At 62.8% G+C, this 57,671-nt stretch carries 43 protein-coding genes (2 of these 43 cut by a window edge); 22 read left to right on the forward strand and 21 right to left on the reverse strand.

Annotation, left to right across the window (positions count from 1 at the left end):
- From EI291_RS17440 to EI291_RS17450, 3 genes are all read right to left on the reverse strand, one after another.
- Positions 1-448, reverse strand: partial view of a DUF2059 domain-containing protein gene (locus EI291_RS17440; protein ID WP_125422970.1) — the 5' portion only. The gene continues 65 nt to the left of window position 1, outside the view; the window shows 448 of its 513 coding nt (coding positions 1-448); it begins with the start codon at positions 446-448; the stop codon falls past the left edge of the window.
- Positions 449-490: 42 nt separating this feature from the next.
- Positions 491-1,624: an acyltransferase family protein gene (locus EI291_RS17445; protein ID WP_125422973.1), complete on the reverse strand. Its 1,134-nt coding sequence runs from the start codon at positions 1,622-1,624 to the stop codon at positions 491-493.
- Positions 1,625-1,816: 192 nt separating this feature from the next.
- A complete protein-coding gene (locus tag EI291_RS17450) occupies positions 1,817-2,995 on the reverse strand; it encodes an acyltransferase family protein (RefSeq protein ID WP_125422976.1) in 1,179 nt (392 codons plus the stop codon).
- 397 nt (positions 2,996-3,392) lie between these two features.
- Between EI291_RS17450 and EI291_RS17455 the strand changes: the two genes are divergently transcribed.
- The 4 genes from EI291_RS17455 to EI291_RS17470 all read left to right on the forward strand — a co-directional run bounded on the left by EI291_RS17455 (position 3,393) and on the right by EI291_RS17470 (position 9,988).
- Positions 3,393-6,533: a SusC/RagA family TonB-linked outer membrane protein gene (locus EI291_RS17455; RefSeq protein WP_125422978.1), complete on the forward strand. Its 3,141-nt coding sequence runs from the start codon at positions 3,393-3,395 to the stop codon at positions 6,531-6,533.
- A 104-nt stretch (positions 6,534-6,637) separates the two neighbouring features.
- On the forward strand, positions 6,638-8,218 hold the full coding sequence (locus EI291_RS17460; protein WP_125422981.1) for a SusD/RagB family nutrient-binding outer membrane lipoprotein: 1,581 nt from the start codon (positions 6,638-6,640) through the stop codon (positions 8,216-8,218).
- Positions 8,219-8,259: 41 nt separating this feature from the next.
- On the forward strand, positions 8,260-9,537 hold the full coding sequence (locus EI291_RS17465) for a hypothetical protein (RefSeq protein WP_125422984.1): 1,278 nt from the start codon (positions 8,260-8,262) through the stop codon (positions 9,535-9,537).
- Positions 9,538-9,670: 133 nt separating this feature from the next.
- On the forward strand, positions 9,671-9,988 hold the full coding sequence (locus EI291_RS17470) for a hypothetical protein (protein ID WP_125422987.1): 318 nt from the start codon (positions 9,671-9,673) through the stop codon (positions 9,986-9,988).
- A gap of 101 nt (positions 9,989-10,089) precedes the next feature.
- On the opposite strand, the gene EI291_RS17475 is transcribed toward EI291_RS17470, so the two are convergent.
- The 5 genes from EI291_RS17475 to EI291_RS17495 form a co-directional block, all read right to left on the reverse strand.
- Entirely contained in the window at positions 10,090-11,868 is a 1,779-nt protein-coding gene (locus EI291_RS17475; RefSeq protein WP_125422990.1) for a glycoside hydrolase family 10 protein, read from the reverse strand.
- 70 nt (positions 11,869-11,938) lie between these two features.
- Positions 11,939-12,562 carry a M15 family metallopeptidase gene (locus EI291_RS17480; RefSeq protein ID WP_125422993.1) on the reverse strand — a complete coding sequence of 208 codons (624 nt, stop codon included), beginning with the start codon at positions 12,560-12,562 and terminating at the stop codon, positions 11,939-11,941.
- Positions 12,563-12,661: 99 nt separating this feature from the next.
- A complete protein-coding gene (locus EI291_RS17485) occupies positions 12,662-13,858 on the reverse strand; it encodes a serine hydrolase (RefSeq protein WP_170172705.1) in 1,197 nt (398 codons plus the stop codon).
- Between the two features lie 113 nt (positions 13,859-13,971).
- Complete coding sequence (locus EI291_RS17490; RefSeq protein ID WP_125422999.1) at positions 13,972-14,169, reverse strand: hypothetical protein; 198 nt, start codon at positions 14,167-14,169, stop codon at positions 13,972-13,974.
- A 24-nt stretch (positions 14,170-14,193) separates the two neighbouring features.
- A complete protein-coding gene (locus EI291_RS17495; protein WP_125423002.1) occupies positions 14,194-14,499 on the reverse strand; it encodes a hypothetical protein in 306 nt (101 codons plus the stop codon).
- 166 nt (positions 14,500-14,665) lie between these two features.
- Here EI291_RS17495 and EI291_RS17500 point away from each other — a divergent pair, with 166 nt between their 5' ends.
- The 4 genes from EI291_RS17500 (at position 14,666) to EI291_RS17515 (ending at position 18,957) form a co-directional block, all read left to right on the forward strand.
- The gene (locus tag EI291_RS17500) at positions 14,666-15,793 is read left to right on the forward strand and encodes a hypothetical protein (RefSeq protein ID WP_125423005.1); all 1,128 of its coding nucleotides are present in this window, start codon (positions 14,666-14,668) and stop codon (positions 15,791-15,793) included.
- Between the two features lie 92 nt (positions 15,794-15,885).
- Positions 15,886-16,728: a rhomboid family intramembrane serine protease gene (locus tag EI291_RS17505; protein WP_125423008.1), complete on the forward strand. Its 843-nt coding sequence runs from the start codon at positions 15,886-15,888 to the stop codon at positions 16,726-16,728.
- A 139-nt stretch (positions 16,729-16,867) separates the two neighbouring features.
- Positions 16,868-17,776, forward strand: a complete 909-nt coding sequence (locus EI291_RS17510) for a T9SS type A sorting domain-containing protein (protein ID WP_125423011.1) — start codon at positions 16,868-16,870, stop codon at positions 17,774-17,776.
- Positions 17,773-18,957 carry an esterase/lipase family protein gene (locus tag EI291_RS17515; protein WP_125423014.1) on the forward strand — a complete coding sequence of 395 codons (1,185 nt, stop codon included), beginning with the start codon at positions 17,773-17,775 and terminating at the stop codon, positions 18,955-18,957. Before EI291_RS17510 ends, EI291_RS17515 begins: the two co-directional genes overlap by 4 nt.
- Before the next feature lie 181 nt (positions 18,958-19,138).
- On the opposite strand, the gene EI291_RS17520 is transcribed toward EI291_RS17515, so the two are convergent.
- Positions 19,139-21,571, reverse strand: a complete 2,433-nt coding sequence (locus tag EI291_RS17520; RefSeq protein ID WP_125423017.1) for a glycoside hydrolase family 31 protein — start codon at positions 21,569-21,571, stop codon at positions 19,139-19,141.
- Between the two features lie 314 nt (positions 21,572-21,885).
- On the opposite strand from EI291_RS17520, the gene EI291_RS17525 reads away from it, so the two are divergent.
- Both EI291_RS17525 and EI291_RS17530 read left to right on the forward strand, forming a co-directional pair.
- Complete coding sequence (locus EI291_RS17525; RefSeq protein WP_125423020.1) at positions 21,886-22,920, forward strand: glycosyltransferase; 1,035 nt, start codon at positions 21,886-21,888, stop codon at positions 22,918-22,920.
- The gene (locus EI291_RS17530; RefSeq protein ID WP_125423023.1) at positions 22,917-23,399 is read left to right on the forward strand and encodes a YdeI/OmpD-associated family protein; all 483 of its coding nucleotides are present in this window, start codon (positions 22,917-22,919) and stop codon (positions 23,397-23,399) included. Before EI291_RS17525 ends, EI291_RS17530 begins: the two co-directional genes overlap by 4 nt.
- Before the next feature lie 77 nt (positions 23,400-23,476).
- Here EI291_RS17530 and EI291_RS17535 read toward each other — a convergent pair whose 3' ends face one another.
- Complete coding sequence (locus tag EI291_RS17535) at positions 23,477-25,531, reverse strand: alpha amylase C-terminal domain-containing protein (RefSeq protein ID WP_125423122.1); 2,055 nt, start codon at positions 25,529-25,531, stop codon at positions 23,477-23,479.
- Positions 25,532-25,744: 213 nt separating this feature from the next.
- On the opposite strand from EI291_RS17535, the gene ggt reads away from it, so the two are divergent.
- From ggt to EI291_RS17550, 3 genes are all read left to right on the forward strand, one after another.
- On the forward strand, positions 25,745-27,478 hold the full coding sequence (gene ggt, locus EI291_RS17540) for a gamma-glutamyltransferase (protein ID WP_125423026.1): 1,734 nt from the start codon (positions 25,745-25,747) through the stop codon (positions 27,476-27,478).
- An 846-nt stretch (positions 27,479-28,324) separates the two neighbouring features.
- Positions 28,325-28,882, forward strand: coding sequence for a phage tail protein (locus EI291_RS17545; RefSeq protein ID WP_125423029.1), 558 nt, complete (start codon positions 28,325-28,327; stop codon positions 28,880-28,882).
- Between the two features lie 203 nt (positions 28,883-29,085).
- Positions 29,086-35,139: an Ig-like domain-containing protein gene (locus tag EI291_RS17550; protein WP_125423031.1), complete on the forward strand. Its 6,054-nt coding sequence runs from the start codon at positions 29,086-29,088 to the stop codon at positions 35,137-35,139.
- Positions 35,140-35,224: 85 nt separating this feature from the next.
- Here the strand turns inward: EI291_RS17550 and EI291_RS17555 are convergent, their stop codons facing one another.
- Positions 35,225-35,566: a hypothetical protein gene (locus EI291_RS17555; RefSeq protein WP_125423034.1), complete on the reverse strand. Its 342-nt coding sequence runs from the start codon at positions 35,564-35,566 to the stop codon at positions 35,225-35,227.
- A gap of 200 nt (positions 35,567-35,766) precedes the next feature.
- Here EI291_RS17555 and EI291_RS17560 point away from each other — a divergent pair, with 200 nt between their 5' ends.
- Positions 35,767-38,838 carry a TIM-barrel domain-containing protein gene (locus tag EI291_RS17560; RefSeq protein ID WP_170172706.1) on the forward strand — a complete coding sequence of 1,024 codons (3,072 nt, stop codon included), beginning with the start codon at positions 35,767-35,769 and terminating at the stop codon, positions 38,836-38,838.
- Between the two features lie 60 nt (positions 38,839-38,898).
- On the opposite strand, the gene EI291_RS17565 is transcribed toward EI291_RS17560, so the two are convergent.
- From EI291_RS17565 to EI291_RS17575, 3 genes are all read right to left on the reverse strand, one after another.
- Positions 38,899-39,456 carry a YceI family protein gene (locus EI291_RS17565; protein WP_125423040.1) on the reverse strand — a complete coding sequence of 186 codons (558 nt, stop codon included), beginning with the start codon at positions 39,454-39,456 and terminating at the stop codon, positions 38,899-38,901.
- Positions 39,457-39,501: 45 nt separating this feature from the next.
- The gene (locus tag EI291_RS17570) at positions 39,502-40,023 is read right to left on the reverse strand and encodes a hypothetical protein (protein ID WP_125423042.1); all 522 of its coding nucleotides are present in this window, start codon (positions 40,021-40,023) and stop codon (positions 39,502-39,504) included.
- 328 nt (positions 40,024-40,351) lie between these two features.
- Entirely contained in the window at positions 40,352-41,533 is a 1,182-nt protein-coding gene (locus tag EI291_RS17575) for a helix-turn-helix domain-containing protein (RefSeq protein ID WP_125423045.1), read from the reverse strand.
- A gap of 64 nt (positions 41,534-41,597) precedes the next feature.
- Between EI291_RS17575 and EI291_RS17580 the strand changes: the two genes are divergently transcribed.
- The 5 genes from EI291_RS17580 to EI291_RS17600 all read left to right on the forward strand — a co-directional run bounded on the left by EI291_RS17580 (position 41,598) and on the right by EI291_RS17600 (position 47,002).
- Entirely contained in the window at positions 41,598-42,059 is a 462-nt protein-coding gene (locus EI291_RS17580) for a hypothetical protein (protein WP_125423047.1), read from the forward strand.
- Between the two features lie 172 nt (positions 42,060-42,231).
- Positions 42,232-43,098: an AraC family transcriptional regulator gene (locus EI291_RS17585; protein WP_125423050.1), complete on the forward strand. Its 867-nt coding sequence runs from the start codon at positions 42,232-42,234 to the stop codon at positions 43,096-43,098.
- Positions 43,099-43,513: 415 nt separating this feature from the next.
- On the forward strand, positions 43,514-43,912 hold the full coding sequence (locus tag EI291_RS17590; RefSeq protein ID WP_240635586.1) for a DUF983 domain-containing protein: 399 nt from the start codon (positions 43,514-43,516) through the stop codon (positions 43,910-43,912).
- A 169-nt stretch (positions 43,913-44,081) separates the two neighbouring features.
- Positions 44,082-45,422, forward strand: a complete 1,341-nt coding sequence (locus EI291_RS17595; RefSeq protein WP_125423053.1) for a carboxylesterase family protein — start codon at positions 44,082-44,084, stop codon at positions 45,420-45,422.
- Between the two features lie 230 nt (positions 45,423-45,652).
- On the forward strand, positions 45,653-47,002 hold the full coding sequence (locus tag EI291_RS17600) for an alpha-amylase family glycosyl hydrolase (RefSeq protein WP_125423056.1): 1,350 nt from the start codon (positions 45,653-45,655) through the stop codon (positions 47,000-47,002).
- Between the two features lie 101 nt (positions 47,003-47,103).
- Here the strand turns inward: EI291_RS17600 and EI291_RS17605 are convergent, their stop codons facing one another.
- From EI291_RS17605 to EI291_RS17615, 3 genes are all read right to left on the reverse strand, one after another.
- Positions 47,104-48,696 (reverse strand): N-acyl-D-amino-acid deacylase family protein, encoded by a 1,593-nt coding sequence (locus tag EI291_RS17605; protein ID WP_205701625.1) that lies wholly within the window; start codon positions 48,694-48,696, stop codon positions 47,104-47,106.
- 91 nt (positions 48,697-48,787) lie between these two features.
- Entirely contained in the window at positions 48,788-49,606 is an 819-nt protein-coding gene (gene blaOXA / locus EI291_RS17610) for a class D beta-lactamase (protein ID WP_170172707.1), read from the reverse strand.
- A gap of 63 nt (positions 49,607-49,669) precedes the next feature.
- Entirely contained in the window at positions 49,670-50,242 is a 573-nt protein-coding gene (locus tag EI291_RS17615) for a YdeI/OmpD-associated family protein (protein ID WP_125423061.1), read from the reverse strand.
- A gap of 622 nt (positions 50,243-50,864) precedes the next feature.
- On the opposite strand from EI291_RS17615, the gene EI291_RS17620 reads away from it, so the two are divergent.
- Positions 50,865-51,821, forward strand: a complete 957-nt coding sequence (locus EI291_RS17620; protein ID WP_125423064.1) for an aldo/keto reductase — start codon at positions 50,865-50,867, stop codon at positions 51,819-51,821.
- Between the two features lie 421 nt (positions 51,822-52,242).
- Here EI291_RS17620 and EI291_RS17625 read toward each other — a convergent pair whose 3' ends face one another.
- Together EI291_RS17625 and EI291_RS17630 are read right to left on the reverse strand one after the other, a co-directional pair.
- Entirely contained in the window at positions 52,243-52,761 is a 519-nt protein-coding gene (locus EI291_RS17625; protein WP_125423067.1) for an SgcJ/EcaC family oxidoreductase, read from the reverse strand.
- 84 nt (positions 52,762-52,845) lie between these two features.
- On the reverse strand, positions 52,846-53,697 hold the full coding sequence (locus EI291_RS17630; protein ID WP_148103423.1) for a helix-turn-helix domain-containing protein: 852 nt from the start codon (positions 53,695-53,697) through the stop codon (positions 52,846-52,848).
- A 122-nt stretch (positions 53,698-53,819) separates the two neighbouring features.
- On the opposite strand from EI291_RS17630, the gene EI291_RS17635 reads away from it, so the two are divergent.
- Positions 53,820-54,317: a GNAT family N-acetyltransferase gene (locus EI291_RS17635; protein WP_125423072.1), complete on the forward strand. Its 498-nt coding sequence runs from the start codon at positions 53,820-53,822 to the stop codon at positions 54,315-54,317.
- Positions 54,318-54,536: 219 nt separating this feature from the next.
- On the forward strand, positions 54,537-55,253 hold the full coding sequence (locus EI291_RS17640) for a DUF421 domain-containing protein (protein WP_125423075.1): 717 nt from the start codon (positions 54,537-54,539) through the stop codon (positions 55,251-55,253).
- Between the two features lie 99 nt (positions 55,254-55,352).
- On the opposite strand, the gene EI291_RS17645 is transcribed toward EI291_RS17640, so the two are convergent.
- Both EI291_RS17645 and EI291_RS17650 read right to left on the reverse strand, forming a co-directional pair.
- The gene (locus EI291_RS17645; protein WP_125423078.1) at positions 55,353-56,792 is read right to left on the reverse strand and encodes a TolC family protein; all 1,440 of its coding nucleotides are present in this window, start codon (positions 56,790-56,792) and stop codon (positions 55,353-55,355) included.
- Positions 56,785-57,671: the 3' end of an efflux RND transporter permease subunit gene (locus EI291_RS17650; protein ID WP_125423081.1), read on the reverse strand. It continues 2,311 nt past the right edge of the window; 887 of the gene's 3,198 nt are visible here — the last part of the coding sequence; its start codon lies beyond the right edge, outside the window — the gene reads right to left on this strand; its stop codon occupies positions 56,785-56,787. The genes EI291_RS17645 and EI291_RS17650 overlap by 8 nt, the downstream gene beginning before the upstream one ends.

Below are 57,671 nucleotides of genomic sequence, written 5' to 3' on the forward strand. Positions count from 1 at the left end.
GATGCTCCTGCATGCGGCGCTGGCCGATTTCCATGCTGGCAGCCATCAGTTGGGGCATCTTCTCGATGGTTTTACGGCCGATGGATGTCTGGTAGAACTTAGCTAGCTCTTTGAGCTCCTTTTCGGAGAACTCGCGGGCGTAGAGCTGCACCATATCCTCCTTCATGGCATTCCAGCTCATGTATTTGTTGAGGTAGGCGCGCATTTCGGGCTCTACGGCCTTCATGCCGGGGTTTTGCTCTATTTGCACGGCCAGCATCCGGTCGATGGATTCGGTCAGGTTTTTCTCAGAGTTGGTCGCCGCCAGCAGCTCCTCGGCCGCTTTGCGCTGGCTGGCCGACAACGGCGCTTTAGTGGCCGCGGGCGGGGTGGCGGCCGGGGTAGTCTGGGCCTGGGCCGCAGAAGCCGTCAGGGCCAGGGCGGTAAGTACAATCCAGTAGTATTTCATACCCGAAGTACGGAAAATAAGTGCGCTTGACGCCGGGCCGGGCTACACCGTGAAGAAAATCCGGCGGCGGTACAGCACCCACAGAATTCCCAGCCATACCAGCGTGTAGCACACCGCATACGCCAACGAGGCGTGGTAGGGATTGGCAATGTGCTGCGTGAACAGGTGCTGGTACAGCCAGTCACGGGCGTAGAACACGGTGCCGTGGGCATCGTGCAGCTTCAGGCGGGTGAGCAGGCGCTCCAGCACTTCGGGCAGGAAGAACACCAGCAGCGCATTGCTGCCGCAGGCCACCAGCGGCCACGTCCAGGCCCCGCGCCACTGCTGCACATCCACCAGAAAGTACAGCACCGCCAGCACCAGCAGGCTGATGCCCCCGGCGTACAGCACGTAGGAGCTCGTCCAAAGGGCTTTGTTGATGGGAAACCACCCGTTCCAGATCAGGCCGGCCAGTACCAGTCCGCTGCCGCTTACCAGCATCCAAACCGCTTTGGTAGTGGCATCCGGGTCGGGGCGGCGAAGCCACTGCCCTACCAGCACGCCCAGCAACCCGGTTACGACGGTTGGCAGCGTACCCAGCAAGGATTCTGGGTCCCAGCCCTGCTCCTTGAGGTAGATGTGGTTGACGGTGAACAGGCACTTATCCAGCCAAGCTCCCAGGTTGGTAGCCGGTTCCAGGTTGGCCGGCCCGATGCCCTGCACCGGCACCAGTTGCAGCAGCCCGTTGTAGAGCACCAGCAACGCCACGCCCAGCCCCGCCTGCTGCCGCCAGGTGGTTTTCAGGAAGAGCACGGCGCACACCCCATACACCAAGGCAATGCGCTGCAGCACCCCCGGAATCCGGAACGAGGTGAAGTAGAAATACGGCACCAGCCCAATGAGCAGGCCCAGCACCAGCAGCACCAGCGCCCGGCGAATAATACGCCCGATGGCCGCCCGGTGCCGCTCCGGTTGGGCCCGCACCGCCGCCAGCCCGTACACCAGCGCCACGCCCATGATGAACACAAACGACGGAAACACCAGATCGGCGGGGGTGCAGCCGTGCCAGGGCGCGTGGGCCAGCGGGCGGTAATACTGGGTGTAGTCGCCGGCGTTGTTCACCAGCAGCATCAGCACCACCGTCAGCCCCCGAAAAACGTCCAGGGAGAGCAAGCGGGCAGGTTTATCGGCAGGCATGTTGGGGGGTTAGGTAGTTGGGGAGTTATTGTTGAACCCGACTGTCGTCCTGAGCATGTCGCGCATCAAGCGAGGACGAAGGACCTTGGCACGTTAGCATGAGCCGTTGTACGGGTATCGTTCTATGGTTGAAAGGTCCTTCGCAAGCTCAGGATGACAAACCACATATGTTCTTATCACTCCAGTACCTCCTCACACTTTGATGATGATATTCCGCCGGTACATCAGCCAGAGGACTACAAACCAAATCAGCACGCAGGTAATGGCCCCGGCCAAAGAAGCATTGACAGGGCTGAAATAGGGCACGAACAGGGTATCGTAAAGCCAGTTGCGCAGGCCGGTTTCCTGGCCATTGGCCCCGGTTAGTTTCACCATGTTCAGTAGCCGCGGAATCAGGCCCGAGAGGAAGAATACAGTAATGGCATTGACACCGTACACCAGCGGCGGCAGCGTCCAGCGGCGGTACTGCTGCACATCTACCAGCCAGTAGAGGCCGGCCAGCAGCGCCAGGGCCAGCCCGCCGGTGTACAGCACGTAGGAGCTGGTCCAGAGGGCTTTGTTGATGAGAAACCACCCGTTCCAGACCATGCCCAGCACCACGCAGCCCGCTCCGGCCACAAACAGCCAGGCTACGCGGGTAGCCGGCTCCACCTCCCGGCGGCGCAGCCACTGGCCCGCCAGCAGACCCAGCAGCCCGGTACCAATGGCTGGCAAGGTGCTCAGCATGCCTTCGGGGTCCCAGGTGCGGCTTTGCTTCCAGAGGTGCGCTTCGCCCAGCACCGCCCGGTCGAGCCAGGCACCCAGGTTGGTGCCGGCCTCCAGGTTGGCGGGGCCGTAGCCGGGCACGGGCACCAGCTGCATGAGCACGTTGTAGAAAATCAGAATAAAGGCCAGCAGCCCGATTTGCTGCTTCCGGTTGGTTTTCAGAAACAGCACGCCGCACACCAGAAATACCACCGCAATGCGCGCCAGCACCCCCGGAATCCGCACCGTGCTGAACTCGAACTTCGGGAATAGCGCCGAAAACAGCCCCAGCCCGAACAAAATGGCCGCCCGCTTCAGCACCCGCAGCATGGTGCGGCCGTGGGTGGCGGGTTGCTGCCGGGCTCCGTCCAGCGCATACGTGATGCTGACGCCCACAATGAACAGGAAAAAGGGAAAAATCAGGTCGGTGGGGGTGCAGCCGTGCCAGTGGGCGTGCTCCAGCGGCGCGTAAATGTGGCCCCAGTCGCCGGGGTTATTCACCAAGATCATGCCCATGACGGTGAGGCCCCGAAACACATCGAGGCTCATGAGGCGGCCGGGCTGGGAGGCTTCGGCCAGGGGCGTAGTACCCGTGGTGGTTTGAGCAGCCTGCGTAGTAGTTTGCATAGAGGAAGAAAACGGGGGCGGAACTCCCGGCAAGATGCAGCATCCGGCGCAGTTTTGCTGCTTCTCTTTTGCAGCTCAACCGTACCAGACCCTGCCGGAACTCTACTCTGAACGGATGTTGGTACAGCCTTCAAAAAATACCATATATAGTTGTTTCACTGTACAACAACTGTTAGTTTTAGCTGCTTTCCTTTCGTTTCCGCTCTTTCTGCCCTTTCCTTTTCCCATTCATTGCTCGTTCTAGCCGCCGTAATTTTCGGCTGGCCAGGCTGATTTTCCTCTTTTCAGCCCCTTTCTCCCACCGATAGTATCCTGCCATAGTCCAACTGCCGCGCACCGCCTTCGGTACGCTGGCTTCCGCATTTCCCCCTCTTTCTCTCACTTCTCTCTATTGCGTATGAAAAGACAACTATGGTCCTCTCCACTGGCGCTGGGGTTGCTGCTGGCCGCCCCGGCCGCGTGGGCTCAGCAGGCCACCGTAACCATGCAGGGCGTGGTTACGGGCACCAACGACGGCCAGCCCCTGCCCGGCGTGAACGTGCTGGTAAAAGGCACCGCCATCGGTACCCAAACCGGGGCTGATGGCCGCTACTCCCTGGCCAACGTACCCACGGGCAGCACGCTGGTGTTCAGCTTTATCGGCTACTCTTCGCAGGAATACCGGGTAGGCAACGCTACCACGGCCAATATTGCCCTTGGCCCCGATTCCAAAAGCCTCAGTGAGGTAGTGGTAACGGGTATGGGCATTAAGCAGGAGCGGCGCGAGCTGAACTACTCGGCCCCACAGGTGCAGGGCGGCGAGCTGGTGGAAACCCGGCAGACAAACATCGTGAATGCCCTGCAGGGCAAGGTAGCGGGGGTTACCATTACCTCCTCGGGCGGAGCGCCGGGCGAAGGCGCGGCTATTGTAATCCGGGGCGGCAACTCCTTGGATGGCAACAACCAGCCCCTGTTTGTGATTGACGGGGTAATCATGGATAACTCTTCGTTTGTGGAGAGTACGGCCCCCGGCGGCGGCTCGGGCTTCAACGGGATTCTGGGCCGCTCAGTGGCCAGCCAGAACCGCGTGGGCGACCTGAACCCCGAGGATATTGCCTCACTGACGGTACTGAAAGGCGGGGCGGCCGCCGCTATTTACGGCCTGCGCGCGGCCAACGGGGCCGTTATCATCACCACCAAAAAAGGTGCTTCGGGCCGTACTACCATCAGCTACCGCACGCAGTTTTCGGTGGATGAGGCCCTCAAGCTGCCCAAGCTGCAGGACCAGTACAAGCAGGGCAGCAACGGCATTTTCGACCCCACGGTGCGCTCCTCCTACGGTCCGCGCTTCCAGCCTGGCGAAGCGGTGTACGACAACGTGGGCAACTTCTTCGAGAAGGGCAAAAGCTGGCAGCACTTCCTCACCCTTTCGGGCGGCAACGAGAAGAACTCATTTATCTTCTCCGGCTCGCGCAACACCACCGATGGCATTGTGCCCACCAGCCGCTACGAGAAAACCACCCTGCGCCTGGGTGGCTCGGCCAAGCTCTCGGATAAATTCTCGTTGTCGGGCTCCACGCAGTACATCAACACGGGCGGCGTAGCGCCTATTCAGGGGCCCGGCTTATTCGGGGGCACGGGTGGTTTCTACACCAGCCTGCTCAACTGGCCGCGCAACGACGACGCCAGCGTGTACCTGAACCCCGATGGTACCCGCCGCCGCCTGCTGGGCGCGGCCACGGCCGTGAATGATGCCGACAACCCGTACTTCTCCATTTACAAAAACCCCCAGACCACACGCAACAACCGTTTCATCGGGAGTATTCAGGCCTCGCTGGACTTGCTGAAGTGGCTGAACATTTCCAACACCACCGGTACCGACTTCTACTACCAGAAGGACCGCTCGGTGCGGGCCGTGGGTACGTCGCTCACCGCCAACCAGGACGGGGGCATTGCCGAAACCGGTACCATGAGCCGCCTGCTCAACTCCAACACGCTGCTTACCTTCAAGCACGATTTCTCGGAGAAGCTGGGCGGGGCGCTGGTGCTGGGTAATATGGTGGATGTGAGCCGCTCGGAAGTGACGGATGTGCTGGGTCTGATTTACCTGAATCCCAACCCGGCGGTACCGTCCATCAACAACACGGTAAACCGCAACGCCCTCACTACCAACTCGGAGCGCCGGCTGGTGGGTAACTTCGCCCGCCTCAACCTGAACCTGCTCAACCAGGTAACGCTGGAACTGAACGGCCGCCGCGACCAGACCTCTACCCTGCCCCGGCCCGGCGAGAACAAGAACTACGGCCGGGCGTTTTATTACGGCTCGGCGGCGCTGGGCTGGGAATTTACGCAGCTGCTGGGCCTCTCGCAGAACCCCTGGGTGAACTACGGCAAGATTCGGGGCTCCGTATCGGACGTAGGCAAAGACACCGGCCCTTACCGGGTGGATTCGCCGCTGGCCCAGGGCACTTACATTGGCGGGGGCTTCCGCAACGGCTTCTTCGGCTCCAACCGCAACCTGGTGCCGGAGCATACCCGGGGCTTTGAAATTGGGCTGGACCTGCAGTTCCTGCGCAACCGCGTGGGTCTGGAGGCCAACGTGTACCAGCAGGTTACCTCCGACCAGCTGATTGCCCCGCGCGTGAGCCAGGCTACCGGCTTTATTCTACAGTACATCAACGGCGGTACGGTAACCAACAAAGGGCTCGAAATTGCCCTGCGCGGCACGCCCGTGCAGCAGGCCAACTTCAGCTGGGACGTGGTGGCCAACTACTACGCCAACCGCAACTCCGCCACTAAGCTGCCCGGCTTCCTCACGGAGGTGTACCAGTCGGATGCGTGGGTAGTTGATGTGGCGCGGGGCGGGGCTTTCCCCGGCTACGCTATTTCCTCCATCAGCGCCCTGGACTACCAGCGCGCCCCCGATGGCCGCATCCTTATCAGCCCCACCACCGGCTACCCGCTGGTGAATACCAGCACCTTTGTGTACGCCGGCAACCGCGCCCCACAGTACACGGTGCAGGTAACCAACACGCTACGCTACAAAGAGCTGTCATTCTCCTTCCTGTGGGACTTCCGCAAGGGCGGCAAAGTGGTGAACGGCAACGAGTGGGCCGCCGTGCGCTCGGGCCTGAGCACCCGCACCCTGGACCGCTACAATACGGCGGTGTTTGACGGGGTTGTAGCCACCAAAAATACTGACGGCTCGACCTCCTACGTGCAGAACACTCGGCCCGTGGAGCTTACCCAGAGCTACTACCAGAACATCCTGGGCGTGATTGGCACCCCGTACATTGAGGATGGCTCCTGGTCCCGGTTGCGCTACGCTACCCTCTCCTACCTGGTGCCCGCCAAGCTGTTTGCCGACTCTAAAACGGTAAAGGGCGTGGAGCTGTCGGTAACGGGCCGCAACCTGCTGCTGTTCACCAAATACTCCGGCGGCGACCCGGAAACCGCTTCGGCCGGAGCCGGGGTGCGCGGTGGCGGCTCGGGTGGCTTCGACTACGGCGGAGTGCCCCGCACCCGCGGCGTGGATATGAGCCTGCGCGTGAACTTTTAATGTATTGCCTAGGCGTTAGTGCTTAGTGCCTAGGTCGTTCTTACTATCTCAGAACGAACTAAGCACTAAGCACTAGCAACTATAAACCAACTGACTTCCTTCTGATGAAAAAATATATTCTGCTGCTGGGGCTGGCGCTGAGCAGCGGGGTGATGACGAGCTGCGACAAGTTTTTCGACGTCAATACCGACCCCAACAACCCCACTACTTCTACTCCGAACTTCCTGCTGCCCGGCATTATCTCGCAGGGCGTGCAGACGCAGATGTTCACCTCGCTGGTAACGCCGTTTCTGACGCAATATGTGGTGCGCCGCTCCCCCACGGGCGGCTCCGACCAGTTCATCCTCACCAACGGCAACAGCACCAATACCTTCAACTACAGCTACTTCTACTCAGGCGGCACCATTCCCACGCTGACGGATGCTGCTACCAAGGAAGGCTCGCCGTATTACATTGGGGCGGCCAAAATCATCCAGGCGATGCTGCTGGCCCACGCCACCGATATGCTGGGGGATATTCCGTATTCGGAGGCCTACCAGGGTGCCGCCAACTACACGCCCAAGTACGACTCGCAGGAGCAGATTTACGCCACTATCAACACGCTCTGCGACGAGGGTATTGCCCTGATGCAGAAGCCGGCCAGTGAAAACTTCCGGCCCCTGTACGTGACCTCGCCCAGTATTTCCGGCGACATTCTGTTCCAGGGCAACACGCAGAAGTGGATCAGGTTTGCCAACGGCCTGAAGGCCCGGCAGCTCAACCACCTCACCAAAAAGAGCAGCTATGACCCCGCTAAGGTGCTGGCTTTGGTAGACCAGAGCATGACTTCCTCGGCCGATGATGCGCAGCTGCAGTTTCAGGTGGCCGTGGCACCGCTGGCGGGTACCACCAATATTTTTGGCACCACCCGCAACAACTTCAGCACGTCCACTACTTCGGCTACGTTTTCCAGCAACATCATCAAATACCTGAACGGCAACGCGGCCGGTGCCGCTTACCCCGGCGTAGTTGACCCGCGCCTGCCCATTATGGCCACGGCCGGCAGCCCCGGCGCCGACCCCGGCGTGGGCAACACCTCGGCCGCCACATTGGTGAACGGCTACGTAGATTTTTACAGCTCCTGGTACGCCCGCGACCTGGGCTACTTTGAGGTGCTGACCTACCACGAAATCAAGTTTATTGAGGCCGAAGCCGCCTACCGGGCCGGTAACCTAAACCGGGCCCTAGCAGCCTACCGGGAAGGCATTCGGGCGCACATGGCTAAAATTGGCGTGGGCGGCACCAACTCCGTTCCGCCGGTGAGCTTCCCCCTGATTTCGGGGGCGCAAATTGAGGCTTACCTCAGCAGCCCGGCCGTGGCCCAGAGCACTTCGGAACTCACGCTCAAGCGCATTATGGAGCAGAAATACATTGCCATGTTTCTGAACCCGGAATCATGGTCGGATCTGCGCCGCCTGGATTACGACCCCACCATCTACCCCAACCTGAAGTACCCCGCCGGCACCGCCGTGAATGCCACCCTGGCGGCGCAACCCGATTACAAGGACCGGTGGCCCCGCCGCCTGTTGCCGGGTGCGACGGAGGTGCTGTACAATCCGCAGGCCGTAGCCAAGCTGTTCGCCGATGCCATGGCCACGTCTAACGACGACTACATTGGCAAGCCGCTGTGGTGGGACCGTCCGTGAGGCCGGGCCCCTTTCTCCCTCCCCTATTTCTCTCGCAACGCATGAAACAATATATAACCTCATGGGTAACTGCCCGCCGCGGGTGGCAGCCGTTGGCGCTGGCCGGCCTGCTGGCGCTGGGCCTGGCTACGGCTGGCTGTAAGAAGGAAGACTTCAACGACTACGTACAGCTGCAGGACAACGCCGGCTTTGGCTCCATCAGCACGCAGGGTGGCGCTTTAGCTACCAAGTACGCCCCCGGCGAAACCGTGCCCGTCATTGTGGCTTTCAACCAGAGCGACAACCTGAAGGACATTACCGTGTTTCAGGTAATCAACAAGCAGGACTCGGCCGTGGTGGGCACCTACCCCGCCAGTGGGCAGCTCAACGGTACCCCACAGCTCTTCAACCAAACGGTGCCCTACACCGTGCCCAGCACGCTGGCTAACAAAACGCCGGTGCGGGTGGATGTAACGCTGAACTTTGCCGATGGCAGCAAGCGTCTGCGTCGTTTCACGTACACGGCCGCCAGCTCGCCCACACTTAAGTTCTCCGCCACGCCGGTTACCTACCGCAACGGCCTGAGCGTCACGCAGCAAACCTCGGGTGATATTCTGGGCTATTCCATTCTGCTGAATGAGGGCGGCATTGCCACGGTACCCACCGGCGGCAGCACCAGCACCCTGTTCAAGAACGTGGACAGCCTCACGTACTTCGTGCAGAGCGGCACGGGTACCGCCCGCCGGTTGGGCGTAGTGCGCGGGCCTTCGGCCGGGGCTGCTACCACGGTAACGGTGAATGCGCCGGTGCCGGCCGGCTCCAACGGTCAGACGCTTACGTACTCCTTTGTGGCGTACGCCCAGAACACGTCCACCACGCTTACGGCTGCGCCTATTGCCATTGCAGCCCCGGTGTCGTTTGCCGCCACGGCCAAAACGGGCCGGGTAGCTTTCGGGGTGGCCACTCCTTCCGATTCCCTGGCGTTTAACCTGCGCACGGGCCTGAATGAGCCCCAGTCCGGACCGGCTACCAACAAAGACCTGTCGGTTTCTTCCTATACCTCGGCGGGAGTGGTCCTGACTGCATCCAACACCACGCGTTACTACAAGCTGACGCCCGCCCAGGTAGCGGCGGGCTTATATAACAGCGCTACGGTTAACGCTATTGGTTTGCTCCTGTTCCAGAACACGACTTCGGCTGAACTGGGTACCGTGGCCGTGAACGACGTGTACGCCGTGCGCGTGCGGGGGGCTGAAACGATGCTGCTGCGCATTACCGGCATCAAACCCAGCGCCTCTGGCTCCACCGGCCGCGTGAAGTTTGAGTACCGCACGCTGTAACCTAAACGGTGCATAGCGCTATTCACCCAATAAGGGCCGGCTGCAAAACCGGCCCTTTTTTTTATTGCTTATTACTCCCTGATTACGAAACTGTTTGAGTAATTTCAGCTATCCACCATACCCATCAATCTATATGAAAAAATCATTCGCGTTGCTTGCTTTAACTGCTCTATATACCCTGGGCACTTTGCCCCGCACAGCCACGGCCCAACCGTACGCAGTGGGAGCTACCGCAGCGGCTTCCCAGGAAACCTATTACCAGGGCTTCGATGCCGGCCGGGAAAAGCGGTCTGAGTTCAACGGCATCTATTCCGAAGGCACCCGCGACTTTGACCGGGCCGTGTCGATGGAGTATGACCGGGTACAGAATACGTACATCCAAGGCAACACCGACCCCGATTCGCTGGACTACTGGAACGGCTACCTGGATGGCCTGACCAGTGCCCCATAACGCCGGCATTTACCCGGTATCGAAAACAAAAAAGCGAGGCTTGACTGCCTCGCTTTTTTTATGCGTTTATGGTTCAGAACCAGTACGCTGGGCCGCTTCCATCAACCGCCAAACAGCCGCTGGAAGAAGCCGCCGCGCTTGCGCTTGGTTTTGACTTTTACCTTGGTGGGTGTACTGGTTGGGCGGGTAACCACGGGACGGGGCACGGCTGGGCGCGGGGCACTGGCTACTGGAGGCGTGGCCGGTTGCGGCACCGGAGCCGGGGTGGGCGCGGGAACCGGCTCAGGTGGGGCCTGCTGGGCCACAATCACCTCGGCGGGGCGGCCGTTGGTGCGCACCGATATGGGCCGGCTCTCATTGTGCAGCCTGTCAAAAGCAGTGAGGTAGTAGGCGTAGCTGCGGCCGAAACGGGCCGTGGTATCCTGAAACTGCAGCTTGCGACCCGCCTGCGGCCGGATGATGGCCAGCAGATTGCGGGGGTCGTCGGGAGTGGGCGTCTGGTCGTCGTTGAAGCGGTAAAGGGCGTAGTACACGGCTTCGTCGCCGTCGGCGGCGGCGGGACCGGGCTGCCAGGACAGCGTGTTTACCGTGAGCTGCGTGCTGGCCGTAAGCTGCTGGGCCGGGCGCGGCGGCACGGCATCCAGCCAGGGCATGGCCGGTACCAGCGCCGGATACCGGAACTCGTGCTGCCGCAGTGAGTCGGTGGTGTGCAGGGCATTGGCCATCAGGGAGCGGGAGCTGAAGAACACGCTGCCGTTTACCTCGGCCGGAAATGTGCGGTTGAAGCGCACCTGACGGGGCAATTCGCGCGGATTGCGCCACACGGTATCGGAGCGGGTGCTTTCCAGCATGCGGTAGGCCCCGTGCCCGATGTACACATGGCGGCCGTTGGCATTGCGGGCCCACCACTCCACCAGCACCGGGTACTGCGCCACCCGGAAGCCAGTGCTCCAGTACAACTGGGGCAGCACGTAGTCAATCCAGCCCTGGCGGGTCCATTCCAGTGCATCCGCGTACAGTCCGTCGTAGCCCTGGAATGCCTTGGTGGCCGAGCCATTGGGGTCGGTGGTCTGGTTGCGCCACACGCCAAAGGGCGAAATACCAAACTTCACCCAGCGCTTAGCCTGCCGGATGGAGTCGTGCAAATCTCGGATCAGAACATTCACATTCTGCCGCCGCCAATCGGCTACGGACAGGTTGTCGGGGTTGAAGCGGGCAAAAGCGGCTTCATCATGAATAATTTGGTTGGCTTCCGGATATGGATAGAAGTAGTCATCAAAATGCACGCCGTCAATATCGTAGCGACGCACCACGTCCAGAATTACCTGATTGATGTACTGACGCACCTCGGGCAGGCCGGGGTTGTAGAGCAGCTTGCCGGCGTAGCGCATAAACCACTCAGGGTGCCGGCGGTACGGGTGGTTGGCGGCCAGGCGGCGCGTCACCGTGTCCATAGTGGCGCGGTACGGGTTAAACCATGCGTGAAACTCCATGCCGCGCTGATGGGCCTCGTCGATGAGGAAGGGCAGTGGGTCCCAGAGGGGCGCGGGCGCTTTGCCCTGCACGCCGGTCAGCCACTTGCTCCAGGGCTCCAGACTACTCTGGTAAAACGCATCGGAAGCCGGCCGTACCTGCACAAACACCGCGTTGATGCCGTTTTGCTGATGCTCGTCCAGCATGCGGCGGTACTCGCGGCGCTGCTGCTCGGGCGTGAGGCCCCGGCTGCTGGGCCAGTCGATATTCTCCACGGTGGCAATCCAGACGCCGCGCAGCTCCCGCTTAGGAGGTACATCGGCGGCGCGGCTGCTGGCGGAAAGCAGCAGGCCACAGGCTAGAAACAGCAAAAACAGGCAACGGTAGGCGGTACGCAACTGGGTCATTACCCCAAAAATAGCGCATTCGGCAGCAGGAATCCGGGCTTTTTTTGCGGTTCAGTGCCCCGGCATTCTTCTACAGCTCTTCGAAGGGCAAATCCAGCAGGTCGAAGTCGGCCCACCGCGGATGGTCGTAGTGCCACCATTCATCCACGTAGTTTACAAAGCCCTGCCGTTTCATGGCCGCCAGCAGAATGCTGCGGTTGAACAGCACGTGCGGAGGCAAATTGGTGTAGCGGGAGTTGGCGGCCGGGGTCAGCTCATCAAAGTCGGTGGGGAGCGGCAAGTGGTGGCCGGTGGAGCGCTCTACCAGGCCTACATCTACGGAGCAGCCCCGGTTGTGGCGGGAGCCGCGCCAGGGCGGGGCTGCAAACTTCTCGTCGCGCACATGCTCAAAAAACTGCACCGTAGTACTGTACGGCCGATACGCGTCGTACACGCACAAACCTAGTCCCAGTCGTCGTAGCGCCTCCTGCACCCGGCGCAGCGCCTCCGCCACCGGCCGCCGCAGAAACGCCCGCGCCTGTTTATAGACTGGTTTGCCCAGTAGGTTGCGGGCCGTGGCATACCGGATATCCAGCACCAGATCCGGTATCAGCCTCGCCAGATCCACCAATTCCCGCTCAGGATTGTGGGCTACACGCTGCCGGTACTCCTGCACTGAGGAAATTACAGTGACTCCAAACGAGTTTATGGCCATACACTACTCTACTACAACGAAGGAAAGCCTTAACTCAACAGGACTGGCATCAGCATACGCCCATTAGTACCATACCGTTATCTATATGTTTTTTCCGGCTTACTTTTTTTCGGAGCCGACGCGCAGCTCGTGCTGATACACGGCTTCGCCCAGCCGCCGCAGAAACGGTAGTCCCACAGTGTCATAGTCGTACAGGTCATCGTTGAGCACCTCATCCTGGTTTACATACAGCACGACGCTCAGCAGAAACTCCACCCCATGCGCGGGGTCGGTGATGTAGGCGTTATCGATAAGAAACCCATAGGCCTGCCCGATTTTGTTGTAGATGCGGACTCCGGGCGGCAACGGCCCCGGTGCCCCGCCCGCCAGCAGGAACTTGGCCCCGTTATCGGGATACTGCGCGCCTGAATAGCGCGGCCACTGGCTCTGGCGCGGCAGCCGGTGCAGGTAGTCCAGCAATAGCCGCCGGTCCAGAGAATCCAGCTGAAACTGTTGCCGCCGGGGTACCGACGCAGGAAAGAGGATGGCCCGCAGGGTGCGCTGCAGGTCAGGCAGTGTGGTAGCATTCCTTGCGCTGAAATCAAGGGGCTGATTGATACGCTGTCCGTTCTGCAGGTGCGCTTTGCCTACCTCCAAATCCTGCTGCCGCGGCCGGGGCCACGCACCCGTAAACGTGGTGGCCGGCTGCACATACAGGGGCCGCGTCAGGCTGGAATCCGTGAAAAACACTACCGGATTGGTGCGCCGCGCCGTGGAATCCAGGTCGCCCACGGAAAGGCGGTGCCGCAGGATTGTATGGTGCAGGCTGTGGGCGCGTAGGCGCTGCCGGAGCTCTTCGGGCCCCACAAACTCATACAGCCGGTTGTAAGCGTCATTATCACTCACCAGCAGAATTTTACGTACGTACTGCGCTACGCTGGCCCGGTGGTTTTGGCTGCTGGTATCCCGCTCCACCCGGGTTTGCCCCCAGGCCACGGAGTCAATCCGCAGCGGCGACTCGCTGGTGAGGCCGGGTATCTGCCGGGCCAGGGTATGGATTTTTTCCAGCGCCAGCACGGCCGCAGGCAACTTGATGGCACTGGCCGGATAGAAGTATTCATGAGGCCGCAGCCGGTACCGGTATTGCCGAAAATGAGGATTGTCGCGTTGGTCGCGCCGAATGCGGGTGTACAGGATCTGCAGGCGGTGCGGGCCGGCGTGGCGTGCTACCGGAGCCAGCACCGAATCGGTGCGCAGCAGGCGCGGCAAAGGGTTTTGAGCGACGGACGGCAGCCACGTACCACTTAACAGTAACACAAGCACAGAAAACAGCTTCATCCGGCCAATATACCCTGATCTGCACACCAGGGCCCGGCTACTTACAGCTGATGCGTAGGTAACCGGGCCCTGGTAAAATCAGGTATGCGCTACTAATCCGTGGTTTTTTGCGGGGCGCTGTTCTCGGCCGGCGAGTCCTGGCCGCCTTCCAGTCCATTGGTCTGGTCACTGTTGCCGTAGCCACCCCGGATACCGGCTCCACTATCATTCGGGAGCTGTTCCTGCGTGGTTTCGGGTGTTTTTGGGGCTTTTTGCTGGTCTTCGGTGGGCTGTTGCGGTTGCTGGGCCATGATGCTGGATATAGGAGTGAAAAATTACAGATTAACCTGGCCGGTTTCGCCACCCGATACCCCGGTGCCGCCGCTGGTGGTGTTGCCGCCTACGTCACCGTCTTGGGCATTGCCGGGGGCATCATAGTTAGGGGCTCCGGAACGCACCCGGCTGTCACTGATGGGCTGACCGCCTTCGGTGCCGCCGCTGCCGGAATTATCGTCGGCGTTGAGGCCGGTATCGTGGCTGCCGGGGGCCTGCCGGCCTTCGGGCTGGCGCTGGGCGGGCTGGTTATCGGTGGCCTCGGGCAGGTTCCGGGCGTCGGTGGGTTGTTCGGGGGGCTGAGTCATGGGAAAAGGAATAGTCAGGTGGTGAAAATGCCGGCCGGTGAGCCAGCGGCACTCTGAACTATACGCGCCGCAGCCGTCCGCGTTGAATCAGGAGGCCTTGAAATGCGCCATCTTTTTGGCAATTTAGAGCTGCTTTTTCCTGGATTTTTCGTCTCCGTTACCCCGCATGTCCTCGTCGTCCGATTCGTTTTTACAGAAAACCACCGAAGAACTACAGTATCTCGTGCAGCACCCTGAGCTGTACCACGCCGCGCTGGTAGCAGAGGCCGGCCGGGAACTGCGCCGCCGGGGTGCAACCCTGCCCCGCCCGGCTACCGCGGAGCCGGTTGCGGCTCCTGCACCCGTGTATGATGCGTATGCGGAGCCGACTCCGTCGCCGCTGATCCGCTGGTGGCCGGCCGGCCTGATTGCCGCCGCCGTGGCCGGCCTGGCGTGGTGGGGCCTGCGCGACTCTACAGCCTCTACTCCGGCAGCTGTTAAACCTGCTACCAACGCGCCTATTGTGCTGGAGTCAGTAAAAACCAGCCGCATGCCCGATTTCGAAGTGGAAACGGCCCGGCAGGTAGCCAACACCCGCCGCCAGCTCCCGGCCCAGGACCGCACCGATACCACCGCCACCGGCCGCTACGCCCGCACGGCGCGCCGCTACTGGCTGGCCGAAAATGCGGCGGCTTACCTCACTGCTCAGGCCCAGGGTGATTCGGCTTCCAACTTATTCCCCAATCAGGTGGATCTGGCACTGGAGCGCATCAGCTGGTTTATGAAGGCCCGCGCCTACGACCAGCACCTGCATCCGGTGATGGAAGCCCGCCTCAACGAAATGGAACAGGGTATGCTGCTGCGTCGCTCTTCTCTACAAACTCTCCGGACGCAGTACAGCGTGGGTGCCGAAGTGACAGAGTCGAAGGAGGCTTTCACGCAGGCTGCCGAAGCCGAGGATATTAGCCGGGGCATCCAGGGGCTACCGTCGCGCAAGGAGCCCATTGCCGGCAACCTGGCCAGCCTGGGCGGCGCGGCTAAAGCGGAGCCCACCCAGGACTACAAGGTAGTAAAGACCTTGCCGGCGCCCCATCACAACCAGAACCCGCTGTACGTGCTGGATGGCAACCTGCTGCCCAGTGACGCCATGACTGGTGAAGCCCCCCAAGCAATACGCGCCATTTCCCCCGATTCCATTGGCCGGATTGTAGTGCTGAAAAAGCAGCAGGCAGTGCAGGCCTTCGGCCCCCGCGCCCACGACGGGGCCGTCATCGTCTTCACAAAAGCCGCACTGCGCAACTCCAGCCGCGACTAATGCAATCCTGTCAGGCCCGTCGGGCTGGCAGGGTTTATGACGCACAAACAGCACCGCTCTACCCTGGGGCGGTGCTGTTTGCGTTGTTGCATATGTCTGATTCCCTGACTCCTGCTGAGCTGTTTGCCGCTAAAACCGATGCGGAGCTGCTGTATCTGGCCCAGCATGCGGCCCAGTATCCGGCGGCGGTGGGGGAAGCAGCCGTGCTGGAATTACAGCGGCGTGGGCTGGTACCGGAAGCCGCTCCGCCGGTGCAGCCACACCCCAAGCCGGTGCCGGAGCCTGCAGCGGGCGGAATAGGCTGGGGAGCCCTGCGGGGCGTGCTGGGATTCCGGGAGGGCTACCGCGTCACGCCGCTGCTGCTGTGGCTGAACCTGCTGGGCTACGGGCTGCTGGCAGTAAGTGGCGGCTCGTTGTGGCACCCCACGGCGGCTACGCTGGTGCAGTGGGGCTCTAATTTTTCGCCGCTCACGCTACCCGGCCAGCCGTGGCGGCTGCTGACCAGCGTATTCCTGCACGGCGGCGTGGGCCACTTGCTGATGAATATGGCGTCGTTGGTGTTCCTGGGGCTGCTTACGGAGCGGCTTACCGGGTCGCGGCGGCTGTTGCTGGTGTATCTGGCCTGTGGGGTGGCCGGCAGCCTCACCAGTTTGTGGTGGCACGTGCAGGGTGTCAATTCGGTGGGCGCATCGGGGGCCATTTTCGGGTTATATGGTCTGCTGCTGGCTACACTGGTGCGCCGCCCCAATGCCCTGACGCGGCCGGAGCGCTACACGGTGGGGCTGTTTGTACTGTATCTGCTGGCCGGCAGCCTGGCTACGGGTTTGCAGACGTATGCCACCGACAACGCCGCCCACCTGGGAGGACTGGTAACGGGTGCGGTGCTGGGAACCGCTTTTCCACCGGCTGACAATGGGAAATCTGCACCGGTATAAGCACCCGCGGCCCACGTACTGCCGCCCCGTAATCACCTGATTATGTGATTTAAACTAACATATAATTAATATTATATTTATCACACTGACGCTTCCCGGCAGGAAGTGTACGTTCCGATTCCATTCTCCCCCCTTTGCTATGAAAAATCTGCTACGCTGTCTTGCTGTGCTGGTCTGGCTGGCTGGCGGTACCCAGGCTGTATGGGCGCAAGGCATTCCGAACGGAGGTATGGAAACCTGGGTCACGCGCGGCACGGTAGAAAGTCCGGATGGCTGGTACACCTCGGACGAGCTGTACGGCACGCAGGGCATTCCGCTGGCGCTGGGCACCGTAACCAAATCAACCGACCGGCAGGCAGGCAGCTTTGCCGCCAAAATTGAGAGTAAGGCTTTTTTCGGGGCTCCATTTCCGGCCCTGCTGCTGCTGGGTAACCGGTTCCGGCCTTCCACCTACGGTATCAGCGGCGTGCCGTACACGGGCCGGCCCCGGGAGCTGCGGTTCTGGTACAAGCTCAGCACCGCCACCAATGATACCGCCGGCGTGTATGTGGTGCTGACGCGCGGCGGCGGCAATGCCATCCAGTTTATTGCGGGCTACGCCGATGTGCTGCCCGCCCGCACCAGCTACGGCCAGATTGCCGTGCCGCTGGGCTACGTTTCCTCGGCTACTCCCGATACGCTGCGGCTGTTTTTTGTGGCCGGCAACGGGCAGGCCACCGGTACTTCCACTTTGTACGTCGATGAAATTTCGCTGCAGGGCACGGTATCAGCCACGGCACCGCCGCGCTACCAGGAAGCCCTCAGCATTTACCCGAATCCGGGGGTCGGCGGCGAATTTTACCTGGCTTCTCTGGCGGAGCCCACCGTGGCTACGGCCCCCTTTGAGGTGACGGATGCGGCGGGCCGGGTGGTAGCGCAGGCTCCGGCTGCACCAGTGGCGCAAGCCAATGGGCGGCAGTTGAAGTTGCACGGGCAGCCGGCGGGAGTGTATCTTTTGCGACTAAGTACGCCGGAAGGGCTGCTGGTACGCAAACTCCTTATTCCGTGACCGACTCCCAGGACCCCTCGCTCAATTCCGATTCTGCCGATAATTCCACCCCTCCCCCTTCGCGCTGGCGCCGGGTAGCAGCGGCCATGGGCCGCGCGGCCCGGGCCCCGTTTGATGGGGCGGGCCTGCTCTACCGGGTAAGCCAGGACAACCTGCATTTTACGCTGCCGGTGCTTAATGGGGCTTTTGGCGACCAACTGGCCGCCCGCCACGACCGGCGCGCCATCCGGATGAGCTTCCGCCGCTACGAGGCCGATGTGGCGGTGGCGGAGCTTGGGCTGCAACCGGCTCCGGATGGCCGGCCGCGCAAAACCGTAGTCTTTCTGCACGGGCTGATGGGCGACGAAATCATCTGGCAAACCGGCAATGGCGCTGAGGATGTGCGCTTCGGCCCGCGCCTGCAGCAGGAAATCGGCGTGTGCTGCCTGTACGTGCGCTACAATTCCGGCCTGCACATCTCCGAAAACGGCCGCCTGCTGCACCAGCTGCTCACGGAGCTGCTGGCCACCTACCCCGAGGCCGTGGGTGAGCTGGTGCTGGTGGGCCACAGCATGGGCGGGCTGGTCATTCGCTCGGCGGGCTACTATGGCAGTCGGAATGAGTTGTCAGTTGTCGGTTCTCAGTTGTCAGAACCTAACAACCAACAACTAACAACTGACAACGAGCATCTGACAACGAACAACTCACACTGGCTAAGCCGACTGCGGGATGTGTTTCTGCTGGGCGTGCCGAATGACGGGTCGTTTCTGGAGCAGAACAGCCACCTGACCAGCCTGATTCTGCGCAAAATCAACCTGTGGCCCACCCGCGCCATCAGCGGCCTGATTGACAAGCGCAGTAACGGTATCAAAGACCTGCGCCACGCCCGACTGGTGGATGAGGACTGGCAGAGTGAGCACGCCGACGACCTGTTTCCGCCGCGTACGGTGGTACCTCCCCTACCCGGCGTACGCTACCACATTCTGGTGGGCTCCCTGCTGAAATCGGCCACCTCCGCCCTGCACGACTATTTCGGTGACGGGCTGGTGGGCGCGGGCAGTGCCCGGGGCCGCATCTTCCAGGACCCCGCCGCCCCGCCCGAGCTGCTTATCAGCACCCACGTGTACTCCAAGCTCCACCACGGCACCCTGCTCAGTAGCCCCGAGGTATACCAGTACCTGCGGCAGCGGATTGGAGAGTGAGTGGCCGTCATTGCGAGCGGAGCGAAGCAATCCTTGCTTCACACGGCGCTCAACGCTGACCTAACTAAAAGCCCCTGGCGTCCGTGCAGACGTCAGGGGCTTTTGAGTAAATCAAGGATTTGCGCTTTGGAAAAGAAAGATTGCTTCGCTCCGCTCGCAATGACGGCTATTCACTCATCCACTACCCAATTACCAGTTCCGTGAAACCTGCACCAACTACCACAGCGGGCAGGGTAAGGCCGGTTTCCAGGGTGGCTTCCGTGGCTTCGGCGGGCTGGCCGTCGGTGCTGAAGGCGGTGGGCTGGAATGGCAGGCCGTGCAGCACCACGCGGTAGGTAGTCCAGGTAGGCTGGTACTGGCCTTCCGCTTCCTGCTGGAGCAGCAGGCCGTTTTCGGAGCCGGTTACGCGGAAGCGGCGGGTGGTGCTTTGGCCCTGCTGATAGCCGTAGCCTTCGCCCCCGTCTTCGTAGAGCACGCTGGTTTCGGTGCCCTGCTTGAAGTACACGTGCAGGGTTACTTCTTCCACCACTTTCTCACCCACGTACTGCATCACGGGGAACATCGGAATAACGGCCCCGGCCTTGATGAACAGCGGAATCCGCGCAAGGTCGGCAGCGGCCCACACTTCCTGGCCGCCGGTTTTGGCCTCGTCAGTGTAGTAGTAGAACCATTCGCCGCGGGGCAGGTACATCCAGCGGCCGTCGGCGCCGGGCGTGGTGATGGGGCACACCAGCAGATGGTCGCCGAGGCTGAACTCGGCCATGCGCAGGTACGTGTCGGTGTCGGCCTGGTCGAGGAAGGCCAGAGGGCGCAACATGGGCGTGCCCTGGGTGGTGTGCTGCCAGAATGTGGTGTACATGTAGGGCAGCAGGCGGTAGCGCAGCTCAATGAAGCCCTTGGCCAGCTCCATATAGTGCTCCCCGAAGCTCCAGGGCTCCTGGTCGCCATGGTCGCCGGAGCTGTGGGTGCGGAAGAATGGATGGAAAGCCCCCAGTGCTACCCAGCGCACGTACAGCTCGCCGTCGGGGGTGTCAATGAAGCCGCCGATATCGGAGCCTATAAACGAGAAGCCCGAGATGCTCAGGCGCTGACACTGGATGTTGGCCAGCCAGAGGTGCTCCCAGCTAGCAATGTTGTCGCCGGTCCAGCCGGAGGAGTAGCGCTGGCCGCCGGCGTAGGTGCTGCGCGTGATGGTAAAGGGCCGGTCGGGGTAGCTGAAGGCTTTTACGCCCTCGTTGGTGGCGCGGGCCATCTGCATGCCGTAGATGTTGTGGGCCTTTTTATGAGAGGCATGGTGGCCATCATAACCAAAGCGCACATCATCCGGGAAGGTCCCCTTCTCAAACACGGCCGGCTCGTTCATATCGTTCCACACGCCTTTCACGCCCACCTCCTGGATCAAGCCCTTGAACAGGCCGGCCCACCACTCGCGCACCTCGGGGCGGGTGTAGTCGGGGAAGTTGCAGAGGCCGGGCCATACTGAGCCCTTCATCAGCGGGCCATCGGCGCGGCGGCAGAAGTAGTCGTTTTTCAGGCCTTCCCGGAACACCGAATAGTCGGGGTCAATCTTGATGCCGGGGTCAATGATAACCACGGTTTTGAAGCCATCCTGGGCCAGCTCCTGTACCATGCGCTTGGGCTCGGGGAAGTGCGTGGGGCTCCAGGTAAAGCACCGGTACCCGTCCATGTAGTCGATGTCGAGGTAGATGGCGTCGCAGGGGATTTTCCGGTCGCGGAAGCCCTGGGCAATGGCCTTCACGTTGCTCTCGGGAAAGTAGCTCCACTTGCACTGCTGGTAGCCCAGGGCCCACAGCGGGGGCAGTTCGGGCGGCGAGGTCAGGCGGGTGTACTCCTCGGTTACTTCCATTAGGGAAGGACCGTAGATGAAGTAGTAGTTCATCTCCCCACCCTGGGCCCAGAACGAGGCCACGTCGGCCCGCTCAGCGGCAAAATCGAAGGAGGCCTTGAACGTGTTATCGAAGAAGATACCGTGGGCCACCTTCTGGTGCAGGGCCAGGAAGAAGGGAATGTTCTTGTAGAGCGGGTCGGAACCCTTCTGGTAGCCATAAGTATCAGTGCCCCAGTTGGTGAACTGCTTGCCGCGCAGGTTCATGTTGTCGGGTTTGTCGCCGAGGCCGTAGTAGTGGGCCCCGCTCTGCACCTGCTTGCTCATCTTCACCAGGTCGTTGCCCGAGTCGTAGTCGTACTCCCAGTGGAAGCCCTTCTCGTCGTCGGTGAGCACCAGGCCGGAGCGGTTGAGCACCCGGGTGCGCATATTTTCCTTGTCCACCACGCAAATCAGCCGGTCGGTGGTGATGCGGTAGTGGTCGGGTTTTTCGCGGAACTCCAGAAACTCCAGCTCCTGACGGGCGGGCACGCCGTTGGCAAAAGCGTAGCTGAAATCGGGCGGGAATATGCCTTCCGTGATATAGCGGAAGCGCAGCACCTTATCGGTAATTACCTGCAGGCTGAGCTGCACGCCGTTATCACAGCGGAAAATAAAGTCGGTACCCTGCCGCTCGCCAGACAGTACCCGGCCGGGGTACAGTTCCTGACGGGAACGGGCGGCCAGGTCGTTGACCATGTAGTTAAGCTCCTGAATATTGTCGGCCATGCAAATAGGGGTCGTTCGGAGAGAAGAAAGAAGTGCATTCCGCGCGCTGGCAGTGCCTTGGTAGCACGGCGGTTCGTAAAGGTAAACAGCTTGCGGGGTACCGCCCAGCGGAAAGCCCGCCGTTTTCGATCAGCCGCCGTTTTCACACTACCGGTACCTTTTTTCTCTACCTTGCCGTACTCCGGGTTACTGCCTAGCTCCCTTTCCTTATGCCCCCTGCTCCTTTACCTGTGCTATTGCTTGGTTGGAACAATGCGCCCCGCACCGGGGAATCCGTTCCGGAACTTGGCCCGTTAGTTGAAAATCTGGCCCCGATGGCGCCGTTATCCGTACTGGTACCGCACTTGCCGGCAACTCCGCTGGCCGAGGCGGCGCACGTAACCTCCCTGGCTGATCTGACACCCGAGCAGGCCCTTGCTTCGGCTCCGCTGAAAAACCCGCATCCCGCCGCCTGGCACCGCCCCGCCGCCCCCTATACCGGCACCGCCGCCGATGGCGCGGCCGGCCCGGGCAATGAGCCCGATGCCAGTCCTGGTGGAACCAGCGGAGGTTGGAACACACCCGCCGCCCCGTACCTGGGTGCCACCCCGGGCCTGCCCGACACCGAAACCAACGCCGTACTGACCGGTGCACACGGCCTAGTAGCTGACGAGGAACGCCCGCCGGTTATCGATCAGCGCGCCACCCGGGCCGCCGTGCAGCAAGCCGTAGCGGCGCTGGCCGAAACGACCGAAGCACCTGCGGATACGCTGCTGCTGAACCCGGATGAGTTTGCCCAGGAAGAAGCCGAGCCCAGTGCCGCCGAAGCAGCCGACCTTGCTCAACCTGCCGGCACGCCGGATTCTGTTCCGGAAACCGCCTTTACCGCCGCCCAGACTACTTTGCCTGGGGCGTTAGCCGTGCTGGGCGTGGACCTGGCCCCGGATGCCGACCTCAACTTTCAGGTGATTCAGTACGCCCGCTTTGCCACGCAACAGGCATTGCAGGATACCTTTGCGGTGATTTACGCGCCCGACTGGCCAACCTGGCTGGCGGCGTTGGAAATCCGGCAGCAAACCGGCCGGCCCTTGGTGCTGCACGTGCACAGTCTGGCCCAGGAGCGCGCCACGCCCGCCGACCGGGGTTGGGCGCTGGAGCTGGAGCGTCTGGCCCTGCGCCGCGCCGACCTGATTCTGGCTGCTTCCGATGAGTTGGCCCACCGGCTCCGGACGCGGTACCAGATAGCTCCCGAACGACTGCAACTGGTGGAGCCGACCGATACCGATACGCTCCGCCGCGTGCTGCAGCAACTTGAAAACCGCATCCCCGGACAACAGTCCGTAGTTCCTCTTTTTCCGCCTACCGCATGAGTACAGAAGCCCCCCTCCGCCACGAATTCGACGCCCCCATGGAAATGGACGGGGCCGACAGCGGCGTTTTCCTGGTTGTTCCGTTCAGTGTATCCGATACCTACGGGGTAAAGGGCCCACTGGCGGTTATCGGTACTATTGATGGGTTTCCCATCCGTACTAACCTCGTACCGTTCGGCGACGGCCAACACATGCTCAGCATCCGCAAAGAGGTGCGCAACGCCATCAATAAAACCTGGGCCGACACCGTGCACATGGTGCTGGAGCGTGACACCGAGCCTGGCGGCATTGAGCTGCCCGCTGATTTTGAACAGGCCTTAGAACGGGCCGGCCTCCGCGTGCAGTTCGACGCCCTGCCCTTCACTCAGCGCAAAGACTTAGCCATGCGCATTGCCCGCACCAAGAAAGACGAAGCCCGTTCCCAGCGCATCGAAGACGCCTTGGAAATTGCCCGTACCGGCCGCAAGACCCGGCAGTAGGTTATAGATTTTAGTTGTCAGTTGTTCGTTGTCAGTTATTAGGATCTTTCTAACAACTGACAACGAACAACTGACAACTATACCCGCGCCAGCACCAGCACCGTGCGGCTGGTTACGTAGAGGCTGAGCTTATTGGTGCCTTCTTCCTGAAAGGTTTCGTAAGTCAAAGCGGCATCAACCCGCCCGAAACCACCGAACTGCGCATCGTCGGAGTTGAGCACGATGCGGTAGCGGCCGGCCGTAGGTACCGGGAAACGGTAATCGGGCACGCTCCGGTCAACGTGGAAGCTGAATACGAATACCAAGTTGCCCCGCTCGAAAATGAGGACCTGGTTGGCCGTATCCAGATTAAGCTGCCTGGCCGGACCGGCCGTGAGCAGGCGGTTATTTTTGGCCAGATGCAACATGGCCTTGTCGAACTGCAGCAGGTACTGAAACTTCAGTTCCGGGTTGTCGGCCAGGCTCCACTGGCGGCGGGCGAAATGGTGGCTCCAGCCGTTGCCTTCTCGGGGGAAATCCACCCATTCGGGGTGGCCGAATTCGTTACCGATAAAGTTCAGGTAAGCTTCCCCGCCCAGGCTGAGCGTAGCCAGCCGAATGAGCTTGTGCAGGGCTACTCCCCGGGCCGCTACGGGGTCGGGGTCGTCTTTGTGCATGTGCTCGTAGATGGCCTTATCGAGCAGCCAGTGGGCCAGGGTTTTATCGCCCACCAGGGCCTGGTCGTGGCTTTCGGCGTAGGCCACCGTTTTCTCGCCGGCCCGGCGGTTGGTGAGCACGTGCCAGAGGTCGTAGAGGTTCCAGTCCTCGTCGCGGGTGTGCTTGAGCAGCTTGATCCAGTAGTCGGGAATACCCATAGCCAGGCGGTAGTCGAACCCGATGCCGCCCTCCTCGATGGGCCGGCACAGGCCGGGCATGCCGCTCATATCCTCGGCAATGAGAAGGGCGCTGCGCTTCAACTCCCGCACCAGCGTGGTGGCCAGCTGCAGGTAGAGAATGGCATCTTCGTCGGCATCTTCGCCGAAATACTGTTCGTAGCTGCCGAACCCGACTCCCTCACCGTGGTGATGGTAGAGCATGCTGGTAATACCATCGAAGCGGAATCCATCGAAGTGAAACTCCTCCAGCCAGTAGCGCAGGTTGCTGAGCAGAAACTGCTGCACTTCGGGTTTGGCGTAGTTGAACAGCTTGGAATCCCAGCCGGGGTGGTTGCCGCGCGGGCCTTCGTGAAAATACTGTCCACCCGAGCCGTCGAAATCAGCCAGCCCTTCGGCCTCGTTTTTTACGGCGTGGGAGTGCACCACGTCCAGCAGCACCGCAATGCCCCGGCGGTGTGCCTCATTAATAAGGTGCTTCAGCTCCTCGGGCGTCCCAAACCGCGACGACACCCCGAAGAAATTGGCTACATGGTAGCCGAACGAGCCGTAGTACGGGTGCTCCATCACGGCCATCAGCTGCAGGCAGTTATAGCCCTCGGCCTGAATGCGGGGCAGAATCTGATCGGCAAACTCCAGGTAGGAACCCACCTTTCCTTCTTCCAGCGCCATGCCCACGTGGGCCTCGTAAATCAGCGGCTCGCGCACAAAGTTGGGCACCCGGAATTTCTGGTCCGACCACACAAACGGCTGCTCAGGCCGCCACACCTGCCCGGCAAAATCCTTGGTTTCGGGGTTTTGTACGGCGCGGCGCAGCATGGCCGGCAGCCGGTCTTTGCCCCCCTTGGCCGTTACCACGTGCACTTTGTAGAGAGAGTAGTGCGTGAGGCGGTCCTTGTAGTCTTTGTCGGCCAGAAAAACTTCCCACACCCCATCCTGGCCGCGGGTGAGCGGGGTGGCCTGCCGGTCCCAGCCGTTGAAGTCGCCCACCAGGTACAGCGCCTCAGCGGCGGGGGCCCACTCCCGGAACCAGTAACCCCGGCGGCGGCCGTCGTAGTTGAGGCCCAGCCGTTGGTGGGCCAGCGCGAACTTACTCAGGGAGCCGCACTGAGCCGTTATTTCGGCCAGGCGGTGCTCCAGGCGCTGCTGGCGTTGCCGCAGCACCGGCTCAAACGGGGCCAGCCAGGGGTCGTGCTGCACGAGGGGCAGGTGCGCCGTGGTTTCTTCGGTGGTAGCGGGGGCCAGCGGTTCAGTCGTCATAGTCAGGGCACAGGTCTGGTTCAGGCCAAAGCTACGCGGATTACCGAACCGGGGTTGGTTGTAGGTTAGCCGGTACTGGTTGCCGATTGGCCAGTTACTGGTTAAATCGGCATGCATGAACACCATTTCGGGCAGGGCTTCAGGTGCTCCGGCGCGGCGGGCAGTGTATCATTCATGAAAACTACCTGCCGCCTCTTGTACCTTTACGTTCCTATGCGCCACCGTATTTCCTTCCTGCTCCTGACGGCCTTGGCCGCCTGCACCACCGCCCAGCCCACCACAAACGCCCCGGCCCCCGGTGCGGCTATCCTGGCTACCCCCATTCCGGCGGCCACGCCCGTAGTGGCGGCTAAGGCCATGGTGGTATCAGCCCACCCCGAAGCCACCCGCATCGGGGTAGAAATTCTGCAGAAGGGCGGCAATGCCTACGACGCGGCCGTGGCCGTGCAGTTTGCTTTGGCCGTGGCCCTGCCGGTGGCCGGCAATATCGGGGGCGGCGGCTTTCTGCTTTACCGAGGGGCCGATGGGCAGGAAGGCGCACTGGATTTCCGGGAAACTGCCCCCGCCGCCGCCTCCCGGGATATGTACCTGGACGCGCAGGGCAACGTCATCCCCAACCTGAGCACCCTGGGCCACCTGGCCGCCGGCGTGCCCGGCACCGTGGCCGGCATGTGGGTGCTGCACCAGAAGCTGGGCAAGCTGCCGTGGAAGGACGTGGTGCAGCCCGCCGTAGACCTGGCCGCCAAGGGCCTCAAACTGACCGAAAAGGAAGCCGCCGGGCTGAACAACCAACACGACACCTTCGCCAGGCTTAACCCCGGCAGTGCGTACCTCAAAGCGGGTTCCTGGGCAGCCGGAGAGGTGATTCAATACCCCGACCTGGCCCGCACGCTCGGCCGCATCCGTGACCAGGGCAAGGCCGGTTTTTACGAAGGCCCCACGGCTGATTTGCTGGTGGCCGAAATGCAGCGCGGCAAAGGCATCATCACCAGGCAGGATTTGCTGAAGTACGAGCCGAAGTGGCGCACCCCGCTGCACGGCCAGTACCGCGGCTACGAGGTGCTCACGTTTCCGCCGCCCAGCTCCGGCGGCGTGGCGCTGCTGCAGATGCTGCAGATGCTGGAGCCCTACAACCTGGGCCAGGCCGGCTGGCACTCGCCCCAGGCCACGCACTGGATTACAGAGGCCCAGCGCCGCGTGTACGCCGACCGCGCTACCTACCTCGGCGACCCGGACTTCGGCCGCGTGCCCGTGCCGCAGCTGCTGGAGAAGAATTATAATAAGCAGCGCATGGCCACTACCCTACCCTACCGCGCCACCCCCAGCGCCCAGGTAACGGCCGGCGCTAATCTGCCTGGCTATGAATCGGACCAGACCACGCACTACAACGTGGTGGACGCCCAGGGCAACGCCGTGAGCTGCACCACTACCCTCAACGGGGCCTACGGCAGCAAGGTAGTGGTGGCCGGAGCCGGCTTCCTGCTCAACAACGAAATGGACGACTTCAGCAGCAAGCCCGGCACGCCCAACTCCTATGGGTTAGTGGGCGGCGCGGCCAACGCCATTGCGCCCGGCAAGCGCATGCTGTCTTCCATGACGCCGGCCATTCTCACCAAAGGCAACAAGCTGGCCCTGGTAACCGGCACGCCCGGCGGCAGCACCATCATCACCAGCGTGCTGCAGTCCATCCTGAATGTGGTGGACTACGGCATGAACGCCCAGCAGGCCGTGGCCGCCCGCCGCCTGCACCACCAGTGGCTGCCGGATCAGATTGACGTGGAAGCCGGAGCCCTGCTGCCCGCCGCCCAGGATACGCTGCAGGCCCGGGGCTACAAACTCAGCCCCCGCGGTGGCTGGGGCCGGGTAGAAGTCATCCGGGTGCTGCCCGATGGTAAGCTGGAAGGTGGCGCCGACCCCCGCGGCGACGACGCAGCGGCGGGGTATTAAGCAGCATAAACGGTAAGCCCAGACAAATCAGATTACACGGAGCAGATCGGGCATGAAGAAGGCCATAAACTCCCGTACGGATTGCCGCCGGCGCACTACCTCCATCCGAACGCGCCAGACACCATGTCGGGCGGACGCCAGCCAGCAGGCCCCGTAAGACCGGAGACCGGGCCATCTTCCGGGTAGCTCTTGCTGACGGCTCAGTGGACCGGCCTTCCGGGCTAATAACGGCTGTTGCCCTACTTGAGGCACCGCAGCCCAAGTAGCAGCCGCCGGCAAACCGAGCCGGGAACTGCCGTTATTTTAGAAAACTATGGTGTACGGAAGCGACTTAGTGAAACTAAGACACCAAAAGCCTCAGTGGGCAGATAGCTTCACAAAATACAGTTTTATCAAAATAATACTATTTATCTGTATATCAATTTGTTCGACCCGATTTGACTGGCTAATGCCAGTTGAAAGCCGCTCAGCTACGGGATTAACTCTTATTAGTTACAAATGGCTACAAAATGCTATTAAAAATGAATTTATTTTAGCAAGTTTGCGTGCTTTTCCACCAGACCACGGTGGTTACGCGCCTGCTACTTTCTCTATTGTGCTAGTGCCTGCCCAGTTATTCGAGCAGTCTCCTACTTAATCAGGCAGCTATACAAATACCTGCTTGGCTTCGCCGAACTATCCTTGCTCTTGGGCTACGACCTGCGCGGTCCTACGCTCTGCACACACCCATCTATTGCATTGCCTTCTCCTGCTTTGCGGCGGGCCAGGTAGCGTATGCCCTCCTTCTCCCCTGGCACGAGGCCACGGGGCTTATACATCTACCTCCACTTTCCCATTCCAACTGTTATGGACGAAGCTTTCATTGGCTCCATTGTACTGTTCGCCGGCAATTTTGCTCCCAAAAACTGGGCCTTTTGCGACGGTTCCCTGCTGAATATCGCGCAGAATTCGGCTCTGTATTCCATTCTGGGCACTTACTACGGCGGCAACGGCACCACTACCTTTGCCCTGCCCGACCTGCGCAGCCGCGTACCCGTGCACGCCAACAATGGCCAGCCCGGCCCCGGCCTGCAGCCAGTGCAGCTGGGTGAGTGTGCCGGTGTGAGCAACGTGACGTTGCTCTCCACGCAGATGCCCGCACACACCCACGCTTTAGTTGCTACCTCGGCTCAAGCTACCGTTTCCAACCCCTCTGGTAATATGCTGGCCAGCTCGGCCGGCTCGCTGGAAGATGGTACCGCTACCATCGTAAACGAATACGCTCCCGCAGGCGGTGCCGTCGTGCCCATGGCTCCGACTTCTATTACTCCCAGCGGCGGCAACCAACCATTCAGCGTGATGCAGCCCTATCTGGGCCTGAACTACATTATTTGCCTGTACGGACTTTATCCCTCACGCAACTAGCATTTTTGCCGCTTTTTGGCCAGCGCATTAGGCAACTGATAAATAGACTATCGGCTGAACGGCCAACCATTGTGCGCAGTACCTAAAAAGCCTAGCGCCCTCTTACATGACTACAACCGGTCTGCTATCCGACGATGGGTGGGCCGGTTGTTGGTCATTGTACACTGCCATACTTTTTTACGCTTACTTTTTCCCGGCCAGTAATGAATAGAATTTTACTTTTCCTACTCCTGTTAGCTGCCGGTAGTGCCTGGGCTCAGGCACCCGCCCGGCTTATTTATTCGCAGCAGAGCGCCACCACTGCCAATGACCAGGTGCTTACGGCCAGCGTGACCGGAGGCTTCCCCACCACGGGCACCACGCGACTTTCCGATGCCGCTCAGTTTTCGCAGCCTAATGACTTGGCCTTCGACCCGGTCAACAACCTTCTGTTCGTAGTCGACAATGCTTCGGCTGCCGGTATCCTGCGCTACAACTACGACCGGACCAGCGGCGCTCTGTCGAACCGGACGGTGGTGGTGGCCGGGATAACGAGCGTGACGTACCAGGGAGTAGCCTTGGATGCTGCCAACGGCCGCCTCTACTTTACCCAAAGCAGCGTTACGAGTACGCTGGATGCTATCAAGGTAGTGGAAGGGGTGAATGCTGCCACCATCAACGCTCCGATAACGCCCACTGAACTGACGAATGGCGGCGCTGGCAGTTTCACCAACCTGAACGACATCGTATATGATGCCGCTGGCCGGCAATTATACGCAGCCGATGCGGTAAATGCCGGCGGGGGCATTTTGCGCTACACGGTAAATCCGAATGGGACGACCCTTGCGTCGAGTATTCCTACCACATTGATAGGGGGCACAGGCGCGAGCGGCCTCACGTACACGGGATTGGCGCTGGACGCGGCCAACAGCCGTCTGTATTTCTCCCAGTCAATTGCGGGCTCCACCAGCACGGCCGACGACGCCATCAAGTACATTTCGCTTTCGTCCGGTTTCCCCGTAACGACCCTGATAACAGGGGGAAGCAATGGCATCACGCTCTACGTACCGGCTGACCTGACGATTGACCTGACGGGCCAGTACCTGTACGTAGCCGACCAAGGCGCCTCAGGTACCAACAGTATTACGCGCTTCAGGCTCGATGGTACCCCGGCCACGGCCCAGAGCACTCTCACGACCGTCATAGCGGCGTCCTCTTTGGGTTCTTACGGCGGCGTAGCACTTGATGGCGGCTTTACTTCGGCTGCCACCACAGTCACGTCCATCGTGCGGGTCGGCACCAATCCCACCAACGCCAGCACCGTGCAGTACACGGTAACCTTCGCGGCCAGCGTGACGGGCCTATCGACCAGCAACTTCAACCTGACGACTACCGGCACCTTGGGCTCCACGCCCAGCGTGAGCAGCGTATCGGGCTCGGGCACTACCTATACTGTGACGGTGAATACCGGCAGCGGCGACGGTACTCTGCGCCTGAACCTGGACAACGCCAGCGGCCTTACGCTGAGCGTGAGCAACGTACCCTATACCAGCGGGGAAGTCTACACTATCGACAAGACGGCCCCGACGGTAGTGCTGAGTTCGACGACCGTCACCAACGGCGGTACGACGACAACCTCGCCCGTATCGTTCACAACCACCTTCTCGGAAAGCGTGACGGGCCTCATCGCCGGTGACGTGACCGTGAGCAACGGCACTTTGTCGGGCTTCTCGGGCGCGGGCACTGCCTACACATTTAACGTGACGCCGACGGGCGCGGGCACCGTGACGGTGAACGTGGCCGCTAACGTAGCCCAGGACCAGGCTGGCAACGGCAACACCGCCGCCACGCAGTACGGCTTCACGTACCAACTGCCGACTGTAACGGTCAGCTCCGTAACGCGCCTGACGCCCTCACCCGCGGCCACCAGCACGGTGAGCTACCGGGTGGTGTTCTCCGGCTCGGTTGCGGGCCTGACTACGAATAATTTCAGCCTGACCGCCAGCGGCAGCTTCACCACCGCCCCCAGCGTGAGCAGTGTATCAGGCTCGGGCACGACTTACACCGTGGTAGCGAACACCGGCACCGGCGACGGCACGCTGCGCCTGAACGTGCAGAACAGCACGAATGTGTCGCCCGCTATCAGCAACGTACCCTACACCAGCGGCGAGCAGTACACCATCACCAAGAGCTTCGCCGCTGCCCCCACCCTGCGCATCCAGGCGGCGGGCAGCGCCAGCGGCAACGGCGACGTGACGGCCTTCGTGGACGTGGTGCAGGTGCTCAATGCCAGCAATGGCAGCGCCGTGGCCAACGGCCTGCAGAACGGCAGCTTCGAGACCAATAACGTGGACCCAAATGGCTTCAAGAAGACGGACAACGGCGTAGTGGCCGCGCCCTGGAGCTTCACCGGCACGTCCGGCGTGGCGCGCTACGGCAGCCTCTTCGATTCCCAAGTCGCTGGCCATACCCAGCCCCTGCCGCCTAACGGCGACGCGGTGGCCCTGATACAGAGCGCCGGCAACAACAACGCCAGCATCTCGCAAAACCTGGCCGTGCCCACGGGCAGCTACCAAGTGAACTTCCAGACGGCCCAGCGCTACTACACCGCGGTTGACCAGCGACTGAACGTGTTCGTCAACGACGTGTTCGTGGGCAGCATTCAGCCCAATAACACCGCCACGTACGAGTCCTTTACCTCGGCTTCGTTCAACGTGTTTGCCCCGGCCCTGACGGCCACCACCACCTCGGCGGCTGGCAGCAACGGCGGCTCGACCTCCACCTCGCCGATTCCGTTCACGGTGACTTTCTCGCAGAATGTAACGGGCTTCGGTGCCGCCGACGTGACGGTAGGCAACGGCACGCTCTCCGGCTTCACGGCCTTGGATGGCAAGACCTACACCTTCAACGTGACGCCGACGGCCAACGGTAACGTGACGGTGAACGTACCGGCCAATAGCGCCGTGGACGCCAACAACACCGCCAACTCGGCCGCTCCGCAGTTCACCATCCAGTACACCCAGCCAGTGACGGCAGCGCCGGTAATCCTCACGCCAGCTAACGGCTCGATTACCAACAACAGCACCCCAACCTACACCGGCACGGCCCCAGCCAACAGCACAATCACGGTGTACGTGGACAACACCAGCATCGGTACCAGGACGGCCAACGCTTCGGGCAACTGGGCTCTGACCCAACCTACGGCCCTGAGCCAGGGACAGCATACGGTCTACGCCACGGCCCAGCTCAGCGGTCAGACTGTCAGCCCGAACTCGAACACCAATACCTTCATCGTTGACACCACCCCGCCATCGGCGCCGGTGGTCGTCACGCCCGCTAACGGCAGCCTCACCAACAACGACACGCCGACCTATACTGGCACGGCTGAAGCCAATGCCACGGTGACGGTGATAGTCGATGGCTCCGCTATTGGCACCACTACGGCCAACGCCTCGGGTAACTGGGCCCTGACCCAGCCCGTGGCCCTGAGCCAGGGCAGCCACACGGTACGTGCTTCGGCTACGGACTTGGCCGGTAACGTCAGCCCGAGCTCAAGTACGAACACGTTCATCGTTGACACCACCCGCCCCTCGGTGAGCATAAGCTCAACCACGGTGGCTAATGGCGGTACGACGACGACCTCTCCCATTCCGGTGCGGGTCGTTTTCTTGGAAAGCGTAACGGGCTTTATTGCCGCGGATGTAACGGTGACGGGTGGTACTTTGTCGGGCTTCTCCGGCTCGGGCACTACCTACACCTTCAACGTGACGCCCAGTGCCAGCGGTACCATAACGGTAAACGTGCCGGCCAACGTGGCCCAGGACCAGGCCGGCAACGGTAACACCGCCGCCGCCCAGTTCAGCATTCTGTACAACCTGCCGAAAACGGCAGCTCCGGTGGTAACGACGCCGGCCAACAACAGCAGCGTTGCCACCAGTCAGCCGACTTACGGCGGTACTGCTTCGGTGAACAGCACAGTAACGGTGTACGTGGACAACTCGGCCATTGGCACGACTACGGCCGATGCCGGCGGTAACTGGACGCTGACCCAGCCTGTGGCCCTGAGCCAGGGCAGCCACACCGTATACGCCACGGCCCAAACCAGCGGCGAGGCGGTGAGTGACCCGAGCAGCACCAATACCTTTACGGTACTGGGTTCGGCTACGTACGTCAGCAGCACGGCCGAGCAGCCGAACACCGGCCTGGTGCAGGTGGGCAGCACGAACCAGGAAATCCTGCGCGTGGGCGTGGTAATTGGCGGCGGCACTCTGGCTCCGCTCAGCGCCACGTCGCTTACCTTCACCACCACTGGTAGCACCCGGCCGGCCGACATTACGGCGGCCCGCGTGTACTACACGGGTACGAACGGCACTCTGACGACCACCACCCTGTTTGGCAGCGCGGTGGCCAGCCCCAGTGGTACCTTCACCGTAACAGGCAACCAGCTGCTTACAACCGGCACTAACTACTTCTTCCTAGTGTACGATGTAGCTGCCACTGCCACGCCTGGCGGTGTACTGGATGCCACGCTGACCAGCCTGACCGTTGGTGGCACCGTACGCACGCCCACAGTAACGGACCCAGCCGGCAACCGCCGGATTGTGCGGACCAGCCGGGTGGCCGGTACAGCCTTGCGCTTTATGGGAGGCAGCACCTCTGGCTACGTAGACTTTAGCACTAGCACTACTGCCGCTCCTGCACTGGGCTCGGCGTACACGCAGGTAGCCTGGATTAAGCCCGCCATCGGTACGGGCAGCGACACCTACTACGTACTGGGCAACGGCACGGGCAATACGGCCGCTCCTTACATTGCTATCACCGGCAATGGCCGCGTAGAGGCTGGCTTCGGTACCGGCTCTACACTGCGCAGCATCCGCACCGGCCCGCAGACTATTACGGCTAATGAATGGAGTCAGATAGCCGCTACCTTTAATGGCAGTGCGCTTACGGTGTATCTGAATGGGGATGTTATTGCCTTAGCCAACGTCACCGGCCCCCCCACGACTACCCGCGTTAACTACGTGGGTAGTGCTGGGACAACCGGCACCAACTTCTTCCCTGGCGACCTGGACGAGGTAAGTCAGTGGAACCGGGCCCTGAGCCAGACGGAAATTCGTCAGCTGCGCCACCTGACCTTGAGTGGTGCGGAAAACGGCCTGATTTCGTATTTGCAGTTTAATGAGACGGGTTCTACCACCGTGGACGGCGTTTCGGGCGCGGTGGGTACGCTGACCGGGGCCACCCGGGTAACCAGCACTGCTCCCGTGAGTGCGGGCACCAGCAACCTGCAATCGGTAACGGCTACCGGCAATTACTCCTTCACGGGCACCAACGTGGCTATCAACTTCACCTCGGCCGGCAGTACGCCCTACGATGTGGTGGTAAGCCGCTTGGAAGGCACGCCGCTGGGCACGCCGGTTACCGACCCCAACCTGCGGAGCACCCACACCCGGGCCTACTGGATTGTGGACCGCTACAGCGCGAGCACCTTCTCGGCTAACATCACCTACACGCTGGATCAGGGCCTGATCAGCGCTGGTGATGCGGCTGCTCCTGCTAACCTGAAGCTCTACAAGCGCGGCAGCAACAGCGACGGAGCCTTCGATGCGCCTATTTCAGCTACGGCGGCCAATGCCGTGGCCAGCACGGTGACGTTCCCCGTCAACTCGTTCAGCCAGACGTTCATCGGTACTTACGGTAGCTCGCCGCTGCCGGTAGAGCTGGTGCGCTTCACGGCCGAGCGCAAAGGCAACGACGCTTTGCTGCAATGGGCCACGGCCCAGGAGCGCAACAACGCCTACTTCGAGGTGCAAAGCAGCGTAGACGGGCGTACGTTCTGGGCCGTAGGCCGGGTAATGGGCCAGGGCAGTAGCAACCAGGGCCGGGCCTACAGCCTGACCGACCAGAACCTGGGCCGCTACGGTCGCGCGCTGATCTACTACCGTTTACGCCAGGTAGATACCGACGGTACAGCTTCCTTCTCCGGCGTGCAGACCGTGCAGGTACCCCGCGTAGCCACGGACCTGACGGTATCGGTGTTCCCCAACCCTACCGCCGACCAGCTGACCATCCGCCTCAGCAACGCCTACATGGGCAAAGCGCAGGGCGGACTGTTTGACGCCCAGGGCCGCCTGGTGCAGGAACTGAGCCACCAGCTGGCAGCGGCGACCAGCCTGGATATTCCGGTGTCGGTGCAGCATCTGCCCACGGGTGTGTACACGCTGCGCCTGATCCTGAACGGTCAGGTATTGCATCAGCAAGTGGTAGTGCAGCACTAAGCTGCTCCACACAGTAAAAAGCCCCGGCGCGTCGTGCGCCGGGGCTTTTTTTATGATTGTACTACTGCTGCTGATGGTGGCTCGGCTAGCTGACTTTCAGGTTGCCGGCGGCGGTGATGAGCGTCTGGCCCAGGTGGCGCAGCTGGTCGCCGGTGGCATCGTGGAGGTTGCGGGCAATGAGGGAGGTTTCCTGGCCCAGGTGCTGCAGCGAGTTGGCAATGGCGGCCCGGTCGTCGCGCTCCACGTAGCCGCGCAGGTTGCGCAGCTCGGTTTGCAGGCCGGTCAGGGCCGTACCGCCGAGTCCGTCGAGGGCCGAAATCCAGCCATCAATATAGCCAATGCCGTTTTCGACGGGGTGGTTATGGTGGTTTTCCAGGGCATCGTAAATGTTCTGGATGGTTTCTTCGATGCGGGCGTTGTGATTCATAGGGCGTGGGGTTGAGGAACAGACGAAAGGGTTTCAGAACTGTACGCCGGCCGGGCCGCTGGTGTTGCCTGCGCCGGTGGCCGCTGATCTGCCACCACAGCCAGGCCGCGTGGTCTGGCATGATGGGCGCGCACTGCGGTAATAGCCCAAAAACCTGCGGCAGGCCCTATCTTGACGCGCCTTTTCCGCCGCTCCCCATTATGCCCTTTTCTTTCCGCCGCACCCGGTTCCTGTTGTCACTGGCGCTGCTGCCTGCCCTGGCCGGGCCGGCGCTGGCCCAGCAGGAGCACGGCCGCCCCACTCAGGACCCGTTTCAGCGCCCCACTCCTCCAGAGGCCCGGCCGGTTTTCATAGGAAGCTACAAAAGCCACCAGTATCAGAACGGTATCCTTACCCTTGTGAGTACCGAAGGCGGTACGTTGCGCGTGCGGCCCTGGGCCGCAGGAGTGCTGCGGATAGAGTATTTCCCGGCCGGCACGCCGGTGCGGGATATTCCTTCCATCAGCGTGGTGCAGCCGGCCGATGCCTGGGCACCGCCCGGGCTGCACCGCGAAGGGCCCGAAGCCGGCTCACCCAAGGCCATCCATGCAAGCTGGCGCCAGCGGCAGGCGGCCGGAGACATAACCGAAACTGCCACCACGCTGCGGTGGCCGGTTAGCTCCGCCGGCACTATCGTCGTCCAGAAAAAACCGCTCCGCGTCAGCTACCAGCAGCACGATGAAACGCTGGTGCAGGATGCGGGCGGCGTGTTTCAGCGGCTGACTACTGAAACCAGCGGACCGGGCGGCACGGGGGTTTCGTTGCGGCTGCAGCCTAATGAACACCTGTACGGCACCGGCTCGCGGGCCCTGCCCCTGGACCGGCGCGGCCGCCGCCTGACCCTCTACAACGAAGCCCACTACGGCTACCAGAGCGGCGAGCCGACGCTGAACGTGAGTCTGCCCACGGTGCTGAGCAGCCGGGGCTACATGCTGCTGTTCGACCACCATGCGGCCGCCACCCTCGACCTGGGTGCCACCGACCCCAATACGCTTATCTACAGCGGCGAGGATCTGCTGAACCTTGGCTATTTCATCATCACGGGCCGCAGCAACGCCGAAATTCTGGCGCGCTATACCCGCCTGACCGGGCGGCAGCCGCTGCCGCCGCGCTGGGCGCTGGGCCTGATTCAGAGCCGTTTCGGGTACCGCTCCGATACCGAAATGCTGCAGGTAGCCGGCCGCATGCACCGGGCCGGCTTTCCGCTGGATGCCCTGGTGCTGGACCTGTACTGGTTTGGCGGCACCACCCGCCAGGGTGATTTGGGCTGGGATTACGCCAACTTCCGGCAGCCCCAGCGCATGATCCGCCGCCTCGACTCGGTGGGCGTGAAAACCATTCTGATTTCGGAGCCCTACGTGATGCGCACCTCCCGCCACGACGGCCTGGTGCGGGCCATGGGGCTAGTGGGCATGCAGGCCAATGGCAAGCCTTACACCGTGGAGTCGTTCTGGGCCGGGCCGGCGACCATTCTGGACATGCAGCGCCCCGAAACCCAGGACTGGCTCTGGAGCTTTTACAAGCAGCGCAAGGAAGAAGGCGTAGCGGGCTGGTGGAGCGACCTGGGCGAGCCGGAAAATCACCCGCTGGACATGCGCCACTACAAAGGCAGCACCCGCCAGGTGCACAATGCGCTGGGGCTCACGTGGGCGGGCATCTTTCAGGAAAAATACACCCAGGAATACCGCAACGAGCGGGTATTTAACCTGGCCCGCTCGGGCTGGGCGGGCATGCAGCGCAACTCGGTATTTCCGTGGTCGGGGGATGTGAGCCGGAGCTGGAGCGGGCTGCAGGCGCAGGTGCCCATTATGCTGAGCATGAGTCTGGGCGGCGTAGGCTACATGCATTCTGACGCGGGCGGTTTTGCCGGCAACACCGTGGATGCCGAGCTGTACACCCGCTGGCTGCAGATGGCCAGCTTCTCGCCCATCCTGCGCCCGCACGGGGCCGGCACCCCGCCGGAGCCTTACTGGTGGCCGGAGCCCTACCGCAGCATCGTGCGCGAAGCCACGCACCTGCGCTACCGGCTGCTGCCCTACCTCTACACCCTGGCCTGGGAAAACACCCAGACCGGAGCGCCGCTGGTGCGCCCCATGAATTTCGGGCTGGAAGCCGCTGACATTGACCTACCAAACAGCCAGTGGGGAGATATTCCGGTGTCTGTTTCTGGCTCAACGTCCCATGCAGAAGCCGCCGCCGTCCCGATAAAGCCACCACTGGCTCCGGCCAATGAGTTTGCGGCGGAAAAGCACCTGCAACAGCAGACATGGCTGACCAGCCGCCAGCAGTTCGACCAGCTGGCCCGCGACTTTCCGAACCTCAACGACCAATACCTGCTGGGCCCGAACCTGCTGGTGGCCCCGGTGCTGCAGCCGGGCCAGCGCCGCCGCAATGTGGTGCTGCCGGCCGGTAACTGGGTTGATTTCTATACCAACGAAACGCTGGCCGGAGGCCGCACGGTGGGCCGGCCGGCTCCGCTCAGCCGCCTGCCTCTACTAGTGCGGGCCGGTGCCTTTCTGCCCCTGACACCTTACGTCTCCACCACCGCCGCCTACTCCACCGATACCTTGCTGGTGCGCTACTACGCTGACCCCGCCGTAGCCAGCAGCCATTTCACGCTCTATGACGATGACGGTAAATCGGCACTGGTAGCCAAAAACGGGCAGTATCAGCTGCTCACTTTCTCGGGCAGCACCTCGGGCAGCCAAACCGACATCCGGGTGGAACTGAAGGGGCGGCCGTTTGAAGGGGTTCCGGTGTGGCGGCGCATTGAGCTGCAACTGCCGCGCGTGGCTACTTCCCCCACCGCCGTACTGCTCGATGGGGAAACCATGCCGGCCACCGAGTACCGGTACGATGCCCGTAGCCAAACACTGTACGTGCCGCTGCTGCTGGAAAGCCAGCACGTGCGCCTCACCGTGAAGGGCCTACGCCTGAACACCACGCCCGCCGCTGATACCGCCCTCGAAACGCTGACCCTGGAGGCCCCCGGTGCCCCCGCGTTCAATAGCCGCACGGAGCTGCGCTACACCCTGCATCAGGCCGGCGCGGCGGGTCCGTTGCGCATCTTCGACAGCCGGGGCCAGCTGATACGTACCCTGCCGACTGCCACTGAAGCAGGCCCGCACACGGTGGTCTGGAATTCCGATGACGGCAAGAACCGTCCCGTGCCAGCAGGCGTGTATCGGGCCGAGCTGGCCGGCCAGCAGCAGCGGCTGGTCGTATTGAGGTGAATGGCTGAACGGGTGGATTGTCGTATGCCAGCCATTTCACCCATTCGCCCATTCTATAACTCACCTTTTCCCTGCCACAATAGCAAACGTCAGCTTGAACTCGTTGCGGATGGCGTAGCTGCCCAGGTTCTGAAAGAAGCTGCTGGAGTTGTAGTTGATGCCGAACCGGGTTCGGTCGAGGACAGCAGCGCCGGTGACGCGAAGTTGCCCATTGGGCTCCGTGGCTACGGTGAGCGGAAACTGAATTGACCGGGTGACGCCGCGCAACGTGAGCTGGCCGGTGGCCGTACTGCCCTGCACCTCCTGCAACACAAACACCGCCGTCGGGAAGCGGGCCACGTCAAAGAAATCGGAGCCACGCAGGTGCTCGGCCAGCTGGGCCTGCTCCTGCTCGATGGTACGCATATCGAACTCAAACCGCCCCGCCCGCAAAGTGCGGCCATCGTAGGTGAACGTGCCCGACCGTAGCTGCACGGTGCCCGAGGGCGCGTAGCCGCCCACCTCGGCGTAGCCCGTCCAGGTAACGCGGCAGGTGGCGGGGTTGATTTGGTACGTATCGGTGGCGGGCCGGGCGGCGGCCAACAGCAACACAAGCAAGAGGGCAAGCAACGTTTTCATGATGATACGGGATAGTGGGTGAACGATGCGGCGGCGCGGCACCGCTTAGCGCACGGTGGCTTCGGTTTCGAGCAGGCCCAGGCCTTTGTAGAGGCGGCCGGCGGCGTCGCGGGCCAGGATGTACCAGAGCGCGTCGCCGCCGTAGAGCTGGCGGGCGTTGTCGGCGTAGCGGTAGTTTTTGGCGAAGCTGTAGGTAACGCCAGGCTGCAGCCGGCCGCCGGGGCAGCGAAACAGCTCGGCAAACTCGGCGGGCGTTTCCACCATGTTTTGCTTCCAGCCGGTGGCATCGTACCAGATGAAGCTCCCGCACTCCACCACCTCCATCGGCCCCACTTCGGAGCGCAGGAAGGTGCTGTGTTTCCAAAGAAAAGCGCCGGGCTTGTCGGGGTTGGGCTCAGGGTAGTTGGGATTGGGCGTATGCCAGAGCGTGAGGCCCACCGGCACCTCGCGCAGCTTATCGGGCAGCACGCGGCGGGGGTTACTCCAGGCGGTGGCGGGGATATTCTGGGCCCGCAGCGGCGCGGCAGTAGCGGCGGTCAGCACCAGCAAAAGCAGACAGGTTTTCATGGGCATTGGGGGAAAGATTGAACGACCCAAAGGTGGCCGCCCAAACGCCCCCAAACGCCCCATTTCCGCCCGTGGAACGCCCCACATCATGATGTGGGGCTTTTTTGCGTGCGCGTCATTGCGAGCGGAGCGAAGCAATCCGTCCTTTTCAATTCTCCAAGCGCTGAAATAAAGAAAGCCCCTGACTTCCGTGCTAGTACCAAGGGCTTTTGAATAGGTCAAGGATAGATGCTTTGTAAAGGAAGGATTGCTTCGCTCCGCTCGCAATGACGGCCACTCACTCACTCACTCACTCACTCACTCACTCACCATTTCACAACTTCACCTTTCACCCCTGCCACTCCCGGGGGGCGACGCCGGTGAACTGTTTGAAGATGCGGTTGAAGGTGGTTTTGGAGTTGAAGCCGCTTTCGAGGGCAATGCCCAGCAGCGTGAGGCGCTGGGCGTCGGGGGTGGCGAGGCGGCGCTGCACTTCGGCCACGCGGTAGCCGTTCACCACATCGTTGAAGCTGCGGCCGAAGCCCTGGTTGACGGTAAAGGAAATCAGCCGGGGGGCGAGGCCGGTGTAGGCCGCCAGCTCGGCCAGCGTGAGCGTGGGGTTGCGGTACAGCTCCTCGTCTTCCAGGGCCCGGCGGATGCGCTCCAGCACGGCCGCATTCACGGCCGGCGCGGTGGGTGGCGGGGTTTCGGCGGGCAGGGCCGTGGTAGGCGGCAAGGTATCGGCGGAGCCAACGGGAACGAAGCCGGATTCAATGGCAGGCGGCGGAAGCAGTTCGGCTTCGGGCTCGAACTGCACGGCCCGCATATCCGCCTGGCGCAGGCCCACCACCCCAATCAGGAACAGCACCCCGCCCAGCAGCTCGGTGGAATAGTCATACTCGTAATACAGTCCAAAAAATTCCCGCAGCACCACTTCCAGCAGCCACTGCACGCTCACCATCGCCACGGCCAGCAGCAGTACCCGCAGCCAGCGCAGCCGCAGCTCCGACACCTCCGAGAAGTTGTCGGGCAGCCACCGCTCGTAGCGGCGCAGCACCCGCAGGCTCAGCAGCAAATACACTGTGAGCGAAACCCAGGTGCCGATGAACTCCAGCCGGTAGGTGACGGGCCGGTGCACGTGCTCCCAGAACCAGAGCCGCGTAGCGTAGGGCTGCAGCCGCAGCCCCAGATACAGCGCCGCCTGCAGCACCACCGGCCCGAAATGCAGCAGTTGCTCCCGCCGCAGCCGGAACCGGTGGTTAGTGAGGCTGCGCACGTAGAAATACAGCAGCGGCCCGAACGCAAACGAGTAGTAGATGGGCGCGAAATACCAGTTGGCATTTTGCCCGTAGACGTTGGCAACCCGGAAAAACCCGTCGAGGAGCCACAGGGCAATGCTGAGCATCAGCAGGGCCAGAAACCGGTTGGGCCGGCGGTTGGCCGGGGCCACCCACAGCAGACCGGCGGCCAGCAGAGCCTGCGCCACCACGGCCCACAACACCAGCACCAACGGGGTAAACGGGATTTGCATAGCGGCAGCCGGCGGTATCTTTGGCCGGGACCGGCAAAGTAGCCGTTTCTTTTCGAGTGTGTGCATGAAGGCGAAACTCCGCGAATGGGCGCGCCGCTACCTGCCGGCCGAGGCGCTGTCGGTGCTGGCTACGCTGGCCGGGGCGGCCACGGCCTGGCACCTGGCCCCGGGCCGCGAGGTGGCCGCCGCCCTGGCCGGCACCTGGGCCGGCAACGTGGCCTACTTCGGATGGCTACTGCTGCAGGATGTGGTGCAGACGCGCCGGCAGCTGCGCGCCGCCGGCCAGCCCTACACCCGCCGCACGCTGGCGCGAAACCTGCGGGCCCTGGTAGTGGAATTCGGCCCCGCCGAGGTGCTCGACAGCCTGCTCATCCGGCCCACGCTGATGGTGTGGCTGCCCCGCTGGCTCGGCAGCCGCAACACCGGCATCCTGCTGGCCAAGCTACTGGCCGACGTGACCTTCTACGTACCGGCCATTATCAGCTACGAGCTCAGCAAGAAGCGCCTGCGTAACTTCGGGGAGTAATCCACCGGTCCGACGGCGCAGCCGTCCGACCGGTTGCCGCCTGGAGTCGTTGTTACGTCGTCATACGGTTGTCAGCACGCAGCCAACCGCTCGGACGGCTGCGCCGTCGGACCGGTGGTGTGGGTTTGCGGCGTATTTTCGGGGCGGATTTCTGTTTCGCAATTCCCCCCACATGGCCCAGCCGCAGCTACCCGTTTACACGTTGGAGTCGTTTCCGCAGGGACGGGGGCGGCGGCCGTGGTACCTGGAGCGGCTGGCCCAGCACGTGGCCAACTTCCCGGGCGTGAGCCAGCCCCACGCCCACGATTTTTACCTGCTGCTCTACGTCACGCATGGCCACGGCACCCACACCATCGACTTGGTTACCTACGACCTGCGGCCGGGCAGCGTGTTTTTCATGACGCCCGGCCAGGTGCATCACTGGCAGCTCTCGGCCGATGCCCAGGGCTACGTGGTGCTCTTCGAGGCCGAGTTTTACCTACTACGCTACCCCGGCAGCCGCTTGTTCGAGTATCCCTTCTTCCAGCACGCCCACGCCCCGGTGCTACAACTGCCCGCCTCCGACAATGAGCTGGCCCCGCTGCTGGAGCGCATGTGGCAGGAACACACCACGCCCGCCCCGCAGCAGGACGAGGTATTCCGAGCCTACCTGCTGCTGGCCCTGGAGCTGGCCGCACGGCATTACCCCACCCCCGCTGCCCCACCCGCCGCCGACGAGCCCCGCCACGCCCAGCAGGTGCTGCGCGAGTTCGGCAGCCTGCTGAACCAGCACTTCCGCCAGGAGCGCGCCGTGCAACAGTACGCCGACTGGCTGCACCTCTCCCCCAACCATCTCAACGCCCTCTGCAAGCGCCATCTGGGCAAAACGGCCAGCGCCCTCATTCAGGAGCGGGTGCTGCTGGAAGTGCGCCGCCTGCTGCGCCACACTGATGCCACCATTGCCCAAATAGCCGACCAGCTGGGCTTCGAGGATGCCTCCTATTTCGGCCGCTACGTGCGCACCCACACCGGCCAGACCCCGGCGGAGATGAGGAGTTAGGAGTTAGGAGTTAGGAGTTGGTACGTCATTCCGAGCAGCGCGAGGAATCTCGCGTGCTGATGTTGCCGTGGTAATTTCAACGAGGCGGTAGAGATGCTTCGACAAGCTCAGCATGACGCGCAGCAGGTACTACTACCGTGTTTTGAACACACCAGGCCGGTACTATAGAAGTTTCGCGAACGGGGTACCTAGGATGTAGAGACGCGACACTTCGCGTTTCCTCGTTCGCGCCACCCGAACAAAATCGTTCAACGATGAGACGCGAAGTGTCGCGTTTATACCGCGCAGACCGCTTGCGAAACGGCTATATCGGCGGTGCGTTGATTTGTACCAGACAATCCCGCAAATGCCCCTTACTGCCCGGTTGAGGGCATTTTACCTTTGTCATGAAGCTCTAATGGCTTCCCCAAACTCCATGGCAACTTCCGAATCCACCGCCCTGGCCCTGTTGCAGCAGCGCTGCCCCCGGTGCCACCAAGGCAACCTGTTCACCACTTCCGCCCTGCACCTCACGCGCTTCACCGAAATGCCCGAGGATTGCCCCGTGTGCGGGCAGCATTACGAGCCCGAACCCGGCTTTTTCTGGGGCGCCATGTACATCAGCTACGCCTTTTCTACGGGCATCATGCTCATCACGGGCCTGCTGGTGTACCACCTGCTCCACGACCCGGCCGTGTGGGTGTACGTGACCAGCGTGGCCGTAGCAGCGGTGCTGCTCACGCCCCTGAGCCTGCGCTACTCCCGCACCGTGCTGTTGTACCTGTTCAGCGGAATCGACTACAAACCCCAAACCCAGCCCGGTCCGACGGCGTAGCCGTCCGACCGGTTGGCTTCGTGCTGACGCCCACCCGGCACCGTCGCAACGGCGCGGCAGTTCGCAACAACAACCGGTCGGACGGCTACGCCGTCGGACCGGGCGAGAAACCCTGGGGCCCAGGTGGCGGTATGCAGGGCGGCGCATCGTTGCGCCGCTCCTGCTTGGCATGACTGATTCTGCTCCCCTTTTTCTGACTCCTGACGGCCCCGTGCGGGGCCATTCCCACGCCGGCCTGGTGCGCGCCAGCGGCATCCGCTACGCCTGCGCCGCCCGGTTTCAGCCCCCCGTAGATGAGCCCGCCCACGCCGAGGTGTACGAGGCCACGGCCCCCGGCCCGGTGTGCCCCCAGGTGCCCGACCCCGCGTTGCAGGAAGCCCTGGGCCCCGCCCTGGCCGGCCGCACCTTCGACGAAGACTGCCTGCGCCTGACCGTAACGGCCCCGCCTGATTATCATGCCGGCCCACCGCGGGCGGTGCTGGTCTGGATTCACGGGGGCTCCTACGTGAGCGGGGCCGGCGACCTGGCCTTCTACGATCCGGCCCCGTTGGTACGCGAGCAGGGCCTGGTGGTGGTGGCCGTGAGCTACCGGCTGGGCATGCTCGGGTTTCTGGGCCACCAGCACGCCCCCGCCAACCTGGGCCTGCTCGATTTGCTGGCCGCCCTGCGCTGGGTGCAACGAAACATTGCCGCCTTCGGGGGTGATGCCAGCCGGGTAACGCTGCTAGGTCACTCCTCGGGCGGCGACGCGGCGGCCCACCTCATGCTGGCCGACGGGGCCGCGGGCCTGTTCCGGCGCGTAATTCTGCACAGCGCTCCGCTGGGCCTGGCTTCCGGCCGCGCCCGCATGGGCCGGGCCATGGCCGCCGCTGTGCACCCTCTCCCGCCCGATACGCCCCTGGAAACGGTACTGGCCGCCCAGCCCCGGGCCGAGCGGGCCGCCCGGTGGTCGGGCCTGCGGGCCGGCATGCCGTTCGGGATTCAGTACGGGGCCGCCCCGCTGCCGCCCGAAACGGCCGCCCCGGCCGCCTGGCAGGCCGCCGCCTGGCACTTCGACGTGCTGATTGGGGCCACGGCCGATGAGCTGCGGTTCTTTGCCGTTATTGCTCCGCCGCTGCGCCGGCTGCTCGCGCTGCCGCGGCCGGTGCCGGCGCTGCTGCAGGCGCTTATTACGGGCGGCTCGCGGCGCATTTACGTGGGACCGGCCGCGGCCTTTGCCCGCCGCCACGCCCGGGCCGGGGGCCGGGCCTACCTGTTCCGGGTGCCCTACCACCCGCCCGGCAGCGAGTTTGGCGGGGCCCACACTATTGATTTGCCGCTGCTGTTCGGCTCGGCCGAAGCCTGGGCACCGGTGCCCCTGCTGGGCGAGGCTGCCTGGCCCGAGGTGGAGGCCGCCGGCCGCCCCGTGCGCCAGTTCTGGGCCGATTTTGCCCGCACCGGCCAGCTCCCGCCCCACATTCACCTGCCCGGCGTGCTGGATGTGGAGCAGGTGCGAGGAAACGCCCGCTGACGGGCAGGATTTGGAAAATGAGTCAGGAGAATTGAAAAAGACCGTCATGCAGAGGCGCAGCCGAAGCATCTCGCGTGCCGACGTTGTAACCGTAACCAGACATCAGCACGCGAGATGCTTCGGCTGCGCCTCTGCATGACGGTCTGATTTCCCGGGTCTTTTGCCGCTCTCTCCTCTCCCGCAGGAACCTCCGCCGCTGCTCGTCGTTCAACCGCAGGAAACACCCTGTTATGTCTGCTGAAGAACCACTGCATCCCCAGTTGCACTTGTTTCAGGTGCGCCACCCCGAGTGGGCCGCCCACGCCACCATCTACGAAGTCAACCTGCGTAATTTCACCCCGGAGGGCACCTTTCGGGCGTTTGAGGCGCATTTGCCCCGGCTGGCGGCTATGGGCATCAGCATCGTGTGGCTGATGCCGATTCACCCGATTGGGGCGGTGGAACGTAAGGGCACGCTGGGCAGCCAATATGCGGTGCAGGACTATTTCGGGGTGAACCCAGAGTTTGGTACGCTGGATGATTTGCGCCATTTGGTGCAAACCGCCCACAGCCTCGGCCTGCGGGTACTGCTCGATTGGGTAGCCAACCACACCAGCTGGGACAATCCGCTGGTGCAGCAGCACCCCGACTGGTACCAGCACGACGCCCAGGGCCGGCTGGTGCCGCCCGTAGCCGACTGGACCGACGTGGTAGCCTTCGACTACACGAACCGGGCCCTGCGCCGCTACATGACCGATGCCCTGCTGTACTGGGTGCGCGAGGCTGACATCGACGGGTACCGCTGCGACGTGGCCGGGCTGGTGCCCACCGATTTCTGGGACGAAGCTCGCCTGGAGCTGGACGAGGTGAAGCCCCTGTTTATGCTGGCCGAGTGGGACGAGCTGTACCCCAGCGGCGGCCTGAGCTGGGAGGAGTTCAACTCCGACACCAAGCTACTGGAGCGGGCCTTCAACATGACCTTCGGCCTGCGCCTGCACTACCTGCTCGACCACATTGCCGAAGGCAAAGCCCGCCTGCAGGACATTGACGGGTACCTGGCTGCCGAGCGGGCCAAATACCCGCCCTCGGTGTACCTGATGCACTTCACCAGCAACCACGACGTGAACAGCTGGGACGGCACCGAATACGAGCGGCTGGGCCCGCTGGCGCTGCCCTTTGCCGTGCTCACGGTGCTGCTGCCCGGCATGCCGCTGGTGTACACCGGCCAGGAAGCCGCCCTCAACCGCCGCCTGCAGTTCTTCGACCGGGACACGATTGACTGGGCCAGCATTCCGCTTCAGGCGTTCTACACCACCCTGCTCCAGCTCAAGCGCCGCCACCCCGCCTTGCGCAACGGCGACCCGGCCAGCCGCTTCCACCGCCTCCCCGGCCCCGGACAGCTCTACGGCTTCCTGCGCGAAAAGGAAGGTGCATCGGTACTCTGCGTCATCAACACCGAAGCCCGCGAAACACCCCTCACGCTGCCCACCGAAGCCGCCGGCACCTGGCGGGACGTGTTCAGCGGCCAGCAGCTAATGTTCCAAGCCGGCGACGAGCTGCCGGTACCCGGCCACGGCTGGCGCGTGCTGGAACGGGTGTAGAGACGCAACATCTTGCGTCTCGTCGTTGAACGATGCGGTGATGCACAGTCCGAACAACATCAGCAACGACGAGACGCAAGATGTTGCGTCTCTACACCATGTTATTGCTTGCCCGGCCCGTAGAGCACCTGCCCGGCGCGCTGGCCGGTGTGCTGGCCTTCGCGCACGGTGAGGCGGCCGTTTACCAGCACGTAGCGCATGCCCACGGAATACTGGTGGGGCTGGGTGAAGGTGGATTTATCGGCCACGGTGGCGGGGTCGAACACCACAATATCAGCCGCGAAGCCGGGACGCAGCAGGCCGCGGCTGGTGAAGCCGAAGGTCTGGGCCGGCAGGCTGGTCATGCGCCGGATGGCTTCTTCCAGGGTGATGACGCGTAGCTCGCGCACGTAGTGGCCCAGCACGCGGGCATTGGAGCCGTAGCCGCGCGGGTGCGGCGCGCCTTCCCGCCACACCCGGATGCTGGCATCCGACGCCACCATGTTCTGCGGGTAGCGCATAATGGTCTGCACGTCGGGCTCACTCATGCCGTGAAACACCATGCCGGTATCGTACTGCAGCACCAGATCTAGGATAGTGGCGGCTTCGGCGCGGGCGGTATGGGGGCGGTGGCGCAGCCGGTTGATTTCCTCCAGGCTGCGGCCGTGGTAGCTGGTATCAGGCGGGAAGCTGGCTACCACGGCGTAGCTGAAGTGCCGGAGCCCCTTGCTGCGCAGCCGCTGCACCAGAAACTGCTCTACCTGCCGGCGCGTGGCCGGGCGGGCCAGGCGGGCGCGCAGGGAGTCGCGACCATCGGCCTGCACGTCGTCGGGCAGCAGGGTGCTGAGGCTGGTGGAGCTGGCCGTGTAGGGATACTGGTCGATGGTGACGGGCTGGCCCTGCTGGCGGGCGGTTTCGATGAGTTGCAGCAGCTCGGCGGCGTGGCCCCAGTTGCGCTGGCCGCCCAGCTTCAGGTGCGAAATCTGCACGGGCAGGCCCGCTTCCCGCCCAATCAGCAACGCCTCCTGAATGGCCTGCCGCACGCTGTCGGACTCGTTGCGCATGTGGGTGGCATAGAGGCCGTGGTAGCGCGCAGCCACCCGGGCCAGCCGCACCAGCTCGGGCGGGCGGGTGTAGGTGCCCGGCACGTAAATCAGCCCCGACGATAAGCCCACCGCTCCGGCCCGCATGGCGCTGTCGGTGAGGGATTCCATGCGCTGCAGCTCCGCCTCGGTGGCCGGGCGTCGGGCCCGGCCCATTACGGCCTTGCGCACCGTGCCCTGCCCCACCAGCGAGGCCACGTTTACGGAAAGGTGCAGGCTGTCGAGCTGGCGGAAGTAGCGGCGCAAATCGGGCCGGGAGGAGCCGCAGTTGCCGGTTACCACCGTCGTCACGCCGTCGAGCAAAAAGTTATCGGCCGTAGGCTGGCGCACTTCGTCGTCCTCAATGTGGGTGTGCACGTCGATGAAGCCGGGGGCCACGGCCAGGCCGTGGGCGTCCAGCACGGTATCGGCGGGGTAGCCGGCGGGCAGCCGCCCCACGGCCACAATGCGGCCCGCGCGCACGGCCACGTCGCCCAGCGTCCAGGTGTTGCCGGTGCCGTCGTACAGCCGCCCGTTCCGGATCAGGATATCCGCCCGCGCGGGTGTTTGGGCCGCCATCGGCAGGGTCAGCAGCAGCAACAGAAGCAGCAGAAGCAACAGGGAAAGACGCATGCGGCTAAGGTAGGAGGTGAAAGCTAAGAGCTAGTTCCCCTCCTTTCCAAGGAGGGGAACTAGCTCTTAGCTTTAGCTTTCGTTTTGCAACTTACAGCCAGCCCAGCTCCTGCAAGATGGCTTCCGTTACGGCGCGGCGGCTGGCCAGGAACCGGTCGTCGTTCAGGGGGCCGGGCAGGGGTTCCACGTTCAGGGCGAAGAAGGCGCGGCGGCCGTCGGGGTGTTCCACCCAGCCCACCAGCCAGCCGTTGTCGGGGTTGCGAGCGGATCGGAAGCGCCAGCCCGATTTGCCGTAGAGGGCGTATCCGGGCGTCTTTTTCAGCAGCAACAGCTGCTTTACGGCGCGCTGGTGGCGCACCTCCACCGGCAGGGTTTCGGCCTGCAGGCGGCGCAGGAAATCCACCTGCTCAAACTGGCTGATGCGGGAGCGGCCGTCCAGCCAAAATGTATCGAGGGTGGCCGGGGTGATTACCATGCCGGGGTAGCCCAACCGCGGCAGCCATTGCCGGTAGCGCGCCACGCCCACCCGCCGGGCCAGCTGCTGGTAGCACGGCACGCACGACACGCGCAGGGCCCGGGCGTAGGTCATGTCCTGGTTCCACTGCGGGAAGCTGCGCGTTACGCCGTCCCAGCGGCAGATTTCGGCCGTATCGGGCAGGGCCCCGGTTTGCAGGCCGATGAGGGTGTTGGGAATTTTGAAGGTGGAGGCGGGCAGAAACCGTTGCCGACACCGCCGCGGGTTGTAGGCCACGTACTGCCCGGCGGGCGCGTCGAAGAGCAGAAACGAGCCCCGCACGCCGTGCCGCGCAAACTGCGCCGTAAAATCCCGCTCCACCACGGCGGGCCGCTGCAGCCCCGCTCCGCCCAACACCAGCCACAAAGCCGGCAGCCATACCAGTATCCAACGCATCGGGCGAAGATACGGGGCCATCGGTTGGGACGGGTGCCCGGCCGGAGCCGCCAACCGGCACGGTCAGGTAGGCCGCTGGTTCTGGGAAGCCAGCGCCACGATGCGCGCAATGTGCTGCTGCCGGATGGCCTCGCGCTTTACGGCCAGCAGGCGCTGCAGCACCATTTTCCGCACGCTGGGCGGAAAGGCGGTGAAGTGTCGGTGGGCGACTTCGTTGGCGGCCAGGGCCGCGGCCAAATCGGGGGGCAGCTCCAGGGCTTCTACCGCGTCGAGGGTGGTCCAGCTGCCGTCCTGCCGGGCGGCGGCTATTTTGGCCTGCCCGGCCGGGTGCAGCTGACCGGCTGCCTCCAGCGCGGCAAGGCGCTGCTTGTTCAGGGCAGACCACACGCTGCCTTTCTTGCGGGGGCTGAAATACTGCTGCCGCCGCTCCTCGTCGAGCTTGCGCGGCACTGAGTCAATCCAGCCAAAGCACAGGGCTTCTTCCACGGCTTCAGGGTAGGTGAGCTGCCCGCTGCCCTTGCGGTAGAGCACCAGCCACACGCCGGTGGGCTGCTGGTGGTTTTCCAGCAGCCAGGCCCGCCACGCGGCCCGCGTGGGTGCTTCTACTACCGGTAACGAATCAAGCTTACTGGCCATGCAGGCAAGATAGAGAAGCTCTTCGGGATACAGGTAACGAAGCTATCCAAGAAGCAGCCTTCCGTCATGCAGAGGCGCAGCCGAAGCATCTCGCGTGCTGATGTTAGGGCAGTTTCGCAAACGGCAGGCCCAATGGACGACTGTAGAGACGCGACACTTCGCGTCTCCTCGTTGCGGGCGTTGAAGCTGTTTAGGAAGTGACCGGACTACGTTGAACGTCATGCAGAGCATTCTGCGGATCAAACAGAGACGAAGTATCTCGCTCGGCTGATGTCATGTTACCATTGCAATGTCAGCACGCGAGATGCTTCGGCTGCGCCTCTGCATGACGGTCTGCTGCTTCCTAAACAGGTTCATTGTGTAAATCAGTTCAGACAGACCGTTCAACGGGAAGACGCGAAGTGTCGCGTCTCTACACGGTAGCCTGACCGTTCACGAATCTGCTACCGCATAGCAGCCTCGGCACGTGAGATGCTTCGGCTGCGCCTCTGTATGACGGGCTGTAAGCCTCACTACGTAGCTGATATAACCAATCGGGTTGCCGGCTGGTTGTTCTGATTTGGTGCCGATTGAGCGCCTTCCTCGCCTATCTTTCCACCGCTCTTTTCCTTTCCGAATTTGTATGACGCAACACCGTGAACTGGGCCGCTCGGGCCTGCAGCTGGCCCCGCTGGTTTTGGGCGGCAACGTATTTGGCTGGACGGCCGACGAGGCCGCGTCCTTCCGCGTGCTCGATGCCTTTGTGGCCGGCGGCGGCAACGCCATTGATACCGCCAACGTGTACTCGGCCTGGGCCCCGGGCCATAAGGGCGGCGAGTCGGAAACCGTCATCGGCAAGTGGCTCAAGCAGCGCGGCCGCCGCGACGACGTGCTCATCCTCACCAAAGTGGGCATGCAGATGGGTGACGGCTCAAAGGGCTTGGCCAAGAACTACATCCGCCGCTCGGTGGAAGACTCGCTCCGCCGCCTCCAAACCGATTACATCGACCTCTACCAAAGCCATCAGGACGACGAAACCCTGCCCGTAACCGAGCCGATGGAAGCCTACGCCGAGCTAATTAAGGCGGGCAAAGTGCGCGCCATCGGGGCCAGCAACTTCTCGGCCGCTCGCCTGCGCGAAGCCCTGAAAGCCAGCCAGCAGCACGGCCTGCCCCGCTACGAAAGCCTGCAGCCCGAGTACAACCTCTACAACCGCGCCGACTTTGAGAAGGAGCTGCAGCCTTTGTGCCAAGAGTTCGGGCTGGGCGTGATTCCGTACTTCGGGCTGGCCTCGGGCTTCCTCACCGGCAAGTACCGCACCGAGGCCGACCTCGCGAAAAGCATCCGCGGCAGCAGCATCGGTCCCAAATACCTCAACGACCGGGGCCGCCGCATCCTGGCCTCCCTCGATTCGGTAGTGGCCCGCCACCCCGGCTCCTCCCCCGCCCAGGTAGCCCTGGCCTGGATTATGGCCCAGCCCGGCCTCACCGGCCCCATTGCCAGCGCCACCACCCCCGAGCAGCTGCAGGAGTTGCTGCATTCCATGCACCTGAACCTATCAGCCGCCGACGTGCAGGAGCTGAACCAAGCCAGCGCGTAACCAATGGTTACGATGTAGAGACGCAATAGCTGGATTCTCGTCGTTGCTGATGTTGTTTGCACAAACGGTACAGTTCCGGCCGTTCAACGACGAGACGCAAAATATTGCGTCTCTACATCGTTCTACCAATTCAGTTTGGCACGCTTGAACGCCGCCGTTCAGAAGCCGGGGTTCGGTCCGACGGCGGAGCCGTCCGACCGATTGGCTGCGTGCTGACCGCCGAACGAACACCAAGCAACGGAACCGGACGACAACCGGTCGGATGGCTGCGCCGTCGGACCGGGGCACGCATCAGCCCGAATATGTGCTCAACCAAACAAGGGACCTCACCACGCACGAACAAGATGTTTCGCTGTGGTAAGGTCCTTTGCTTTGGGGTCGAAGGATGAGTGGAGGCTGGATACCCGTACCCGACAGAGCTTTACCGTGCGGCCACTTTTACGGGGTTGTGTTTAGCGGCGCTGGCATCGACGACGGTGTTTTGGGCGGCCGTGAGCAGCCAGCGGCCCTGCTGCTTCACCAGCACCAGCGTGAGGATGTTCTCGTCGTCGCCCATTTTGTTGGTGCCCCGGTTCACGCCATCGGGCGGGTAGAAGGCACCCACATGGCAGGTGAGGTTAGCAATGGCCACCTCGGGCGTAATGGCGCGCACCGTAACCGGGCCGGGCACAAACTTCACGCCCTGGTACATTCGGTCGAAAATTACCTGGTGACCCAGTTGCACGGCCTCCCGGCCCTGCCACCACATACCTACCATACTAACCCAATGTACATCCGGGGTGGTGTAGGTGGCCATGTCTTGGTACTGGTGGTTGTTCCAGTTCAGCACGATGTGGTCCACCACGGCGCGCACGGCCTGGTCGTCGGGGGCGGGCAGGGTTTGGGCGGGGGCGGCCGTGGCCAGCAGCAGGGCCGCGGGCAGCAATAGCAGGGTTTTCATCGGAGGAAGCAGGTTGGTGAATGTATGCTCCAAACCTAGCTTCCCTCCGGTACCTGCTGGTAGTAAAAAACCGACACGCGGCCGTCAGCCATCGGCTCGCAGCCAGTCGGTGCGCTCCGCGTCGAGCATGGTGTACACCCGGGCAGGGTGAGTGGCATCGGCCCGCAGCAAAGCGGGCGGCGTTACGCCGGCAAACTCCTGGGAGTCGCGCACCAGGTGGCGGTAGTCGGAGTAGCCGGTGAGCAGGGCCACGCTCAGCCAGTCGAGGTCGGGCCGGTGGTCTTTGAGGCGCACGGCCCGGCTGAAGCGCCCGATGCGGGCAAACAGTCGCGGCCCCACGCCCAACTGGCGGTGGCAGCAGCGCTCCAGCTGCCGGGCGCTGAGGCCGGCCGCCCGGGCCAGGTCGTCAAGGGAGGTGCCGGGGTGCAGCAGCAGCGGCAAGGCCCGCTCGAACGGATGCGCGGGGGCCGCCACTTGGCGCTGCCGCCGCAGCAGAAACGCTTCCACCAGGCTCACCAGCTGGGCGTAGGAAGCGGCGGGGTTGCGGAGCTGATCGGTCAGCTCGCGCAGGTCGGGGCCCAGCAGCAGGTCGGCTTCTGCACCGAAATCAAGCAGCTCCGTCATGGGCACGCCCAGCAGCCGGTGCAGACCACCCGGCCGGAACGCCACGCGCAGCATCAGGTGGTCGGGCCGAAGGCGCAGATCCACCCGCGTGAGCTGGGGGCCCACCAGCAGGGCCGGGGCGGCCGGTTGCTCGCGGCCCAGCCGGTAGCTGAAGCTGTGCACCGGGTCGCGCGGGTAGAAGTACAGGCACTGCTCGGGGGCCGGCGGAAACGGCTTCACCACCCCCTCCCCGGCATAGCGCACGTGCACCAGCAGGTAGTGCTGCACCAGGGGCTGCAGCGCGGGCGCGGGCGGGTAGAACTGCACAAACATACCGGCAACATCAGGGGGGCTGCGGAAGTTACGCAGAAAAACCCGGCAGCCGACGGCCGCGCCGGGCATTGGTTTTCGGATATCCGGTGGCAACTTACCGGCGTTTTGCTTTCCCAGTCCGCATGATTATTCGACCGGCTACCCGCTCCGATTTGCCCGCTGTGTACCGCCTATGGTGCGAGCTTATGGACGCGCACGCCCCGTACCACCCGGTGTTTGGCTACTACCGCCGGGCCGAGGTGGAGCTGCGCCACATGCTGCAGCAGCGCCTGCGGGAGCCGTACACCCGGTTTTTCGTGGCCGAAGTACCCGAGGGCCTGGCCGGATTGCTGGTGGCCTTGTACCAGGAGGGCCACCATGGCCTGCACTACAAGCGGCGGGGCTACATCGCCGAAACCATCGTACGCCCACCCTTCCGGCGGCTGGGCATCGGACGGGAGCTGTTTCTGGCGGCCCGGGAGTGGCTGCAGCAGCAGGGCGCCGACCATCTGGAGCTACAGGTAGCCGTGCCCAACGAAGGCGGCCAACGGTTCTGGGCGGCCATGGGCTTCGCCCCTACCACTTACCACCTCATGCTGCCCCTGCAGCCCCCACCCGGCCCCCACGACTGGCCCGAATAACCGCCAGCGGCCAACTGTTAGCCTCCGCCCTGCGTTAGCCCGGCTACGTGCCAACGCTACTCCGGTCGGACGGCTGCGCCGTCGGACCGGTTGGCTGCGTGCTGACGACTGCCTAACCACCTACCCCGGCAACGGGTGCGGACGATAACCGGTCGGACGGCTGCGCCGTCGGACCGGGGCACACCACTTTCCTTTCCTGCTCCGCCGTATTCCGCTTCTATGCTCCTGCTTGCCGCCGATATTCAGCCCTTCGACTGGAAACGCATCCTGTTTTCCGACGAGGCCCCGCCGCTGTTTCTGCTGGAAGTGGGCCTGCGCTGCCTGCTCACGTACCTGATGATTCTGGGGGCGCTGCGCGTGACGGGTCGGCGCGGGGTGCGGCAGCTGTCCATCTTCGAGCTGAGCATCATCCTGGGCCTGGGCTCGGCGGCCGGCGACGCCATGCTCTACCACGATACCCCGCTGCTGCACGCGGCTGTGGTGTTCGGGGTGGTATCGGCGCTGTACCTGCTGTTCAACCGGCTCACCGAGTGGTTTCCGCGGTTTTCCGACTGGCTGGAAGGCGCGCCGGTGCTCCTAATTGAAAACGGCGAAATCAATCTCTCCAACTTCACCAAGCAGAACCTCACCCAGAAAGAGCTGTTCGGGGAGTTGCGGCAGCGGCAGGTGGAGCACCTGGGCCAAGTGCGCCGGGCCTACATTGAGGCCACCGGCGATGTGAGCGTATATTTTGTGGAAGATGCCGACGTGCGGCCCGGCCTGCCCATCCTGCCCGAGCGCAAAGCCGATAAAGTGCAGCGCGCCCCGGAAGCCGGTTCCTATGCCTGCGCCTGCTGCGGCCACGTGCAGGAGCTGGCCCGCGGCCAGCAGCGCCCCTGCCCCGTGTGCCACCAGCCCGAGTGGATTCCGACCTGCGACGCCCGCCGCATTGCGTAGGGCAACCAGCCAGTTCTGTCACCTGCCGCAACAGAAAAATCCCGTGTACGCTGCCGAAGCGGGCGTACACGGGATTTTACCTCCGGACTCGAACGGAAATTACTGCTTCCAGCCGCCGCCCAGGGCGCGGTATACTTTCACGGAAGCACTCAGCTGCTGCATCTTGGTTTCGATTAGGTCGAACTTCGATTCCAAGGCATCACGCTGGGTGAACAGCACCTCCGTATAGTCGGCGCGGGCCGATTTGAACAGGCTGTTGGAAATGTCAACGGACTGGTTCAGCGCCTGCACCTGCTTGGCTTTCTCGTTATAGCTCTGCTGCAGATTGTTGATGCTGGCCAGTTGATTGGCTACTTCCACGTACGCATTCAGAATAGTCCGCTCGTAGTTGTAGGCGGCCTGAATCTGCACGGCGTTGGCGTTGCCGTACACGGCTTTAATGCCATTACGGTTCACCAGCGGGGCTACCAAATCACCAGCCAGTGAGTACAGCATCGACTCGGGCGTGGTGAACAGCAGACCGGGCTTGAAGGCCCCGAAACCGGCTCCGCCCGTGATGCGCAAGGCCGGGTAGAAGTTGGCCCGCGCAATCTGAATGTCCAGCCGGGCGGCTTCCAGCTGCTTTTCGGCCTGCCGGATATCGGGGCGGTTCTGCAGCAGCTGGGCCGGCACACCGGCCTGCACCGGCGTGGGCAGCAGCTCATTGAAGGCCGCCGAGTTGCGGGCAATGGGCTGCGGATAGCGGCCCGCCAGGAAATTGAGGCGGTTCTCGGTTTCCGTGATGCGCTGCTGAATGTTGTACTGCAGGCTGCGGGTGTTGTGCAGCTGGGCCTCGAAGCGCTGCACGGCCAGCTCGGTAGTGCGGGCCGCGTCCTTCTGCAGCTTCACCAGCTCCAGGGCATTGGTTTGCAGCTCAATGTTCTGGCGCACAATAGCCAGCTGATTATCCAGCCCCAGCAGCTCGTAGTAGGAGGTGGCAATTTCGCTGATCAGGTTGGTCACCGTGAAGTTGCGGCCTTCCACCGTGGCCAGGTAGCGCAGCGCGGCCGACTTGCGGGCGTTGCGCAGCTTGTGCCAGATGTCCACCTCCCAGCTGGCAAACGCGCCAATCTGGTAGTTCTGCAGAGGGTCGGGGTTGCGGTGCTCGGGCTGAATGCGGATGGCTTCCTCGGTAGCACCCTGCAGCGTGTTGCGGCTGGGACGCTCGGCTTCCGCTTTGGCACCCAGCCCCACGAAGGGCAGGTACTCGCCCTTGCGGATCTGTACTTCGTTGCGGGCAATCTGGATTTCCTGCAGCGAAATGCTCAGCTCCTGGTTGCGCTGCAGGGCCGTATCGATGAGGCCCACCAGGTTAGGGTCGGTGAAGAACTGCCGCCACTGGTTGCGGGCCGTGTTGGCGGAGTCCTGAGAAGCGGCGGCGTAGGTGGCGGGCACCGGCCGGCCGGCGGCCTTGGTAGCCAGCTCGGGCATTTTGCACGCGCCCACCGCCAGCGTCAGCAGGGCTGCGCTCAGGCCTTGATAGATGCGTTTTTTAAGCATGACTGTGGCTCGGAATTTCTTCATCAACTAAAACGTGCGGCTCAAACTCCGACAACGGATTCTCATTCTCATCGTGGATTAGCTTGCGGCCGGCGGCCAGCGTACCGAACACGTAGTACAGGCCGGGCACGATAATCACCCCGAACACCGTACCGAACAGCATGCCGCCCAGCGCCGCCGTACCGATGGTACGGTTACCAATAGCCCCCGCGCCAGTAGCAATAACCAGCGGAATAAGGCCGGCAATGAAGGCGAAGGAGGTCATCAGAATTGGGCGGAAACGCACTTTCGCACCTTCAATAGCCGCCTCGCGTACCGTCATGCCCTCCTCGTGCTTCTGCACCGCGAATTCCACAATCAGCACGGCGTTCTTACCCAGCAGACCTACCAGCATAACCAGCCCCACCTGGGCGTAGATGTTGTTGGCTAAGCCCATGGTTTTGATGAGCAGGAAGGAGCCGAAAATACCGGCCGGCAGGCTCAGAATAACCGACAGCGGCAGCAGGAAGCTCTCATACTGCGCGGCCAGTACCAGATACACGAACCCGAGTACAATCAGGAAGATGTAAATGGCCTCGTTGCCGCGCGATACTTCGTCCTTCGAGAGGCCGCCCCAGTCGATGTCGTAGCCACGGGGCAGGGTTTTGGCCGCCACTTCCTGCACGGCCTTAATGGCCTCACCGGAGCTGTAGCCCTGGGCTGCATCACCACGGATGGAGGCCGTGGGGTACATGTTGTAGCGGTTGATTTCGTTGGCGCCCTGGCCTTTCACAATCTTCATGAAGGCCGAAAACGGTACCATCTCGCCCTTATCGTTCTTCACCCACATGTCCAGGATGTCCTTAGGCAGGCGGCGGTACTCGGGCGAAGCCTGCACGA

It is taken from the genome of Hymenobacter rigui (assembly GCF_003944715.1).
Taxonomy (GTDB): domain Bacteria; phylum Bacteroidota; class Bacteroidia; order Cytophagales; family Hymenobacteraceae; genus Hymenobacter; species Hymenobacter rigui.

Bases quoted from the DNA above. Each gene is read 5' to 3' on its own strand.
- EI291_RS17445 (WP_125422973.1), bottom strand. From the start codon at position 1,624: ATGCCTGCCGATAAACCTGCCCGCTTGCTCTCCCTGGACGTTTTTCGG.
- EI291_RS17450 (WP_125422976.1), bottom strand. From the start codon at position 2,995: ATGCAAACTACTACGCAGGCTGCTCAAACCACCACGGGTACTACGCCC.
- EI291_RS17455 (WP_125422978.1), top strand. From the start codon at position 3,393: ATGAAAAGACAACTATGGTCCTCTCCACTGGCGCTGGGGTTGCTGCTG.
- EI291_RS17460 (WP_125422981.1), top strand. From the start codon at position 6,638: ATGAAAAAATATATTCTGCTGCTGGGGCTGGCGCTGAGCAGCGGGGTG.
- EI291_RS17465 (WP_125422984.1), top strand. From the start codon at position 8,260: ATGAAACAATATATAACCTCATGGGTAACTGCCCGCCGCGGGTGGCAG.
- EI291_RS17470 (WP_125422987.1), top strand. From the start codon at position 9,671: ATGAAAAAATCATTCGCGTTGCTTGCTTTAACTGCTCTATATACCCTG.
- EI291_RS17475 (WP_125422990.1), bottom strand. From the start codon at position 11,868: ATGACCCAGTTGCGTACCGCCTACCGTTGCCTGTTTTTGCTGTTTCTA.
- EI291_RS17480 (WP_125422993.1), bottom strand. From the start codon at position 12,562: ATGGCCATAAACTCGTTTGGAGTCACTGTAATTTCCTCAGTGCAGGAG.
- EI291_RS17490 (WP_125422999.1), bottom strand. From the start codon at position 14,169: ATGGCCCAGCAACCGCAACAGCCCACCGAAGACCAGCAAAAAGCCCCA.
- EI291_RS17495 (WP_125423002.1), bottom strand. From the start codon at position 14,499: ATGACTCAGCCCCCCGAACAACCCACCGACGCCCGGAACCTGCCCGAG.
- EI291_RS17500 (WP_125423005.1), top strand. From the start codon at position 14,666: ATGTCCTCGTCGTCCGATTCGTTTTTACAGAAAACCACCGAAGAACTA.
- EI291_RS17505 (WP_125423008.1), top strand. From the start codon at position 15,886: ATGTCTGATTCCCTGACTCCTGCTGAGCTGTTTGCCGCTAAAACCGAT.
- EI291_RS17510 (WP_125423011.1), top strand. From the start codon at position 16,868: ATGAAAAATCTGCTACGCTGTCTTGCTGTGCTGGTCTGGCTGGCTGGC.
- EI291_RS17520 (WP_125423017.1), bottom strand. From the start codon at position 21,571: ATGGCCGACAATATTCAGGAGCTTAACTACATGGTCAACGACCTGGCC.
- EI291_RS17525 (WP_125423020.1), top strand. From the start codon at position 21,886: ATGGCGCCGTTATCCGTACTGGTACCGCACTTGCCGGCAACTCCGCTG.
- EI291_RS17530 (WP_125423023.1), top strand. From the start codon at position 22,917: ATGAGTACAGAAGCCCCCCTCCGCCACGAATTCGACGCCCCCATGGAA.
- EI291_RS17535 (WP_125423122.1), bottom strand. From the start codon at position 25,531: ATGACGACTGAACCGCTGGCCCCCGCTACCACCGAAGAAACCACGGCG.
- ggt (WP_125423026.1), top strand. From the start codon at position 25,745: ATGCGCCACCGTATTTCCTTCCTGCTCCTGACGGCCTTGGCCGCCTGC.
- EI291_RS17545 (WP_125423029.1), top strand. From the start codon at position 28,325: ATGGACGAAGCTTTCATTGGCTCCATTGTACTGTTCGCCGGCAATTTT.
- EI291_RS17550 (WP_125423031.1), top strand. From the start codon at position 29,086: ATGAATAGAATTTTACTTTTCCTACTCCTGTTAGCTGCCGGTAGTGCC.
- EI291_RS17555 (WP_125423034.1), bottom strand. From the start codon at position 35,566: ATGAATCACAACGCCCGCATCGAAGAAACCATCCAGAACATTTACGAT.
- EI291_RS17560 (WP_170172706.1), top strand. From the start codon at position 35,767: ATGCCCTTTTCTTTCCGCCGCACCCGGTTCCTGTTGTCACTGGCGCTG.
- EI291_RS17565 (WP_125423040.1), bottom strand. From the start codon at position 39,456: ATGAAAACGTTGCTTGCCCTCTTGCTTGTGTTGCTGTTGGCCGCCGCC.
- EI291_RS17570 (WP_125423042.1), bottom strand. From the start codon at position 40,023: ATGAAAACCTGTCTGCTTTTGCTGGTGCTGACCGCCGCTACTGCCGCG.
- EI291_RS17575 (WP_125423045.1), bottom strand. From the start codon at position 41,533: ATGCAAATCCCGTTTACCCCGTTGGTGCTGGTGTTGTGGGCCGTGGTG.
- EI291_RS17580 (WP_125423047.1), top strand. From the start codon at position 41,598: ATGAAGGCGAAACTCCGCGAATGGGCGCGCCGCTACCTGCCGGCCGAG.
- EI291_RS17585 (WP_125423050.1), top strand. From the start codon at position 42,232: ATGGCCCAGCCGCAGCTACCCGTTTACACGTTGGAGTCGTTTCCGCAG.
- EI291_RS17590 (WP_240635586.1), top strand. From the start codon at position 43,514: ATGGCAACTTCCGAATCCACCGCCCTGGCCCTGTTGCAGCAGCGCTGC.
- EI291_RS17595 (WP_125423053.1), top strand. From the start codon at position 44,082: ATGACTGATTCTGCTCCCCTTTTTCTGACTCCTGACGGCCCCGTGCGG.
- EI291_RS17600 (WP_125423056.1), top strand. From the start codon at position 45,653: ATGTCTGCTGAAGAACCACTGCATCCCCAGTTGCACTTGTTTCAGGTG.
- EI291_RS17605 (WP_205701625.1), bottom strand. From the start codon at position 48,696: ATGCGTCTTTCCCTGTTGCTTCTGCTGCTTCTGTTGCTGCTGCTGACC.
- blaOXA (WP_170172707.1), bottom strand. From the start codon at position 49,606: ATGCGTTGGATACTGGTATGGCTGCCGGCTTTGTGGCTGGTGTTGGGC.
- EI291_RS17615 (WP_125423061.1), bottom strand. From the start codon at position 50,242: ATGGCCAGTAAGCTTGATTCGTTACCGGTAGTAGAAGCACCCACGCGG.
- EI291_RS17620 (WP_125423064.1), top strand. From the start codon at position 50,865: ATGACGCAACACCGTGAACTGGGCCGCTCGGGCCTGCAGCTGGCCCCG.
- EI291_RS17625 (WP_125423067.1), bottom strand. From the start codon at position 52,761: ATGAAAACCCTGCTATTGCTGCCCGCGGCCCTGCTGCTGGCCACGGCC.
- EI291_RS17630 (WP_148103423.1), bottom strand. From the start codon at position 53,697: ATGTTTGTGCAGTTCTACCCGCCCGCGCCCGCGCTGCAGCCCCTGGTG.
- EI291_RS17635 (WP_125423072.1), top strand. From the start codon at position 53,820: ATGATTATTCGACCGGCTACCCGCTCCGATTTGCCCGCTGTGTACCGC.
- EI291_RS17640 (WP_125423075.1), top strand. From the start codon at position 54,537: ATGCTCCTGCTTGCCGCCGATATTCAGCCCTTCGACTGGAAACGCATC.
- EI291_RS17645 (WP_125423078.1), bottom strand. From the start codon at position 56,792: ATGCTTAAAAAACGCATCTATCAAGGCCTGAGCGCAGCCCTGCTGACG.